Raw genomic sequence first — 57,671 nt, forward strand, 5'->3', positions numbered from 1 at the left:
GGTGCGGGTTTGTGCGGCTGGGCGGATGGCAATGAAGCGCGCCTTGCCATCGGGCGTGTAGAAATTGCCGTTGGCGAAGAAGCGGGTGCTTTTGTCCTCCGGCTGGCGCCAGGCACCCCCCTCTGGCCTGCCGGCCATCTCCCCCGCAAGGGGGGAGATTGGCAGCTTTGCCGGCACCGCCTTTTCAGCAACGGTGACGATTTGCGAAGCCGGTGGCGACATCCAATCTCCCCCCTTGCGGAGGAGATGGCCGGCAGGCCAGAGGGGGGTGCCTTGGCTCGGCGCTGGCCATTGGAATGGCGCCAACTTCTCATAGGTCCCTGCATCAATCCCGGCATACGCGCCTATAGTAAAATCGCGCGCGCCGTCATTCTCGAAACCCGACAACGCGGCATGCTCGGCGAAGATGTCGGCCGGCGACACATGGGAAAATGCCTCGCCAAAGCCCATCCGCTTGGCGACTTCAGCGATGATCCACCAATCTGGCCTTGCCTCGCCGGGTCTGGCCAAGAAAGCCCGCTGGCGCGAGATGCGGCGCTCCGAATTGGTGACGGTGCCGTCCTTCTCGCCCCATGCCGCCGCCGGCAGCCGGACATGGGCGTGGCGGACCGTATCGGTCTCGCCCAGCACGTCCGACACCACGACAAACGGGCAGGCCTTGATCGCCGCTTCGACGGCATCGGCATCCGGCATCGAATCGACCGGGTTGGTGGCCATGATCCACAGCGCCTTGATGCGACCGTCGGCCACCGCCTGGAACATCTCGACCGCTTTCAGGCCGGGTTTTTCGGCGACGGTTGGGGCATTCCAGAAGCGCTGCACACGGTTGCGGTGCGCGGGGTTTTCGATCTCCATGTGGGCGGCCAGCATGTTGGCCATGCCGCCGACCTCGCGGCCGCCCATGGCGTTGGGCTGACCGGTCACCGAAAACGGCCCGGCGCCGGGCTTGCCGATGCGGCCGGTGGCCAGATGGCAGTTGATGATGGCGTTGACCTTGTCGGTGCCCGAAGACGACTGGTTCACGCCCTGGCTGTAGACGGTCACCGTCTTCGCCGTCGCGGCAAACAGGCTGTAGAAGCGGGCCAGTTCGTCCTCACTGAGACCCGTGGCCGCCGCGATGCCGGCAAGGTCGAGCGCCGAGGCGGCGAAAAGCGCTTGCCCGAAGCCGGTCGTGTGCGCCGTGATATAGGTGCGGTCCAGCGCGTTGTGCTGGCCGAGATAGGCGAGCAGCCCGGTGAACAAAGCGACGTCGCCATCGGGCGCGATCGCCAGATGTATGTCCGCGATATCCGACGTCATGGTGCGGCGTGGGTCGATCAGCACCACCTTCATCTCGGGCCGCTTTTCCCGGGCGGCGGCAATGCGCTGGTAGAGTACCGGATGGCACCAGGCGAGATTGGAGCCGACCAGCACGATCAGGTCGGCAAGTTCCAGATCCTCGTAATTTCCCGGAACGGTGTCCGAGCCAAAGGCGCGGCGGTGGCCGGCGACCGACGAGGCCATGCACAGGCGCGAATTGGTGTCGATATTGGCCGAGCCGATGAAGCCCTTCATCAGCTTGTTGGCGACGTAATAGTCCTCGGTCAGCAACTGGCCGGAAACATAAAAGGCGACCGAACCGGGGCCGTGCTCGGCTATGGTTTGCGAGAAGGTCGAAGCGACAAGGTCGAGCGCTTCATCCCAGTCGGTGCGGCGACCGTGGATCTCCGGGTATAGCAACCTGCCGTCGAGGTCGATGGTCTCGGCCAGCGCCGAGCCTTTGGAGCAGAGCCGGCCGAAATTCGCCGGGTGGTCCGGGTCGCCACGAACGGTTATTTCGCCGTTCGCGGCGACCTTCGCCAGCACGCCGCAACCCACCCCACAATAGGGGCAGGTGGTCCTCACCTCGCGCGCTTCATCAATCTGCATGGTTCACGCCGCGCGGCTGGCCAGCGCTTCCAGCGCAATGAACAGCCGCTCGCCGTCGATCCGGACCGCAATGGTGCGCACCACACCCTCGTCCGCACCGAGCGCCTTGCCTGTCTCCAGCGAGATCACCCAATTGTGCAAGGGACAGGTCACCGCCGTGCCATGGACGATGCCCTGGCTGAGCGGCCCACCTTTGTGTGGACAATGGTCGTCGATGGCAAAGACCTGATCGTCGGCCGTGCGGAAGACGGCGATCTTTCCTTCGGGCGTGGCGACGCAGCGCGCGCCGCGACGCGGAATGTCCGAGAGCGTGCCTATCGATACCCAGTTCATGTGGCTATTCCTCTTTTGCGCGTGTTCTTGTCCGAAAACCGCATTCCACTTTTCGGCAACACGCGCCTACTCCGCCGCCTGCGCAAAGCCGACCGAAGCCATGGGCCGGAATTCATGCTTGTCTTTGCCGGAAGCACGTTCCGACCACGGGTCGACCTGGGCGAATTTCTGCGAAAAGACGAAGCGGTCGAAATAGGCTTTGCGCTTCTCGCCATCGTCCATGATCTGGCGCTTGATCTCGGCGATGCCGACGCGCTTGGCCCATTTGTAGATACGCTCGAGATAGCGGCCCTGCTCGCGATACATCTGCGTCAGCGCGACGATATGCTCCAGCGCCTCGTCCTCGGTCTTGACCAGGCCGAGCACTTCGGTGCCCTTGATGTCGAGGCCAGCGGCGCCGGCGAAGTGGATCTCGTAGCCACTGTCGACGCAGATCACGCCGACATCCTTGCAGGTCGCCTCGGCGCAGTTCCTCGGGCAGCCCGAGACCGCCATCTTGACCTTGGCCGGGGTCCACGAGCCCCACATGAATTTTTCGATGCGGATGCCCAAGCCGGTCGAATCCTGCGTGCCGAAGCGGCACCAGTCCGAGCCGACGCAGGTCTTCACCGTGCGCAGTCCCTTGGCATAGGCGTGGCCGGAGACGAAGCCAGCCTGGCCGAGATCGGCCCATACCGCCGGCAGGTCTTCCTTGCGGATGCCGAGCATGTCGATGCGCTGGCCGCCGGTGACCTTGACCATCGGGATCTCGAACTTGTCGACGACGTCGGCGATGGCGCGTAATTCGGCGGCGTTGGTGACGCCCCCCCACATGCGCGGCACCACCGAGTAGGTGCCGTCCTTCTGGATGTTGGCGTGGACGCGCTCGTTGATGAAGCGCGACTGGTAATCGTCGGCGTATTCGTCGGGCCAGTCGCAGACGAGGTAATAGTTGAGCGCCGGCCGGCATTTGGCGCAGCCGCAGGAGGTTTTCCACTCCAGCTCCTGCATAACGGCGGGAATGGTCTTCAGGCCCTTGGCCTTGATCAGCCGGCGGACCTCATCATGGCCAAGCGTGGTGCAGCTGCACATCGGCTGGACCGCCGCGGGGTTGTATTTGTCGCCGATGGTCAGCACCATCAGCTTTTCGACCAATCCGGTGCAGGAACCGCACGAAGCCGACGCCTTGGTGTGTGCGCGCACGTCATCGAGCGAGGTCAGGCCCTTGGCCGTGATCGCGCCGGTGATCTTTCCCTTGCATACGCCGTTGCAACCGCAGATTTCCGCATCATCCGGCAAGGCTGCAACGGCCGCCATAGGGTCCAGGGGGGCGCCTCCCTGGTAGGACTGGCCGAAGATGAGCGTGTCGCGCATCTCGGATATGTCGGTCTGCTTCTTCTTGAGGTCGTTGAACCAGGCGCCGTCCGCCGTCTCGCCATAAAGCACGGTGCCGATGATGCGGTCGTCCTTGAGCACCAGGCGCTTGTAGACGCCGGCTGCGGCATCGCGCAGCACGATCTCCTGGCGGTCATCGCCCTCGGCGAAGTCGCCGAGCGAAAACAGCTCGATGCCGGTGACCTTGAGCTTGGTCGGCGTGTCCATGTGGACGAAAGCCGCTGCCTCATTGCCGGCCAGATGGCTGGCGGCGACGCGCGCCATCTCGTAGAGCGGCGCGACCAGCCCGTAGACCTGGCCGTTGACCTCGGCGCATTCGCCGATTGCATAGATGTCGGGATCGTTGCTGCGCATGCCGGCGTCGACGACAATGCCGCGATTGACGGCAATGCCGGCTTCCTTGGCCAGCGCCGCATTCGGCCTGATGCCCACCGCCATGACGACAAGCGTCGCCGGGATGATGGTGCCGTCGGCAAGCTCCACCCGCTCGACCTTGCCGTTGCCGGTGATCGCCTGGGTGTTGGCCTTCGTGATGACCTTGATGCCGCGCTGCTCGACGGCGCGCTGCAGGAGATAGCCGGCGGCCGGATCGAGCTGACGCTCCATCAGCGTCGGCATGACGTGCAGCACGGTGACGTCCATACCTTGCGCGTTCAGACCCGCAGCCGCTTCCAGGCCGAGCAGGCCGCCGCCGATAACCACCGCCTTGGCCCGCGACTGGGCGGCAAGCATCATCGCCCGGACGTCGTCGAGATCGCGATACGTGAGCACGCCCGGCAGATCATGGCCTGGCACCGGAATGATAAACGGCACCGAACCGGTGGCGATGACGAGCTTGTCGTAGGGCTCGGTCACGCCATGATCGGAGGTGACGGTCTTTGCCTGCCGGTCGATGGCGACGATCTTGTGGCCCTTGTAGAGGGTGATGCCGTGCTTGATGTACCAGCCGTCGCCATGGATGATGATCTCCTCATAGGCCTTTTCGCCCGACAGAACCGGCGACAGCATGATGCGGTCGTAGTTCACGCGCGGCTCGGCGTTGAAGATGGTGACCTGGTAGCGCCCAGGCGCCTTTTCCAGGAGGTGCTCCAGCATGCGCCCGGGGGCCATGCCGTTGCCGATGATAACGAGTTTCTCGGTCATGTCCTGATCCACTCCGGTCTCACTCAGCCGCGTAGGAAAGGCCTGACGCTTCGTCAGACGCCGTGCGCTCCATCCGCCGGATGGAAAAATGCATCCAGGCAAAGCAGGTGGCGACGATGACGAAGAGCAGCATGAAGCAGCTCGACCAGACGCCGGTGAGGTCGTTGAGCGCGCCGAAGACGATTGGCAGGATAAAGCCGCCGAGCCCGCCAATCATGCCGACAACGCCGCCGACCGCGCCGACACTCTGCGGATAGTAAGCCGGGATGTGCTTGTAGACGGCAGCCTTGCCAAGGCTCATGAAGAAGCCGAGCACACATGCAACGGCTATGAAGGCGAGCGGGCCGACCTCGAAATGGAAGGCGATCGGCCCGCTGACACCGCGCACGACGTAGTCTGCCGAGGGGAGAGACAGAACGAGAGTCGCGGCGGCACTGACAGCGAAGGTCCAGTAGAGCACGGTGCGGGCGCCGATCCGGTCGGAAAGCACGCCGCCATAGGCGCGGAAAATACTTGCCGGAATTGAATAGGCCGCTCCGATCATGCCGGCGGTCGCAAGCCCGAAGCCGTAGACGCCGATCAGGTAGCGGGGCAGCCACAGCGAGAGCGCCACGAATGCACCGAAGGCGAAGAAATAATAAAAGGCGAAGCGCCAGACCTGCAGGTTCTTGAGCGGCGCGAATTCCTGCCAGAAGCTTCTCGCGGGCGCTGCCTTGCCGGCGCGGCGCTCGCGGATGACCGGATCGTCGCCGGTCGTGAACCAGAAGACGGCGGCCATGACGACGAGTGCTGCCGCCCAGATCAGCGCGACCGACTGCCAGCCCCAGGAGAGAAGCACGAACGGTGCCAGGAACTTGGTGACCGCGGCGCCGACATTGCCGACACCGAAAATGCCAAGCGCCGTGCCCTGCTTGCCGGCCGGGAAGAAGCGCGAGACATAGGCGACACCGACGGCGAAGGAACCGCCGGCGAGCCCAACGCCTAGCGCAGCGACCAGCATCTGCCCGTAGGTGTGCGCAAAAGCGAGCAAAAAGGTCGCGACCGCCGCCGCAAGCATGGTCGCGGTGTATACCAGCCGTCCGCCAAAACGGTCGGTCCAGACACCGAGCACCATACGCACGAGCGAGCCGGTGAGGATCGGCGTGCCGACGAGCAGGCCGAACTCCGTCTCGTTCAGGCCCAGCTCCTGCTTTATGCGCACGCCGATGATTGAAAAGATCGTCCACACCGCGAAGCAGACGGTGAAGGCGATGGTGGACATGGCAAGCGCCTGCCGGGGAGCACTGTCCTGGCTGGGCGCTGCTGGGAGATTTGCGGTCATTTTCTGGCTCCGTTTTGCGGCGTGGGAGGCACCGCCCTTGTCTGTTCGTTCGCGACTGTCAGCGGCGCGGCATCGCGGTCAGCGCGCTGACGGCCAGAAAATCGCGCGTGTGAAGTCCGCGAGGGACGCGCCAGTTCCGATCCGTTTCATCGTCGTCGTCTCCGGTTGGGCGCCGCTTGGGACCAGCGCCGTCGATTTCGTCAAAACAAAAAAGCCGCCGGCCAGGTCTTCGCGTCCGGGGTTTCCGGGAGCGCGTGTGGACCTGAGCGGCAGCTTTGCCTGTGGCGCCCGCCATTGGACGCCGTGTCACTTGGCCCTTGCGGACCTACATTTCGAAAAGCAGGAAGCGTGCCAATTCGACAGCGCTCTGAATTATCGAATGAAATCAATGTGAACTGGAGCCGGGCTATTTTTGACCAAGCTCGGCAGCGGATCAAAGATTAGTCAGAATGCCTTGCACAGCAGCATAATATTTGTGCAATGCGGTAGATTGCCCATTGCCGATGCAGATTGCCAATGATGATGACGAGTTTCCGGTTATCGCCTTACTCCGCGGCTTCGACGAAGCGGTGGCGTTCGTAAAGGAATTTCAGCACCGCCTCGCGGCAGCGCAGGAAGGTGCGGTCGGAGGAAAGCTCGATGCGCCGGCGCGGCCGGGCTAGCGGCACGGGAAGAACCTCACCAATGGTGGCCGCCGGGCCGTTGGTCATCATCACGATGCGGTCGGACAACAGCACCGCCTCGTCGACATCATGGGTGATCATGATCGTCGTCGAGCCGAGCCTGGAATGGATATCCATCACCGCGTCCTGAAGATGGGCGCGCGTCAGCGCGTCGAGCGCGCCGAAGGGCTCGTCGAGCAGCAGGATCTTCGGCTCCATTGCCAGCGCCCGGGCGATGCCGACGCGCTGCTTCATGCCGCCCGATATCTCGGCCGGACGTTTGTCCTTGGCATGCGCCATCTGCACGAGATCGAGATTGCGCATGATCCAGTCATGCCGCTCGGCCCGGCTCTTGCTCCGGCCAAAGACCTTCGTGACTGCTAAATTGATGTTTTCGTAAACGGTCAGCCATGGCAGCAGGCTGTGGTTCTGGAACACCACGGCGCGTTCCGGGCCGGGGCTGTCGACCTCCTTGTCCTCGAGCAGAACGGCGCCGGCCGAGACCTTGGTCAGGCCGGCGATCAGGTTGAGCAAGGTCGACTTGCCGCAGCCTGAATGGCCGATGATGGAGACGAATTCGCCCTTGTCGATGGTCAGCCGGATGTCCTTCAGGACGTCGCTGACCTGGCTGCCGCGGGCGAAGGATTTGTCGATGTGGTCGAGCTTCAGATAGGCCGTCATGGCGCTCTCCTCACTTTGCCGTTGTGCCGCGGGTGACGAAGACGCCGACCGCCGCGACCAGGCGGTCGAGGCAGAAGCCGGTGACGCCGATATAGGCGAGCGCGACGATGATGTCAGGCAGGCGAGACGAGTTCCACGCGTCCCAGATGAAGAAGCCGATGCCGACGCCGCCGGTCAGCATTTCGGCGGCGACGATCGCCAGCCACGACAGGCCGATGCCGATCCGCAATCCGGTGAAGATGTAAGGCGCGGCCGCCGGTACCATGATCTTCACGAAGAACTCGAACTGGTTGAGCCTGAGGATACGGGCGACGTTGCGGTAGTCCTCGGGGATGTTGCGGACACCGACCGCGGTGTTGATGATGATGGGCCAGATCGAGGTGATGAAGATGACGAAGATCGCCGACGGGCTGGAATCGCGGAACGCCGCCAGCGAGAGCGGCAGCCAGGCGAGCGGCGGCACCGTGCGCAGGATCTGGAAGACCGGATCGAGCCCGCGCATCGCCCAGATCGACTGGCCGACGAGCGCGCCGAGCGCGACGCCGACGATTGCCGCCAGGCCGAAGCCCATGGCGACGCGCTGCAGCGACATCAGCACCCGCCAGGCGAGCCCGATATCCTGCGGGCCATTGTCGAAGAACGGGTGGGCGATCAGGTCATAGGCTTCGTTCCACACCTGGCTTGGCGGCGGCAGGCTGGCTGTGGGCGACGAACAGGCGACCTGCCAGACGACGAGCATGATGGTGATGACAATGACCGGCGGCACCAGCGTGCTTGCCAGCTTGCCGGCGATCGCGGCCGGGTCGAAGCGGCGCCGCGCCCTGGCGGTGAAAGCGATGATTTCGGCGGGCTTGGCCGGCGCGGGGAACGGCTTCACCTTGCTGTCCTCGATGGCTTGGATGGACATTTTTTCGAAAAACTCCTTGGCGGCAGGTGCAAGGCAGCCGGCGCTGCCCACCGCCTGCCGCGCGTCTATGTCAGGCTCAGGCCGACACCTTGATCTTGAGGCTGTCGAGATAGGCGGACGGGTTCTCCGGATCGAAGATCTTGCCGTCGAAGAAGGTTTCGGGGCCGCGCGACGAAGACGCCGGAATATCGGCCGCGGCGACACCAAGATCCTTGGCCGCCTCGCGCCACAAATCCTCACGGTTGACCTGGCCGACCAGCGCCTTGATGTCGGTGGTCGGCGCAAACTTGCCCCAGCGGATGTTTTCGGCGAGGAACCAGCTGTCGTGGCTCTTGAAGGGATAGGACACGCCGCCCTGCCAGAACTTCATATAGAGGTCGGTGCCATTGGCGACGCGGCCATTGCCGTAATTGATGTCGCCCTTGAGGCGGCCGATGATGTCGGCGGTCGGCACGTTCATCCACTGCCGCTTGCCGATGATGGCGGCCATCTCGTCCTTGTTTTCTTTTGCCTCGCACCATTGCTGGGCTTCCATGACGGCCATCAGGATCGCCTTGGTGGCGTTCGGGTACTTGTCGATGAAGGCAGCGCGCAGGCCGAGCGCCTTTTCCGGATGGCCCTTCCATAGCTCGCCCGTGGTGGCGGCGGTGAAGCCGACGCCCTGATGGACGAGCTGCTCGTTCCACGGCTCGCCGACGCAGAACACGTCCATGTTGCCGACCTTCATGTTGGCGACCATCTGCGGTGGCGGCACGACGATGGTCGAAACGTCCTTGTCGGGATCGATGCCGCCGGCGGCCAGCCAGTAGCGCAGCCAGAGATCGTGCGTTCCGCCCGGGAAGGTCATGGCGGCCTTGACCTCCTTGCCTGCTGCCTTCTTGGCGGCGAAGGCTTCCTTCAGCTTGGAGGCATCGAGGCCGACGCCGGTGGCGGCATATTCCTGGGCGACGGAAATGCCCTGGCAGTCGTAGTTGAGCCGCGCCACGATCGCCATCGGCAGCGGCTGCTTGTTCTGCGTCACCTTGCCGGTGTGCATCAGATAAGGCATCGGCGTCAGGATATGGGCGCCGTCAATGCCGTTGGCTTCGCCGCCGAGCACCAGATTGTCGCGCGTCGCCCCCCAGGAGGCCTGCTTGAGCACCTCGACATCGGGCATGCCGAATTTTTCGAACAGGCCTTTCTCCTTGGCAATCATCAGCGGCGCCGCATCGGTCAGCGCAATGAAGCCGAGCTTGGCGCCGGTGACTTCCGGCGCGGCGGGTGCCGCATAGGCGCCGGAGGGCAGCAGCGCACGCGCCGCCGCCAGCGTTGCGGCGGTGGCCGCGCTGATCCTCAGGAAATCGCGGCGGCTGATCGTCGTTTGGGCGGAATGGCTCTTGATGCGTTTCGTCATCGTCATCTCCGGTTGGGCGCGGCTTGGGATCGGCGCCGTCGATTTGCGTGAAAACAAAAAAGCCGCCGGCCAGGCCTCACGCGTCCGTCCATCCGGGATCGCGTGTTGACCTGAGCGGCAGCTTTGCCTGTAGCGCCCGCCATTGGACGCGTATTCCGTGACTCCGAGAAGAGTCTGCCTATTACAAGGCAGGAACCGTGCCAGTTTCGGAATGGACGACAAACATCAATGAGATCAACGACATGCCACAATCTTCGGCGCCCCGGCCCGCCGGGCGAGCAAGCCAAAGATTGTTCATTAGCGCATTTGCACGCACATTTTTTGTGCAGTGCACAAGAATGCCGCGGAAATGATCAGGCGTCAGTGCGCGCCAATTTCTGGCCGGCAATGTAGGCGTCGATCTCGTCGGGATCGAAGATCTGGCCATCGAAGAACCCGTCGGGACCGAGCACCAGGCTGGCACCGGCCGAGCCGACCGGAGTGGCAACCGTAAGCGCCCCCTCGACCTTGGAATTGGCGCCCGGCAGAGCGACGCCGAGCGGCTTCAGCGCCGCGCGATAGAGGTCGGGCCGATAGGTCTCGCGTGCCAGCGCCATATTGGCGGCGCTGTGCTTGACCTGCCCCCAGCGCACCATCTGCGTGTAGAACCACAGCGCATGGCTCTTCCACGGGAAGTTCGCCGCCTTGTCGAAGGGCAGAAAGAAGTCGCCGACGCTGAGTTCGGCGCCGCCGCCGAGCGCAAGATGGCCGCTGAGGATCGGCATCTGCAGCGCCGGCGCAAGGCCGAGGAAGGCCGGCTGCGCCATCAGGGCCGCGAGTTCGCCGCGGTTTGCCGGATCCTGGCACCAGCGCGCCGCATGATGCAGCGCGCGCAGCAGGGCTGAGAGCGCGTCCGGCTGTTTTTCCGCCCATGCCTTGCGCACGCCGACGACTTTCTCCGGGCTGGTCTTCCAGATGGCCGCCTTGACCGTGGCGATGTGGCCGGTGCCGGCGACGACTGCAGCACTGTTCCAGGGTTCGCCGACGCAGTAGCCGTCGATCCTGCCGGCGGCGAGTGCGTCCGCCATGAAGGGGGGCGGCACGATGACGATTTCGATCTCATGCGACGGGTCGATGCCGCAGGCGGCGAGCCAGTAGCGCAGTTCGTAATTGTGCCCGGAGTGCGGATGGACAACGGCGAAGCGCAGCGGATCGCCGCCGGCATTCGCCCGTTCGCGGATCAGCGCACCCAACGCCCTGCCGGCCCGCGCCGGATCGAGGTCGGGTCGGGCGCCGTGCGCGGCCATGCCTGCCCAGACCGCGTTCGAAACGGTGACGCAATTGCCGCCGAGGCCGAGCGAGAACGGCACGACCGTGTCGGAGGCGAGCGGCGTCAGCCCCAGATTGCAGGCGATCGGCATCGGCCCCAGCATATGCGCGAGATCGAAATGGCCGATGGCGATGCGGTCGCGGATGTTGGCCCAGGACGTTTCCCGGTTGAGCGTCAAATCGATGCCTTCGCGCAGGGCGAAACCGATTTCCTTCGCTGCGACAAGGACAGCGCTGTCAAAGAGCGGCATGAAGCCAGCATTGATCCGGTGCTCGGCCGCCATCGTCAACTCTCCTCGGGATCCAGCAGGCCTGCCGCCGTCACCAGGCTTTGGGCGATTTCGCCGATCTTGCGGTTCTGGTTCATGGCGGTCTTGCGCAGCAGCGTATAGGCCGCGTCCTCCGACAGGCCGCGCGACTTCATCAGGATGCCCTTGGCGCGATCGATCACCTTGCGGCTCTCCAATTCGCTGCGGGCCTCTTCCAGTTCGCGCGCCATGCGCGAAAACGCGTTGAAGCGGCTGATCGCCATGTCGAGGATCGGCTTGACCCGCTCCTGACGCAGGCCGTCGACGACATAGGCAGAGACCCCGGCTTCCACCGCTGCCTCGATCGAAGCCTGGTCCGAGCGGTCGACGAACATGGCGATCGGCCGCTTTACCACGCGCGAAAGCTGGAACATGTTTTCGAGCATGTCGCGATTGGGATTTTCGAGGTCGATGACGATCACGTCGGGTTCGATCTCGGCGATCCGCCGCGCTATGCCGGCGACGTCATGGATGACCGTGACCTGCTGATGACCCGCCTCCCGCAGTCCCGCTTCGATTATCGAAGCGCGGATGTGGTTTTCATCGATCACCAGGACAGTGAGGGATTTGCGGATCATGCCGCATTTTGCGCAGGCGAGGCGATTGTGCAATGCGGCATGGCGAGATTCATGGAAACGAAGGCGGCGCGCCGCCTGAGGAATTGGGAGCGGCGGCCGCCTTGACGCCGCTGTCGCTCGCCGAGCCGCTGGTGCCTTCGGTAGCCGCCGGCGTGGTCGGCGGAACCTCGATCTTCGGCGGCCGCGGCGGCTACACCGGCACGATCATCTGCGCGCTCACCCAGACCGTGCTGACGACGCTGCTGACCATTCTGCCAATGCCCGAAGGGGCGCGGCGGATATTGTTTGGGCTGATCGTGCTGTTTGTGACGGCGGCGTATTTGCGGATTATTGAGGATAGGTAGGGAAGGCGGAGGTGAATGGCTGCCTTTAACCCGTTGCAGACACCGAACGTCTCAGGAGAGTAGGTCTGCTTGCGCTAAAGCAGGCACTAAGAAACGCAGGTCGGCCTGCGCGGCCACAACGGGCGCGGCCTCGTCACCTGGCTGCTGTGCGGGACGTTCGGCCCGGCGTCATCGCGCTGCAGGCGGGGAAGCGCTCCTGGCAGAGGCTTCTAGACTTTTCGGGCTCAAAGCCGCGAAAAATAACTATGAAAATATTGCTAGGAAAACGCCAATAGCTGTCGATTACAGCGTCGGTGCCAAGCGGGCCTATTGATTGCCACGTCAGACACGGTCACACTCGCTTGACAGCTGACTGTGGGGGTGGGAGACAGTGCATAGCTTACGCGAGAAGCACCTTGCGTGCTTGGTCCGGCGTTTCGTCAGACCTCATTCGATTGTTAGGTTTTATTCGGTGTGGAACAACCTGTGGTTATACCGCCACCGGTGGTGGCCGCTCCGCTCGGTAAAACCCCATCTTATTCCACACCTCCAAGGGTAAGTGATAGCCGGAGGCGACATAGCCGATTTAGTCGAGCGCTTCGACGCCTCGACTTTGCGTGTACGCGCACCCACCCCAATCATCCTGTTGTGCGGTGGCCAGATCGACGTCAAAACGGCGAAGCCAAACTCCTTGCGGGATGCTTACACCCAAATTTACGGGCGGCCTGGCCTGAAGTCATATTCTACGGTGACGCCTGAAGATTTTAGAATCTTCGCGCCCGATGGGCCCTACAAAGACTGGCTGAGTTTTGAGAGAGAATTCGCGCAGATAGTCGACTTGGTCGTTCTGTTTTCAGAAAGCTATGGAAGTGTTGCTGAACTAGGCGCGTTTTCGGTGGTCGAGGAAATCGCCACCCGCCTGCTCGTTGTCATTGACGACAAGAACTACAGCGATCCGTCTTTCATCAAGCTGGGCCCGCTTCTCTTCCTACAGGAAAATCACGGGAAGTCTACTGTATGCGTGCTAAATCGCCAAGATCTGAATATTAATAATATAAACAGCGTTGCGGATGTGAGCCTTGACCGTTTGGCCGAAGCGCTTATTCCCGCAATTGAAAAGCGGAAAGCTGAGTACAGAGAACATACGACGTTCAATCCTGAGCGAGCCGGTCATGTCATTAAGTTGATTGTCGGCTTGATACAGCATTATGGGGCGCTGACCGAAGACGAGATTGATATCCTCCTGTACGTTATGGATTTAAAGGTTCCATTTTATAAGATTGCTGACTACTTGAGCTGTGCAATCAATGCCTGCTGGATCGTCCGAGATAAGCGCGGAATTAGTGAGTACTACTGCGCGTTGCCTGACATGGAAGAGGCGGTCACTTACCGACTTCGAACAGATTTGCCGCCGGATGAAAAAGACCGGGCCCGCTGGCGCGCAAGGGTAATCGAGTATTGGAAGAATAAGGAACCCGTTAGATTTAGCAGCATCCAAACTGCGTTAAAGAGCGCTCTGTGATGAGCGGCATCGTCGATATACTAGCCATTGAGACTGGTATGGATACCAACTTGGTGGAGCGCATCATGCGAACCGCCCCTGTTAGGTATAAAACCTACATGATACCGAAGCGCTCTGGAGGTTTTCGACGTATCTCCCAGCCCGCCAAGGAAGTGAAGATATTGCAGAGGGCATTGGTCGATGTGCTTCTCAGCAAGCTGCCAATTCATGATGCTGCGACTGCCTATCGTGAAGGTATGTCCATAAAGGAGAATGCGCGGCGTCATGCTGGACATGGGCCAATCCTGAAGATGGATTTCGCAGACTTTTTCCCATCGATTAAGGCTACTGACTGGTCTCGCTATTGCGAGATTACGGGCGCCCTTGCCTCATCCACAGATATCCATCTGACCTCACAACTGATTTTCCACCGGCCCAAGGGAAGCTCGGTCTTACGATTGGCTATCGGGGCTCCTTCGTCACCAACTGTCTCCAATGCCTTGTTGTGGGACTTCGACGAGGCTATTAGCAAAGAGGTTTCCAAAGACCAAGTGACATACACCCGTTACGCGGACGACCTCACCTTCTCTGCTTCACGGACGGGCTATCTCGTCAATGTCGAGAAGGCCGTCCGGAAGGTAATCAAGCTGATCGAGCGCCCTAAGCTTGTCATCAATGAGGGCAAGACAACCCGCGTGACAACGAAATACGGACGGCGTGTGACGGGGCTCACTTTGACAAACGACGGAGCAGTGTCAGTAGGGCACACACGAAAACGCGAGCTTCATACCGCCGTGTATAGAGCTAGCAAGGGTGGGCTGGATGGCGATGAGCTAGCAAACTTGAAGGGCATGCTAGGTTTCGTAAATAGCGTCGAACCTGAGTTTATTACGACGCTGCGGAACCGCTTCGGCGCGAGCATTATCCAGAAAATCCAGGCATTCCCTATTCCCAAGCGCCAACGCTAGGACATTATGTTTCAGGGCGCGAGCTGTGCGTTTGCGCGGCGCACGGACGCTGTAAGGTCATGAACCGCGACGTTCGCGGCCGGCATATCAAACGTCGCCTTTTCGCGCGAAGCAGACTCTCCGCCCACCCCACCGCACTCCCCTGATCCACCTCCTCGGCATTCGGATCGCCCGGCGCTGTCGCCCAGGCCAGTTCCACCAGCGTCACCGTCCGGCGTCCGACCCCGTCGAGCTGGCAGACGATCACCCCCTGCTCCTCGATGTAGCTCAGCAGGCGCCGGGCGCGGCGTAGCGAGTGCGAGCCGTAGGCGCGGGCGATCGCAGCGTCGCTCGGGCAGGGCCAGCCCTCCTTGGCGGCGCGGGCGATCATCATGAAGACGCCCTGCATATCCTCGGGCAGCAGCGAGGCGCGCGCCGAGACGTCCTGCCATGCGTCGTCGCCGGCGATGTCGGAGCCGAGGCCGGCGCGACAGCGCCGGGCCGAGCGCCATGAATTGCCCGCGCTCCAGGTCGCGAAAAGCTTCCGCCTGGCGCCGCTCCATGCCGAGGAGATCGGCGGCGCGCGCCATGTCTATATCGAGAAGGGTCCGCCATGGGGGCTCTGCTTGGCTTGCCGGTCATACAAACACGATAGGGTTTTTCTCGCGCCGTGCCATGCGGATCAATTCCGATAGTCCATCGGCAAATTCCCGAACCCATGCGTCGGTGCTGGATTCGAGCAGGCGCAATTCGCGCTCAAGCTCGCCGAAACTCGGCTCGTCGATCACGTCTCCGGCGTGGCTGCCGGAATAGAGGACAATCCGTTCCAAGGCCGAGCCTTCGCCGAGAAGGCCGGCAATCGCCTCCCTGAGCCTGCCTACGTGGGCGATGTTTCCGACACGCCAGTTGGACACCGTGACAGCGTCCAAGGTGAGATCTACGCCCTCGGGATGAATCACCTCGCATTCGCCCGTTGTCGGTTCCCGCTGAAAGCGATAGCCGGGGAATTCCGGCTCCATGGTCGAAGCGCTTTTGAAAACTGCCAGGTCGAGACCCATTCCGATCCTCCGGCTAGCCCAAGCCAAAACAGGCGCGCAGCAGCGTGAGCGGACTTAGCGATCGGGTAGCTCGGCCCAAAGCTTCTTCGCGAAGCCGCGTTCGTCGAGTTCCCACAAGTCGTCTGCTATTTCAGCTTGGCCGTTGCGGCATCGATAGGAATAAACGGTATCGTGACCCGTGGCGACGGCTGGAACGTCTTGCGCGTTTGGATTCTGCCGGCAGAACTCATCCGCACCAGGATTGTCGCGTGCCGCGTTCATCTTGGTGCAGGGCAGGTTGGCGCCGACGAAGCAAACCATGACCTTGCCGTCCATGCAGCGATATTGGGCCTGTGCCCGCAGTTCGGAATCGTCCGGCGCAATTTGAGCGTCCGGAGCCAGCGCCTTGAAAGCCTGGACCGTCTCGTCACGAAGCGCGGGCGAATAGTCCTGGATCGTGTCGTTGTTGCGCACCTGGCGGCACAATTGGCGCATGTCGGCAGCCTCCGCTTTCGTGACGCCGAGCGCGGCAAGGCTGAGCAGGGCTCCAACCAGCCATGCCGCAGCGCCGGTGTTCAAAAAACGGGACATTTTCATCGCAAACCTCCTTCGAAAATGCGCATGAAACCGCTCGCGACTTGCCGCCACAGAGTAGACACTTGAGCAAGAGTATCAGGATAGCGCGCAATTTGACCGCCACCAGCCAGCAGACGGTCCCACCGAGGCGGCGGCAAGCTGCAGAATAGCCAGCATCAGGATTTTCTCCGCTGGGAGACGGCATGGATGCTCTCAGGGCGCATGTACCCGATCATCACCGTGACCGCGCCGGCAATGTAGAGCCGTAGCGGCTTTCTGCCGATCAGCCCGCCGCCGTACCTCGATCCCAATCAGCGCGTCGAGCAGCGTGGCGCCAATCTCACACCACCAACCTCCGCTGCTCCACCTCCTCCGCATTTGGATCGCCCGGTGCCGTCGCCCAGGCCAGTTCCACCAGCGTCACCGTCCGCCTCCCGACGCCGTCGAGCTGACACACGATCAGCCCCTGTTCCTCGATATAGGTCAGCAGGCGGCGGGCGCGGCGTAGCGAGTGGGAGCCGTAGGCGCGGGCGACCGCGGCGTCGCTCGGGCAGGGCCAGCCTTCCTTCGCGGCGCGGGCGATCATCATGAAGACGCCTTGCATGTCCTCGGGCAGCAGCGAGGCGCGCGCCGAGACGTCCAGCCAGGCATCGTCGCCTGCCATGTCGGCGCCGAGGCCGGCCCGCGCCCGCGTCAGCATGCGGCGGAATTCGGCCAATTCCGGCACGACCGAGGCGAGGCCTTCGATGCGGCAGCGGACCACGAACTCCTGGTAGAGCACGCCGATGACCCGGAAGCCGGCATCGGGTTGCGCCAGCACGGCACGCAGCACCCGGTCGACGCGCTCGCGCCGCTCGGCCAGATCCTCGGCGCTGATCGGCGGCTCCACCGGTTCGGGGCGGATTTCCAGCGCCGCCGATTTTGCCGCCATCAGCTGATCGAGCAGGTCCGGCGACGAGCGGCGCTGCGGCCGGACGGTTTCCGGCGGCGGCGCCGCCAGGATGATGGCGCGGGCATCCTCCAGTGCCGCTTCCGGCAGCGGCATCAGGCGCGGGGTCGCGTTGCGCGGACTTGTGTCGGTTGGGCCGATGCGCAAGCCGAGCGGCCGGCGCGACAGCGCCGGGCCGAGCGCCATGAATTGCCCGCGCTCGAGGTCGCGAAAAGCCTCGGCCTGGCGCCGCTCCATGCCGAGAAGGTCGGCGGCGCGCGCCATGTCGATATCGAGAAAGGTCCGGCCCATGAGAAAATTGGAAGCCTCGGCGGCGACGTTCTTGGCGAGCTTGGCCAACCGCTGGGTGGCGATGATGCCGGCCAGCCCGCGTTTGCGGCCACGGCACATCAGATTGGTCATGGCGCCGAGCGAGAGCTTGCGCGCCTCGTCCGAAACCTCGCCGGCCACAGCCGGCGCGAACAGCTGCGCCTCGTCCACCACCACCAGCATCGGGTACCAGTGGTCGCGGGCGACCTCGAAAAGCCCGCCGAGGAAGGCGGCGGCGCGGCGCATCTGGTTCTCGGCGTCGAGCCCCTCGAGATTGAGCACCGTGGAGACGCGGTGAATGCGCGCCCGCTCGCCGGCGCTCTGCAGGCCGCGCTCGGTATGCTCCTCGGCATCGATCACCAAATGGCCGAAACGGTCGCCCAGCGTCACGAAGTCGCCTTCGGGGTCGATGATCGTCTGCTGCACCCAGGGCGCGCTCTGCTCCAAAAGCCGGCGCAGCAGATGGGATTTGCCGGAGCCCGAATTGCCCTGCACCAAAAGCCGCGTAGCCAGCAACTCCTCAAGATCCAGCGCCGCCGGGACACCTGCGCTCGTCTGGCCCATCTCGATCGCAACGGTCATGTCTTCGACTCTCCTTACGGAGAGGGCTTATCAACCGCATCACAGCCCGTCGAGCGCGCCATGGCCGGCGCTCCGTGTTGCGCACAGGCTGGATGCTGCCAAAGTCAACGATACGAACCGTACCGTTTCGATTCAAGACTGCCACTAAGGAGTGGATTCCTGTCCTTCGCATCGGCTACCGGATAGAGGCGCCCGACGCGGTCATTGACGCGGTGGAGATCGAGCGGCCGAAGCCGATTTTTTGCGGGCATTTGCCCGCTCCTCCAGGTCTCGCCAGAAGCCAAGCACTGTCGCCACGATCGCTTCCGGCGCGTCCTCCTGCATAAGATGCTTCGCGTTCGGCACGACGTGGAAGGAAGCGCTCGAAATGCGGCGCGCGAGCTCGCGACCGTCGGCGATGGGAATCCACTGGTCGTCCTCGCCCCACAGGATGGCAACGGGGCAACGAATCTCACCGTATCGCCACTCGACCTCTTGCGAGTATTTGTCATCCATCTGAGCGACCTGGCGCCAGAAGGCTTTTTGGCCTTCGGCTCCCAGCCACGGCGCGAGGTAAAGCGCCATCTCTTCCTCGCGTAGCGCATTCGCTACGGCGCCGCCGATGTAGGCGCGCAGGATCGCTTCGTGAATGTAGTGCGGGAGGCCGGAAAAGACCGTCTCGTGTTTCCTGGCGGCCTGAACAAGTGGCGAGCCTTGCGGGCTGATTGCGACCGGATCGATCAGAACCAGCGACCGGTAGTCGAGCCCATTGAGCAAATGACCGCGCAACGCTGTTGAGCCGCCGAGATCATGCGCAACGATATCGGGGTTACGCAGGCCCCAATGATCGTAAAGGGCCGCGAAAAGCTCGTTCTGCATGCCACGGGACACGTCGCTGTCGGGTTTGTCGGATCGACCATAGCCGAGCATGTCAAAGCAATAGATTCGCCTCTGTTGGCCGAGCAAAGGCGCAATTCTACGCCATGCCGACGATGAGAAAGGCGTGCCATGCAGCAATACCGCGGGTGAGCCCTCGCCCATCGCGCCCCAGGCGATCGAGTTCCCTTGAAAGGTGAAGCGTTCAGGAAGAGGCCAGTCCGCTGTCGCCATCAGTCTTTCCTCCGATCCTAACGCAGCTAACGACCTATCCAACGACAACCTGTACGTCAGGTTCCAATGGTCCGCTTCTTCACCGGCTGGGCCTGCTTGGCCCTCTGCGAGCCGGTGCGGCCGCTGCAAGAATGCTCTCCATCAGGTCCTTTTCGCGCAGTGGTTTGCCGAGCAGCGGCACGTCGCGGGGCCGGTCGGCGATCGCGTCGGCGTCGGCATATCCGGTTATCATCACCGCCGGCCAATCGGCTCGCAGATTGCGGGCGAACCGAATGACCTCCAGGCCCGAGACGAGCGGCATGGCAAAATCGGTGACGATGACGTCGAAATCGTACGGCGCCCGCTCGATCATCGCCAGCGCTTCCGCACCGCCCCCCGCACAGGTCACCGCAAAGCCATGTTGGCGAAGCGATTGCGCCGTCAGTTCCCGCAATACGCTGCTGTCGTCGATCAGCAGGACCGACGGATAGTCCTCGCCGGCATTCCCGACGGTGTCGTCGGCATCGGATTTCTCGGCGATTTCCACCGGCCGCTCGATTGAACGCGGCAGCCAGAGCTGGACGGATGTTCCACTGCCGACGGTGCTTTCAATGCGGAGCGTGCCGCCCGATTGCTTGACGAAGCCATGCACCGTGCTCAGACCGAGGCCAGTGCCTTTGCCGACCGGTTTTGTCGTGAAGAACGGTTCGACGACCTTGGCCAGAATATCGGCCGGTATGCCCGACCCCGTGTCCTTGACGGTGACCACGACGTAGTCGCCCGCCGAAATATCCTCGGCTGCACGGCCTAGCGTTCGATTTTGCGCCTCCACGATTATCGTGCCGCCGGACGGCATGGCATCGCGCGCGTTGAAGACCAGGTTCATCAGCGCCAGCTCCAGCTGGCTGGCATCGACATGCGCCGGCCACACAGTATCGTCGACAAGCCAATCGAAACGGATCAGGCCCCCCAGGACCGGGGCCACCAATCCGTTCATTGTATCGCCGAGCGCGCCGAGGCGCACGGCCTGTGGCCTCAGTGTCTGGCGGCGCGAGAACGCAAGCATGCGGTTGACGAGCTCGGCGCCCTGTTTTGCCGACCGGCGCGTCAGTTCCAGAACCTGCCTGGTCTGTCCATCGAACTCGGCGTGGCGCTCGAGCAATCCCAATCCGCTGAGTATTGCGGCAAGCAGATTGTTGAAATCATGCGCCAGGCCGCCGGTAAGCTTGCCGATCGCGTCGAGGCGCTGCGATTGCAGCAACTGGTTCTCAAGCTCGCGCCGCTCGGTAACGTCCAGCAACGTACCGAGGATTTCTGGCCTCTGGCCGTCGGAGCCGTTCGACAGGACGCCCTGGTCGAGGAAAATCCGGTAATTGCCGTCGGCGCATTGCCAGCGGAATTCGCAGGTGTAGGAGCCGGTGGCCTTGGCGTTGAGCAGGGCTTGCCTCACGCTCGGCAGATCGTCGGGATGAACCCGGCTCAGGCCGAAGCCCGGATCGGCGGTCAGCCGTTCGGCAGGAAAGCCGGTCAGGCGTTCGACCCCTTCGGTGACAAAGCTGGCGCTGAACGGCGGCTCCGCCGCCCTTGCGTGGAAGCAGACCGGAAGGGAGCTCAAAATGGCATGCTGCCGCTCCTGGGCGCTGCGCAGCGCCCGCTCGGCCTCGAGCTTTTCCTTCTGCGCCTGCAGTGCCTGGGCCAGCAGCCCTTGCTCGGCAGCCGCCTTTCGCTGGATTTCGAGCGTCTTCTCATGAAGTTCGACGAACACGGCGACCTTGGAACGCAGCATGGCCGGGTCGAAAGGCTTGAACACGTAATCCACCGCGCCGGCGTCATAGCCACGCAGCATGTGGGCGTCTTCCTTGTTGATGGCGGTAAGAAAAATTATCGGCGTTCGCCTGGATTGCTCGCGCTGGCGGATCAGTCCCGCCGTCTCGTAGCCGTCCAGCCGGGGCATCAGCACGTCCAGCAGGATGACGGCGAAATCCTCCTTCAGCAGAGCGCGCAGCGCCTCTTCGCCCGACTGCACGCAGACGACATCACCGATAGGGGCCAGAACCTCGCCGATCGCCAGCAGATTGCGCTCGTCGTCATCCACGGCCAGGATGCGCGCCTTTGCCGGCCCCGCTGCCGGCGCCATGACCTCCAGCTTTCTTGCTCCGTGCCTCGACAGTTTCTGCATCGAGCGGCCGTCAGTTCACTGCCATGAGCGTCTTTTCCGGACCATGGACACGGGATCGCGAACGGCCGATCCAGACACGCAGCAATGCCAGCAGCAGATCGAGGTCGACAGGCTTGGCGATGTAGTCGGAAGCGCCGGCGTCGAGGCACTTCTGCCGATCGCCCTTCATTGCCTTGGCGGTGACCGAGATCAACGGGATATGGGCGATCGCCGGCATGCCGCGGATCTGCCGCATCGTCTCGTAGCCATCCATCTCCGGCATCATGATATCGATCAGTGCGGCATCGATGTCCGGGCTCTGCTCCAAAAGCGCGATACCTTCCCGACCGCGCTCCGCATGCAGCACCTGGATGTCATAGGTCTCGAGAACGCTGGTAAGCGAATAGATGTTGCGGATGTCGTCGTCGACGATGAGGACCTTTGCGCCGGCCAGGTCGAACTTGTCCGGCTGTTCGGCTGCCGCATCATCGTTTTCGTGGCCTCGCCCGGGGAGCGTTGCGGATAGCAGGAGAGCCAGCTGCGCGAAATTCTCCGCCCGCGGAACATCCGCCAATGCCGGATGCAAGGCGAGCGACTGTTGCAGCGCTTCCGGATGCGGCGCAAAGAACAGCAGCCGCGACACCGACTGCCCGAACAGGACGGCAATCTCGTCCAGCATCTGGGCGTTGTCCTTGGCCGAGCGGCCAAAGCCGAGCACAATTGCATCATAGTTGGCGATGCCGATATCGTCCGCATTCGCCGCGACGCGGCCGATCGCGGTGACCGAGGTGACGCCGTCGCGGATCGCGTCGATCAGCGAAAGGCGGCGCTCGGGATCGGGATCGGCAATCAGGACGCGGCTCTGGACGCGGAGCTTTCTGGAGTGAATGTCATGGAAGACCTTCATCAGTTCGTCCGACGACACGGGCTTGGTTGAAATGCTGGATGCACCCTTGCGGGCAAGCACCTCGATATCTTCGGCGCCCGAGATGACATGGACGGGAATGTCCTTGGTTTTCGGGTCATGGCGGAGCAGGTCGAACAACACCCAGCCGTCGATATCCGACAGGCCGAGATCGAGCGTGATCGCGTCGGGAACCAGCTTGCGGGCCAAAGCCAGCGTGCCGGAGCCGGCGGTCGACAGGACGCCTTTCAGCCGGGCCGAACGTGCAAGGCCGAGCAGCAAACCGCCGAAGGTCGGGTCGTCCTCGACGATCAGCACGACCCGGTCTTCCGGCGAGATCGTATCGCGGTCATCGAGCAATTCGGAGGATGGCGAGCTTGGCTGCGCCGTCGTCGCGGCAACCTCCATCGCCGGCAGCAACACCGCTTGCGGGGCCGAGGCCATCCGGGGCCCATCGAATGGAATGACCAGCGTGAACGTCGAACCCTTGCCCGGCGTGCTCTCGACCCGCAACTCGCCGCCGAGCAGCCGGGCAATCTCCCGGCTGATCGACAGCCCAAGCCCGGTGCCGCCATATTTGCGGCTGGTGGTGCCGTCGGCCTGCTGGAAGGCTTCGAAGATCAGCTTCTGCTTGTCCTGCGGAATACCGATGCCGGTATCGCTGACCACGATCGCTAGCGCCTCCATCGGTTGCGCCGAACCGTTGTGACGGCCCGTCTTTTCGGCCCGGAAATTCAAGCGGACCTCGCCTTGCGAGGTGAACTTGAACGCATTCGACAGCAGATTGAGGACGATCTGCTGCAAGCGCTTCTCGTCGGTGCGGACGGTCTCCGGAAGCTCGGGATCGACATTGATGGTGAAGCCAAGTCCCTTGTCGGTCGCCAGCTGCCGGAAGGTTCGCTCCATATGCTGGCGAAGATGCACCACCGGCATGTCGTTGATATCGATCGAGACGGTGCCCGATTCGATCTTCGACAGGTCGAGGATGTCGTTGATCAGGCTCAAAAGGTCGGTGCCGGCCGAATTGATGGTGCGCGCGAACTCGACCTGCTTGTCGTTGAGATTGCCTTGCTGGTTGGTGGCGAGGAGGTTTGAAAGGATGAGCAGCGAGTTCAGCGGCGTGCGCAGTTCGTGGCTCATATTGGCGAGGAATTCCGACTTGTATTTCGAGGTAAGCGCCAGCTGCTCGGCCTTCTCCTCCAGCGCCCGTCGCGCCATCTCGATTTCGAGGTTCTTGTTCTCCACCTGCTTCTTTTCGTTCTCGAGGAGCTGCGCTTTTTCCTGCAGCTCCTCATTGGTGGCGTGCAGTTCCTCCTGCTTCTTGGTCAGCTCGGTCTGTCGTGCCTGCAGCTCCGACGTCAGCAGTTGCGACTGCTTGAGCAGGCCTTCGGTGCGCATGGTGGCGGCGATGGTGTTGAGAACGATACCGACGGACTCCATCAGCTGGTTAAGGAACGACTGGTGCGTGTCGCGGAATTCGCTGAACGAGGCGAGTTCGATGACGGCCTTCACCTCGTCTTCGAACAGAGCCGGAAGAATGATCACGTTGGCCGGCGCGGCATTGCCAAGGCCGGAGGTGACGCGCAGGAAATTCGGCGGCACATTGTCCAGCATGATGGCGCGCTTGTCGGCGGCACTCTGCCCGACGAGGCCTTCACGCAGATCGAGGCGTTGCTTGATCTCCGCCTTGCTTTCGGCGCCATAGGAGGCGGCCAGCTCCAGATAGAATTCATCCTCGTCGCGGTTGGTCACGTAGAACACGCCGTATTGCGCATTCACCAGCGGGGCGAGTTCGGACATGATCAGACGCGAGACCGTGGCCAGGTCGCGCTCGCCCTGCAGCATGCGCGAGAAGCGGGCGAGATTGGTCTTCAGCCAGTCCTGCTCGGCATTCTTCAGCGTCTGGTCCTTCAGATTGCGGATCATCTCGTTGATGTTGTCTTTCAGCGCCGCGACCTCACCGGAGGCCTGGACGCTGATCGAGCGGGTCAGATCGCCCTTGGTCACCGCCGTCGACACTTCGGCGATGGCGCGCACCTGGGTGGTCAGGTTGGCGGCGAGCTGATTGACATTGTCGGTCAGGTCGCGCCAAAGGCCGGCAGCGCCGGGCACCCGGGCCTGGCCGCCGAGCTTGCCTTCGATGCCCACTTCGCGGGCGACGTTGGTCACCTGGTCGGCGAAGGTCGCCAGCGTCTCGATCATGCCATTGATGGTGTCGGCGAGCGAGGCGATCTCGCCCTTGGCATCGACCGTCAGCTTGCGCTTGAGATTGCCTTGCGCGACCGCGGTCACGACCTCGGCGATGCCGCGCACCTGGTTGGTCAGGTTCGTCGCCATCAGGTTGACGTTGTCGGTCAGGTCCTTCCAGGTGCCGGCGACACCCTCGACCCGCGCCTGGCCGCCGAGCTTGCCCTCGGTGCCGACCTCGCGGGCGACACGCGTCACTTCGCCGGCAAAGGAGTTCAGCTGATCGACCATGGTGTTGATCGTCGATTTCAGCTCCAGGATCTCGCCCTTGACGTCGACGGTGATCTTCTTCGACAGGTCGCCGCGCGCCACCGCCGTCGTCACCTCGGCGATGTTGCGGACCTGGCCGGTCAGGTTCTCGGCCATCGAATTCACATTGTCGGTCAGATCCTTCCAGGTACCGGCAACGCCGCGCACCTGCGCCTGGCCGCCGAGCTTGCCTTCGGTACCGACCTCGCGCGCCACACGCGTCACTTCGGAAGCAAAGGAATTCAGCTGGTCGACCATCGTATTGATGGTGTCCTTGAGCTCGAGGATTTCGCCGCGCACATCGACCGTGATCTTCTTCGACAGGTCGCCCAGCGCCACCGCAGTGGTCACCTCGGCGATGTTGCGCACCTGACCGGTCAAGTTGGCAGCCATCGCATTGACGTTGTCGGTCAGGTCTTTCCAGGTGCCGGCAACGCCACGCACCTGCGCCTGGCCACCGAGCTTGCCGTCCGAACCGACCTCGCGCGCCACGCGCGTCACCTCGGAGGCGAAGGAATTGAGCTGGTCGACCATCGTGTTGATGACGTCCTTGATCTGCAGGATCTCGCCCAACGCATCGACGGTGATCTTCTGGGTCAGGTCGCCGGTCGCAATTGCCGTCGCCACCTTGGAGACGTCGCGCAACTGCACGGTCAGATTGCCGGCCATGGCGTTGACGTTGTCGGTCAGGTCCTTCCAGGTGCCGCCGACGCCCTCGACATGCGCCTGGCCGCCGAGCTTGCCTTCTGAACCCACTTCGCGCGCCACACGCGTCACTTCCGAGGCGAAGGAATTGAGCTGGTCGACCATCGTGTTGACGGTGTCCTTGAGCTCCAGAATTTCGCCCTTGACGTCGACGGTGATCTTCTTCGACAGGTCGCCGCGGGCCACTGCCGTCGTGACCTCGGCGATGTTGCGGACCTGTCCTGTCAGGTTGGCGGCCATCAGGTTGACGTTATCGGTCAGGTCTTTCCAGGTGCCGCCGACCCCCTTCACCTCGGCCTGGCCGCCGAGCTTGCCTTCGGTGCCGACCTCGCGGGCGACGCGCGTCACTTCGGAGGCGAAGGAATTGAGCTGGTCGACCATCGTGTTGATGGTGTCCTTGAGCTCGAGGATTTCGCCTTGCACCGCGACGGTGATCTTCTTCGACAAGTCGCCCGAAGCGACGGCGGTCGTCACCTCGGCGATGTTGCGGACCTGGCCGGTCAGGTTCTCGGCCATCGAATTGACGTTGTCGGTCAAGTCCTTCCAGGTGCCGGCAACGCCGCGCACCTGAGCCTGGCCGCCGAGCTTGCCCTCGGTGCCGACTTCGCGGGCGACGCGCGTCACTTCGCCGGCAAATGAGTTCAGCTGGTCGACCATGGTGTTGATGGTCGATTTCAGCTCGAGGATCTCGCCCTTGACGTCGACCGTGATCTTCTTCGACAGGTCGCCAAGCGCCACAGCCGTGGTCACCTCGGCGATATTGCGCACCTGGCCGGTCAGGTTTTCGGCCATCAGGTTGACGTTGTCGGTCAGGTCCTTCCAGGTGCCGCCGACACCTTCGACGCGCGCTTGGCCGCCGAGCTTGCCTTCGGTGCCGACCTCGCGCGCCACGCGCGTCACCTCCGAGGCGAAGGAATTGAGCTGGTCGACCATCGTGTTGATGGTATTCTTGAGCTCGAGGATTTCGCCCTTTACGTCGACGGTGATTTTCTTCGACAGGTCGCCGGAAGCGACGGCGGTCGTCACCTCGGCGATGTTGCGCACCTGCCCGGTCAGGTTCGTCGCCATGGCGTTGACGTTGTCGGTCAGGTCCTTCCAGGTCCCGGCCACACCTTTCACGCGGGCCTGGCCGCCGAGCTTGCCTTCGGTGCCGACCTCGCGCGCCACGCGCGTCACCTCCGAGGCGAAGGAGGCCAGTTGCCCGACCATGGTGTTGACGATCTTGCCGATGCGCAGGAATTCGCCACGCAACTGCCGGCCGTCGATTTCGACCATCATCGTCTGCGACAGGTCGCCCTTGGCGACCGCGCCGATGACGCGCGCCACTTCGGCCGTCGGCTGAACCATGTCCTCAATCAGATCGTTGACGGAACGGACGCTCGATTCCCAGCTGCCGGTGGCGTTGCGGACACGGCCGCGCTCGCCGATCCGGCCATCCTTGCCGACGACCTTGCTGAGGCGTTCGAACTCGCGCGTGACCTGATCGTTGAGTTCTACGATTTCGTTGAAGGTATCGGCGATCTCGGAATCGAGGCCGGCGTAGACATTGTCGATGCGAACAGAGAAATCACCGCTCCGAAAAGCCTTCAGCGCGTTCAGTATTTGACGGTGATCCAATTGCCTTGTGGATGCAAGCACGCTCACAGCGCCCCTCCCAGCTCACGGATTTCCTGAATGTCCTGGTGAAACTGTCCCCTGCGGCCGACACAACTCCCCGCAAGCGCAACAACGCGGCATGCTCGATTTGGTTCCAGACGAAATTGCCGCTATGCGGCCGGAATTTCGTGGCCGAATTCATGAAACGACGAGCAACAAAGATCCATTGTGATTGTATCGATCAATATTTCTGCCCAACGGAACATCTCGAAAAAACTCTCGTTGGTATAGATCGCGATAGAGCGATGCAACTCGATGGAGACACTAAGATGATGAAAATTCTCTCTGCATCCATACTTGCTATCGGCCTGGCCACATCTGCCATGGCACAATCGATGGGCTCCGGGACCGGTGGCACCGATGGCAATACCGGCGTCAACACAGGCACTTCCGGCGGCAACACCGGGACCGGCAGCGCAAGTACCCCGAACACGATCGATCCGAACGCAACGAACGCCACCACGCCGCAGACAAACGGTATGGAGGACCGCTGCAAGGATACGGCGGGCAGCGATACCGACAACAACACCCCCAGCGGCGCTATGACGTCGGATATGCAGAACTGCAACAAGTAACGGAGTTTTGCTCAGCCGTCATTTTCAGCCCGCTGCCTGGTCGAGACCCGGTGCTCACGGTTCAAACTGCGGCCGGAAAAATGCACTGACCGGGCGCGGGCTCACTACTTTTGAATGGAGCGGCGAGCCCAAGCCGGGCGGCCAATCATACTTGTTTATGTCTCAGCTAGGTTCCGCGATAGGCGGCGGCCACCCCGGACGGGCGGCCGTTCTGCTGATTTTCGCGGAGAGAACTGGTGGAGCCAATCGGAATCGAACCGACGACCTCTTGAATGCCATTCAAGCGCTCTCCCAACTGAGCTATGGCCCCACTCCGGCAGTTCACCGGCGCCGTTTCCGGCGAAGAGATCCGGCGCGGGTTCTAGACCGCGCCGCTAGTGAAGGCGGCTTCTAACCCCGCCTTCAGTCAATATCAAGTCTTCAATAACCGCTTTTTCTAGGCAGAGCGGCGATTGCCGGCGAATGCGGTTCGCTCAGACTTCGTCGTCGTCCTCGCCGACGCCGATCATGTCGGCAACGTCGTCGTCTTCTTCCTCCTCGTCGGCGAGGAACGTGTCATCCTCGTCATCGCCAAGGTCGACGTCGTCCTCGTCGTCGCCGAGATCGGGAAGCTCATCGGCCTTCGCGTCCTCGTCCGCCTCTTCGAGCGAAACGACCTCGACGCCCTCTTCCTCTTCGGCGTCCACTTCCTTCTCGGCAACTTCCTCTTCCTCCTCGAGGGCGGCGATCTTGCCTTCCTCGAAATAGGAGCGCGGATAGCTCTTGCCCGTATAAGGCGAGACGATCGGGTCCTTGTTCAAGTCATAGAATTTTCGACCGGTCTCCGGGTCGATACGTTTGGTGCCAAGTTCGGGTTTTGCCACAGCAAGCCTCGTCGATGAAAGTTTGGTCCCCTTAACCAGAGTTTACGGCGCTGTCAAAGCGAAAAGCCGGCGTCTCAAAAAGCTTGAATTCGAAGGCCTTCGTACCAAGGGGATGACCATTTCGGTCCGCCATGATAGGAGACCGCGCAAACCAGACGAAAATGGCCGGCCGCCGGCGTTTCCCAGGAAAGAACCATGTCGCACACTGCCGCCCCGAAGCAGGCCACCGCCCGCAAATCATCTGGCCTTTCAGGCGCGGCACGGGTGCCGGGCGACAAGTCGATCTCGCACCGCTCGTTCATGTTCGGTGGCCTGGCCTCCGGCGAAACCCGCATCACCGGACTGCTGGAAGGCGAGGATGTAATGCGTACGGGCGCTGCCATGAAGGCCATGGGCGCTCATATCGAGAAGTATGGCGCTGAGTGGGTGATCCGCGGTACCGGCAACGGCGCGCTGCTGCAGCCGGAAGGCCCGCTCGATTTCGGCAATGCCGGCACGGGCTCACGCCTCACCATGGGCCTGGTCGGTACCTATGACATGGAAACCACCTTCATCGGCGACGCCTCGCTGTCGGGCCGGCCGATGGGCCGCGTGCTCGAACCGCTCCGCCAAATGGGCGTGCAGGTGCTGAGGGCGACGCCCGGCGACCGCATGCCGATCACGCTGCACGGGCCCAAGCACGCCGCGCCGATTACCTACCGCGTGCCGATGGCATCGGCACAAGTCAAGTCGGCGGTGCTGCTGGCTGGGCTGAACACGCCGGGCATCACCACCGTCATCGAGCCGGTCATGACGCGCGACCACACCGAAAAGATGCTCAAGGGGTTCGGCGCCAATCTGTCGATCGAGACCGACGAGCGCGGCGTGCGCCACATTTTCATCGAAGGCCAGGGCAAGCTCACCGGGCAGACCATCGCGGTGCCTGGTGACCCCTCCTCGGCCGGCTTTCCGCTGGTGGCGGCGCTGATCGTGCCGGGCTCGGACATCACCATCGAAAACGTGCTGATGAACCCGACCCGCACGGGTCTCCTTTTGACGCTGCAGGAAATGGGCGCCCGGATCGACATAATCGATCCGCGCAATGAAGGTGGCGAGGATGTTGCCGACCTGCGCGTACGCTATTCCGAACTGAAAGGCGTCACCGTGCCGCCCGAACGGGCACCGACCATGATCGACGAATATCCGGTGCTTGCCGTGGCGGCCAGCTTCGCCGAGGGCGAAACGCTGATGCTCGGGCTGGAAGAACTGCGGGTGAAGGAATCCGACCGGCTGTCGGCAGTTGCCGAAGGGCTGAAGCTCAACGGCGTGGACTGCAGCGAAGGCGAGGCCTCGCTTGTCGTGCGCGGAAAACCCGGCGGCAAGGGCCTCGGCCAGCATCCCAACGGACAGGGCACCATCGTCCAGACCCATCTCGACCACCGCATCGCCATGAGCTTCCTGGTGATGGGGCTGGCGACGGAAAAACCGGTAACCATCGACGACCAGGCGATGATCGCAACGAGCTTTCCGGAGTTCATGGGGCTGATGAAGGGGTTCGGCGCGGAGATCGAGTAGCCTGATGGCAATCACAAACGCTGGAGATTGGCACTTAACATCCCGGCCTTCGTCATCCTGGGGCGGAGCAAGGAGCGAAGCGACGCGGCGCAGACCCCAGGATCCATGCCGTGACATCCAAGCGCCGCTACGCTGCAGAATTCTGGTTCGCAGCATTCTTCGGCTGATGTCACGGCATGGATCCCAGGGTCTTCGCTCCGCTACGCGTTCGCTGCGCCCTGGGATGACGAAGGCGCGAGGGCTTGCTTGTTGCCAAGCGGACAAAGCGTTGACTCGTCAATGACCTCAACCTTCACCATCGCCATCGACGGACCTGCCGGTGCCGGCAAAGGCACCCTTGCCCGGCGGCTGGCCGATCACTACCGGCTGAACCTGCTCGACACCGGCCTTACCTATCGCGCGGTGGCGCATTCGCTGCTCCGGCTCGGCCTGCCGCTCGACAATGTCTCGGCCGCTGAAACCGCGGCTCGCCAGGTCGATCTGGCAAAGCTCGACCGCGCCGTGCTTTCGGCACACGCGGTCGGCGAGGCGGCCTCGAAAGTGGCTGTCATCCCGTCGGTCCGGCGCATACTGGTCGACAAGCAGCGCGCCTTCGCAAAAACCCCACCGGGTGCGGTGCTCGACGGCCGCGACATCGGCACTGTCGTGTGTCCCGATGCCGACGTAAAGCTCTATGTCACGGCTACTGCCGAGGTGCGGGCAAAGCGGCGGCTGGACGAAATCGAGAGCATCGGCGGCACGGCCAATTTCGATGAAATCCTTGCCGATATCGTGCGCCGCGACAAGCGCGACATGGGCCGCATGGACTCGCCCTTGAAGCCGGCCGCCGATGCGCACTTGCTCGACACGTCGGAAATGGCTATAGAGGCCGCGTTTCTGGCAGCTCAGGCGATCATCGACGACGTCCTGGCTAAGAGAAACGAAGCCTGAGCCGGGTTTTCCTGCCGCCGCCGATTGCCGGCGACAAAAGAATTCCCATATTGGGCGTGAACCAGCCTGCCAGCATTCTTCATGCGCCGGAATTGCCGCTCAAGGGCGGCCAAGGGCTTTTTGCCCGGAACGCCGGCAGGCCAACGCAACGCTAACCCACGGCGCCCGCCCCGCGACAGATTGCGGGGCATTCCAGGAGAAACTATGTCAGTTGCAAATCCCACTCGCGATGATTTCGCGAGCCTGCTCGAAGAATCATTTTCCGCCGGTCATTCCGGCGAAGGCCAGGTCGTCAAGGGCATCATCACTGCCATTGAGAAGGACATGGCCATCATCGACGTCGGCCTCAAGGTCGAAGGCCGCGTGCCGCTGAAGGAATTCGGCGTCAAGGGCAAGGACACGACGCTCAAGGTCGGAGACACGGTCGAGGTCTATGTCGAGCGTATCGAGAACGCGCTTGGCGAAGCCATGCTGTCGCGTGAAAAGGCCCGCCGCGAAGAGAGCTGGGTCCGTCTTGAAGAGAAGTTCACCAAGGGCGAGCGCGTCGAAGGCGTCATCTTCAACCAGGTCAAGGGCGGCTTCACCGTCGACCTCGACGGTGCCGTGGCTTTCCTGCCGCGCAGCCAGGTCGATATCCGCCCGATCCGCGACGTCTCGCCGCTGATGCACAACCCGCAGCCCTTCGAGATCCTCAAGATGGATCGCCGCCGCGGCAACATCGTGGTGTCGCGCCGCACCGTGCTCGAGGAAAGCCGCGCCGAACAGCGTTCGGAAATCGTGCAGAACCTCGAAGAAGGCCAGGTGGTCGAAGGCGTCGTCAAGAACATCACCGACTATGGTGCGTTTGTCGACCTCGGCGGCATCGACGGCCTGCTGCACGTCACCGACATGGCATGGCGCCGCGTCAACCATCCGACCGAAATCCTCAATATCGGCCAGACGGTCAAGGTGCAGATCATCCGCATCAACCAGGAAACCCACCGCATCTCGCTCGGCATGAAGCAGCTCGAGAGCGATCCGTGGTCCGAGATCGGCACCAAGTTCCCGATCGGCAAGAAGATCAAGGGTACCGTCACCAACATCACCGACTACGGCGCGTTTGTCGAGCTGGAGCCGGGTATCGAAGGCCTCATCCACGTTTCGGAAATGTCGTGGACCAAGAAGAACGTGCATCCCGGCAAGATCCTGTCGACAACGCAGGAAGTCGACGTTGTGGTGCTCGAAGTCGATCCGGCCAAGCGCCGTATCTCACTCGGCCTCAAGCAGACGCTGGAGAACCCGTGGGAGGCCTTCGCGCGCAGCCATCCGGTCGGCAGCCAGGTTGAGGGCGAGGTCAAGAACAAGACCGAGTTCGGCCTGTTCATCGGCCTCGAAGGCGATGTCGACGGCATGGTCCACCTTTCCGACCTCGACTGGACCCGTCCGGGCGAGCAGGTGATCGAAGAGTACAATCGCGGCGACATGGTCAAGGCGCAGGTGCTCGACGTCGACATCGACAAGGAGCGCATCTCGCTCGGCATCAAGCAGCTGGCCAAGGACACGGTCGGCGAAGCCGCGACGTCAGGCGAACTGCGCAAGAACGCAGTCGTCACCTGCGAGGTTATCGGCGTGAAGGATGGCGGTCTGGAAGTGCGGCTGGTCGACAGCGGCATCGAGACCTTCATCAAGCGCTCCGACCTCAGCCGTGACCGCGACGAGCAGCGCCCCGAGCGCTTCACCGTCGGCCAGAAAGTCGACGCCCGCGTCATCGCCTTCGACAAGAAGACCCGCAAGCTGCAGGTCTCGATCAAGGCGCTGGAAATCGCCGAAGAGAAGGAAGCGGTCGCCCAATACGGCTCAACCGATTCCGGCGCTTCGCTGGGCGATATTTTGGGTGCCGCGCTGAAGAAGCAGGGCAGCTAAGCCAACACCGCGCCTTGCGCGGGTTATAATCGAACCAAAAAGCCCCGCCGGAACGATCCGGCGGGGCTTTTGCTTGTGACCTTTTGCTTGTGACGGACCGCAGGCTCAGGCCCGGCCGTAGAGTGGCACCAGCGTGCCGCTGATGGCCATGTTGGCCGGCGAGGCAAGGTAGGCAATGGCCTCGGCCGCCGCTTCAAGGCTGACCCATCTGCTGAAATCTGCGTTCGGCATGTCAGCCCGGTTGGCCGGCGTGTCGAGCGTCGAGGGCGCCACGGCGTTGACCAGGATGCCGTTGCCCTTCAGCTCTTCGGCCATCGCCACGGTCATCGCGGCGACCGCCGCCTTGGCGGCAGCGTAGGCCACCTTGCCGGAGCCGCGCCGCGGATCGAGCCCGGCTCGCGCGGTGACATTGACGATGCGGCCCGGCACGGAAGATTCCAGCATCGAGCGTATCGCCGCGCGGCAGCACAGGAAGGTGGTGCGGGCGTTGGTGTCCATCATCTCGGCGAAGGAGGCGGGCTCGATCTTCTCGACCGGCGCGGCGGTGAACCCGCCGGCAAGATGCACCGATGCCCATAAATCCGGAACGCTGGCATAGAAGGCGTCGACCTTGGCAGGGTCGGCGAGGTCGACATTATGAGCCAGCCTGACGCGGTCATGCGCCGGGAAGGGGAAATGCGCAGGCGCGGCAGCGTGGGCATTGGGCACATGGCAGATGGCGCCCTGCTCCAGCAGTTTTCCTACGACCGCGCCGCCAAGGGCACCGGTGCCGCCGGTCACCACGATATGTCTGCCGTCCAGTGTTTCCGTCATATTCGACCGCTCCGTCATTGCGCGCCGCCGATGCGGAAGGTCGCGCCTTTCGCGCGATCACTCAACCGAAATCTCGATGACGTAAGGTCGTCCAGTCGCCCGCGCGCGTCCAAGCGCGTCCGCCAAACCGCCGGTGCCGGAAATCCGCTCGGCGGCAATGCCATAGGCTTCGGCCAATTTGCAGAAATCCGGCGGTGCCGGGGAGACGCCGACTGGCTCGACGCCTACGTCGAGCATTGAGGTTTCGATCTCGCGGTAGCCACGATTGTTCCAGACTGTGAAGATCACCGGCGCCGCCGCGTCGAGCGCGGCGCCCAGTTCCGGCAGGGTGAACTGGAAGCCGCCGTCGCCGGTGAGGCAAACGACCGGCGCCTCAGGCCTGGCAAGGGCAGCACCGATCGCCGCCGGCGGGCCATAGCCGAGCGCGCCGAAGCCGGTGGCGGCGTTGAACCAGCCGCCCGGCCGGTCGTGATCATAGTAGAGGTTGGCGGCGTAGACCGGCTGAGTCGAATCGCCGACGATGATCGCGCCAGGCAGCGCATCACGGATCGTCTCGACGGCGCGCAATTGCGCCTGCATAGCCGGGCCGATCTCGGCAAAGGCCGCTTGCCGCGTCGCGGCGGCGCGAGCGGCGCCGTCGCCCGATTGCGCCTGGCCCGTGCCGAGTTCGGCAAGCAGGGCTTCGAGCGCCGCTCCGCAATCGGCCTGGATTGAAATCCGCGCAGGCCGGCGGGCAAGCTGGTCGGCGCCAATGTCGATGCGGATCAGATTGACGGGCAGGACAAAACCGCCGTCGCCATAGCCGTCATAGTCGGTCGGACCGAATTCGGTGCCGGCTGCGATCACCAGGTCGGCATCGGCGATCAGCGCACGCACCGCCTTCAGGCCGGGGCTGGCCGGCACGCCAAGTGGATGACGATAGAGCAGGCCGCGCGCATTGGCGGTCTGGACGACCGGCGCTCCCAGCCTCTCGGCCAGCCGCTGCAACGGCGCTTCGGCGGCTTTGGCGCCGCCACCGGCGAGGATAAGCGGCCGGCTGGCAGACGCGCACAGCCTTGCCGCCTCTGCAATCGCCGCCACATCCGGCCCGGGCGGCGCTGAATTCCGCAGCAGCGGCACGATGCCGTTGGCCGGCATGGTCATGACATCGGTCGGGATCTCGATATGCACCGGACCCGGACGCGAGGATGAGAACAGCGCAAAGGCGCGGGCGAGCACGCCGGGCAGTTCGGCGGCCTCGGTGACACGGTGCGAAAACAGCGCCACCTTCTCCATCATGCCGCGCTGGTCCGGCAGTTCATGCAGATGGCCAAGGCCTTTGCCCAGCGTCGGTGTGGCGTTGACGCCCGAGATTACCAGCATCGGCACCGAATCGGCGCGCGCCTGGCCCATGGCGGTGATGGTGTTGGTCAGCCCCGGCCCGGTGATGACGAAGGCGACGCCCGGCCTGCCGCTGGCGCGCGCATAGCCGTCAGCCATGAAGCCGGCGCCCTGCTCGTGGCGCGGCGTGACATGACGGATCTTCGATCGCGCCAGCCCGCGATAGAGCTCGACCGTATGTACGCCGGGAATGCCGAAGACGATGTCGACGCCGTGCGCTTCGAGCAAGGTGATGAGCGCTTCGCCGATGGTGGTCATTGTCTTAACACCGGGCGTGTGAGGCAGGTCGGGCCGCCCTCGCAGGCAATGCACAGTGCATCGGCCTCGAATGTCGAGACCGTACAGCCAGCGGCCTGCATGGCAGCCGCCGTCTTCGGAAAACCGGCAACGGCGATAACCTGGCGCGGCGCGGTCGGCAGCACGTTCAGGCTGAGCCCATTCGAGGCGAAGAATTCGTCGGCATCGCCCTCGACCAGCCGAATGCCGCGTTCGCGCAGCATCTGGTGGAAGGCGACCGGCAGGAGCGGCGCATAGACCAGCGCCAGATCGTCGGCGAGCGGGCTGATCACCGACATCAGGTGCAGGCAGGCCTCCTCGCCCTGCCAGAGCGGCAGGTCGAAGCCGTAGACCTGGATACCCTTGGGTGAAAGCAGGTTGGAGAGCTGCTGGATGCCGTGCTGATTGGTGCGCACGCCGCGGCCGACGGCCAGCGTGTTTGCATCCACCCACACGCAGTCGCCGCCCTCGACCTGGCCGGGAGCATCGATACGGCCGAGGACGGGGATGCCCATGCGCCCGTAGGCTGCCTCGTGCAGGCCGGGCTCGGGCCGGCGCAGCGCCTTGCCCATGGCGAGGATGACCGCGCCATGATCGGTCATCAGCGAGGGATCGTGGGTAAAAACCGAATCGGCAAGTCCGTCATCGGCGTCGCTCAGCCATTCGATTTCGGCGCCTGAGACAGAAATCAGCCTGGCCAGCGCTTCATGCTGGGCCGCCGCTTTTTGCGGATCGAAGCCGGGGCCATAGTGCCACTCCAGCGCTTCGGCCCGACGCATGGCGCTGGCGGCGGAGCGCATCAGCACGCGCTGCAGCGTCCCGGCCATCGACTGCGACCCGTATGCTTTGCCCACTAAATTCTCCTGAAACGCGTCCCTCCTGCCAATAGCCACTCGGCAGGCGGTGATCAATGGTCCAAAAACTGCGGTTGACGGAGGCAAGCGGAACGGTCCATCTTGAGAATCGGAACGCTGTCCAGTGACGGGTAATGGGTAAAAAATTCCAGCAAGGACTGCCTCGGCTGCTCCGCGGGGCGCCGCGACGATGACAGCGCCGGCCACCGCCCTGAAGCATACGGCGCAGAACGGCGCTGCCGAAGCCATCCACGTCGAGAACCTGCACAAGAATTTCGGCAAGCTGCATGTATTGAAGGGCGTTTCGCTGTCGGCGCGCGATGGCGAGGTGATCGCCATCATCGGCGGCAGCGGCTCGGGCAAATCGACGCTGCTGCGCTGCATCAACTGCCTGGAGAACCCGACCAGCGGCATCATCCGGGTCAATGGCGAAGAGATAAAGCTGAAGGCCGACAGCTACGGCCACACCGTGCCCGCCGACCGCAAGCAGATCGAACGCATCCGCTCCAAGCTCGGCATGGTCTTCCAGAACTTCAATCTGTGGAGCCACATGACGTTGATCGAGAACGTCATCGAGGTTCCCGTGCATGTGCTCGGCGTCAAGCGCGATGTGGCGATCGGCGAGGCGGAAAAATTGCTCGCCCGCGTCGGCCTGGCCGAAAAACGTGACGTCTATCCCGCCTATCTGTCGGGCGGCCAACAGCAGCGCGCCGCGATTGCCAGGGCGCTGGCCATCAATCCGCGCGTCATGCTGTTCGATGAGCCGACCTCGGCGCTCGACCCGGAGCTGGTCGGCGAGGTGCTGAAGGTGATCGGCGACCTGGCGCGCGAAGGCCGCACCATGGTGCTGGTCACCCATGAGATGAAGTTTGCCCGCGAGGTCGCGACGCATGTCGTCTACCTCCATAACGGGCTGGTCGAGGAAGAGGGGCCGCCGGAACAGATCTTCGGCGCGCCAAAATCCGAAAGGCTGAAGCAGTTCATCCGCAACATCAGTTAAACCGTGGGCGGACGAAAACCGGGAACAACAACAAAACTGGGAGTCATGACGATGAAGATTATTCTCAAGACCGTTGCCGCAGCGCTGCTGCTTGGCGTTGCCGCCATGGGCGTGGCCAAGGCCGATCCGGTCAAGATCGGTGTCGCTGCCGAGCCCTATCCGCCGTTCACCTCGCCGGATGCGTCCGGCAAATGGGTCGGTTGGGAAATCGAATTCATCGACGCTGTCTGCGCCGAGGAGAAGCTCGACTGCGTCATCACGCCGGTCGCCTGGGACGGCATCATCCCGGCGTTGACGACCAAGAAGATCGACGTCATCGCCAGCTCGATGTCGATCACCGACGAACGCAAGAAGACGATCGACTTCTCCGACAAATATTACAACACCCCGACCGCGATCATCGGGCCGAAGGACCAGAAGTTCGGCTCTACACCGGAGGACCTCAAGGGCAAGATCATCGGTGTCCAGGTCTCGACCGTACACGCCGACTACGCCAAGAAGCACTTCGCCGACGCGGCGGAAATCAAGGAATACCAGACCCAGGACGAGGCCAACCAGGATCTCGCCGCCGGCCGGGTCGACGCGGTGCAGGCCGATTCCATCGCCCTCGACGCCTTCCTGAAATCGGACCAGGGCAAGCAATGCTGCGATCTAAAAGGCATGGTCGCGCCGGATCTGGCCATTCTCGGGCCCGGCGTCGGCGCCGGCGTCCGCAAGGAAGACACCGAGTTGAAGGAAAAGATCAACGCCGGCATCAAGGCCATCCGCGCCAACGGCAAATATGACGAGATTTCGAAGAAGTACTTCGACTTTGATATTTACGGCTCCGACACGCAGTCGAACTGACGGCCTCATCCATGAGCGATTAACCACGCGGCTGCGATAGAGCCGCGTGGTTGGTCGAAATCCATCGACGCGAGCTTCCGCGGGCGGAAATCGCCGGCGGTTTTAGCGCCAGCAATTCGAGGGCGACGCTGATCGACGCATTTGTTCCGGCTTGGGCCGCCTCTGCCATCGCGCTTCTCTCGCCCGTGCCGCCGGGCTGGGGTGGAACGCTCACCGTCGGGCTGCTCCATACGATCGAGATCGCGGTCGGCGCCACCTGTCTGGGCCTTTTGATCGGCATCGGCGGCGCCTCCGGCAAGCTGTATGGTGGTCCGGTGGTGCGCGATCTCCTGGCAGTCTATACGACAGTCGTGCGCGCCGTGCCGGAGCTGGTGCTGATCCTTCTGCTCTATTACGCCGGCACCGACCTGATCAATCAGATGCTGACGGCAATGGGCTATCAGCGCATGGACATTAGCGGGCTGGCGGCCGGCATTGCCGTGCTCGGCTTCGTCCAGGGCGCCTATTCGACCGAGGTGATCCGCGGGGCGATCCTCGCCATTCCGCAGGGCCAGATCGAAGCCGCGCGCGCCTATGGCATGTCTCCCGGCCTGCTGCTGCGGCGCATCACACTGCCGGCGATGCTGCCGTTCGCCATACCCGGCCTTGCCAATCTCTGGCTGATCGCCACTAAGGACACCGCCCTGCTGGCGGTCGTCGGCTTTTTCGAGCTGACATTGGCGACACGGCAGGCGGCCGGCGTAACCAAAGCCTATCTGACATTCTTTATCGCCGCTGGCGCGATCTACCTTCTGTTGACGCTGGTTTCGAATCTGATCATCGGCCGCATCGAGAGCTGGGCCCGCCGCGGCATGCCCTCGCTCAAGGAGGCCCGGTGATGGCTGACCCGGCGATGACTGGCGAAGCAGCGGCCGTCGAGATAGCCGCACGCGCTTCGCTGTGGCTGAAGCCGCATCGTATCGTGCTGATCCTGATCGCGCTGGGACTGGTTTTGGCGGCGGCTGTCTTCATGCGCTGGGACTGGCTGCCTAAGTATTACGGGCTAGGACTGCTCGGCATCTGGCGCGCGCTGTGGATTCTTGCCGTCACCTGCACGCTGGGCTTCCTGCTCGCCGTGCCGCTCGGGCTGGCGCAGGCTGCCGGCTCGTTCTGGTTCGCGGCACCCGCCAAGGTCTTCTGCACCGTCATCAGAGGGACGCCGCTGCTGCTTCAACTCTGGTTGCTCTATTACGGGCTGGGCTCGCTGTTTCCACAATATCCATGGATTCGCGAGTCTTGGATGTGGCCCTATCTGAGGCAGGCATGGCCCTATGGCGTCCTCGGGCTGACGCTGTCCTTCGCCGGTTATGAGGGCGAGGTGATGCGAGGCGCTTTTGCCGGCGTGCCGAAAGGCCAATTGGAAGCCGCCCGCGCCTTCGGCATGAGCCGCTGGAAGATTTTCCAGCGAATCTGGCTACCGCAGGCCTTCTATCGCGCGCTGCCGACACTGACCGGCGAAACCGTGCTGCAGCTGAAATCGACGCCGCTGGTGGCGACCATCAGCGTGATCGATATATTCGCCGTCTCTTCAAAGGTGCGTCAGGATACCTACCTCACCTATGAACCCTTGCTGCTCCTCGCGTTGATCTATATGGCGATCACCGGCATCCTCGTCTTCACGCTAGGCAAGATCGAGGCGCGGATTCCGAACAAGATTGGTTAGGTGAAATGGTGAATGGTCAGTAGTGAGTAGCCCGTAGTGGTACCGGCTAAGTCCCATTCATCACTATTCACTATTCACCATCACCATTCCCTCGGATATCCATGGCAATCACAATGCAACTCAGTCTCGACCAGGCGACCGGGCTGTGCCGGATGGCCGCACTTGGCGCTGGCGCCAACGAAGAGGCGGCGCAGTCGCTGGCTGCCTCGATCGTCGCGGCCGAGGCGGAAGGACTGTCGACCGTCGGGCTGTCGCACTTCATCGATTATCTCGAAGCGCTGGAAGCCGGCCGCATAGACGGCAAGGCCGATCCGGTGATCACCAGGCCGGCGCTCGCGGTCTATCTCTCCGATGCGCGTAGCGGCTTGGCGCATACCGGTTTCGACCGCACGATCGATGACCTCGCCAAGGCGGCGCGGCTGTTCGGCGTCGCCATCTTTTCGCAGAAGAATGCCTATACGTGCGGCGCGCTCGGCTATTTCACCGGACGGCTGGCCGCGCAGGGATTGGTGTCGTTCGCCGCCACCAACGGCCCGGCCGTGCTTGCCGGCTCGGGCTCGGTCAAGCCGGTCTACTGCACCAACCCGATGTCCTTTGCGGCGCCCGCCGCGGAGGGGGCGCCGCTGGTCATCGACCAGTCGTCGAGCGCCACCGCCTTCGTCAACATCCGCAAGGCGGCCGAGGACGGCGAGAAGATCCCCGAAGGCTGGGCACTGGATGCCAGCGGCAATCCGACCACGGACCCGGCAGCCGCCATGAAAGGCGCCATGCTTGCCTTCGGCGGCCAGCGCGGCGCCAACATCGCGTTGATGGTCGAAGTGCTCGCGGCCGGCCTGTCTGGTGCCAACTGGTCGCTCGATGCGCCATGGTTCAGCGGCGGGCCGGACAGTCCGGGGACCGGCCTGTTCGTGCTTGCCGTCGAGCCCAAGCTGCTCGATCCGGACTTCGAAAAGCGGATGAAGGATCAGCTCGACCGGCTGCGGCGGCGCTATGGCGTGCATGTGCCGGGGCGTGCCCGGGCCGAGGCCGCGGAGAAGGCGGCGGCGCGCGGCATAAGCGCGCCGAAAGCCGTCGTGCAGCGCATTTCCGAATTCGCCGCCCGCTATTCGTCCTGAAGAAATTCGTTTATCCGATGAGCGGCTGACGAGGCCGGCCGATCCGGCAGCGCGAGCCTACTTCCCGCAATAATGATCGTTGATGACGTTCGCCGCATTCGCGTCCGGTCCTACCCTGTTGTAGGAGCAGGGTTCGGCGGCCGTCGTGAACAGGTGGTTGTCATAGTAGCGCGGGCCACCGAACAGAATGTCGATGATGTCGCCGTTGGCCGGAACGTAGCGTTCGGGTTGAGCTTGGTGGTGATGCCGGTTTGCCGCGAATGCCGAGGCACCAATGCTGCAGCCTGTTGCGAAAGCCAGAGCGAAGAGCGCAACGCGTTTTGTCGTCATCGGCAATATCCTCCATTCGGAATCAAACCATACATCTAAAACCGCCGACCGAACAAAGGTTCCTGTTCCGAATGGAGTTACCCTAAAGCCGGGCGTCGGCGGGTTTTCTGCCGTTTCGAACGGATACCGGAAATCATGCTTCAACAATGCCGGGCGACCTATGGTCACCCTTTGCCTTTGGCGCGAAACCGACTATGAAACGGCTTCAATCAAGCCATCTGGATAGCCCGCCGGAGCCAGCCATGACCGAAATCCTGCAGACCCCAAAGCTCGTCGTCGTGTTCGGCGGCTCCGGCTTTGTCGGTCGTCATGTCGTGCGGGCGCTGGCCAAGCGCGGCTACCGCATCCGGGTCGCCTGCCGCCGGCCCGATCTCGCCGGTCATTTGCAACCGCTTGGCAATGTCGGGCAGATCCAGCCGGTGCAGGCCAATGTCCGGGTGCGCTGGTCGGTCGACCGCGCCGTGCAAGGCGCCGACCACGTCGTCAATCTGGTGGCAATCGCGCATGAGGCCGGCCGGCAGAAATTTACTGCTGTCCACGAGTTCGGCGCGCGCGCTGTCGCCGAAGCGGCGCGCGCCGTCGGCGCCGGCCTTACCCATATCTCGGCTCTGGGAGCGGATCTCCACGCGCAATCGGACTATGCGCGTACCAAGGCGCTCGGCGAAAAGGCCGTTCTGGAGACGGTCCCGGATGCCGTGATCTTGCGGCCATCGATCAATTTCGGGCCGGAGGACGGTTTCTTCAACCGCTTTGCCAACATGGCCCGCTTTTCCCCAGTGCTGCCGCTGATCGGCGGCGGGCAGACGAAATTCCAGCCGGTCTATGTCGGCGACGTCGCCGAGGCTGTGGCGCATTCGGTCGACGGCAAGGTCCAGGGCGGCCGGATCTTTGAACTCGGTGGGCCGCAAGTGCTTACCTTCAAGGAATGCATGCAAGAGCTGCTTGTCATCATCGAACGCAAGCGGTTTTTGCTGCCCGTGCCATGGTGGCTGGCGAACCTCCAGGCATCAATTCTCGGGCTGCTGCCCAATCCGTTGTTGACCAAGGACCAGGTCCTGCTGTTGCGCCAGCACAATGTCGTGTCGGAAGCCGCCGTCAAAGACAACAGGACGCTCGCCGGCCTCGGGATCCAGCCGCGGTCGATCGGAACCATCCTGCCCAGCTATCTCTGGCGCTACCGCGCCGCCGGCCAGTTCCAACGCAAGTCCGCCGCATAACACGAACGGACGTCGGGTTGCCTACGCCGCGCGCCTGTTAACCTGCATAGGCAGGCCGCCTTGCGGCTGCGTCGTCAGCTTCTGCACCGGCCAGGGGCGGGTTTGCGCGGTGGTATCGAAACGATAGCGCGACAGCATGATCGCCAACGCGATGATCGCCTCCTGCATGGCGAAGCTGGCGCCGATGCAGACGCGAGGCCCGGCGCCGAACGGCAAATACTGGAAACGGTCGATCTTTTCGCGATTCCCCGGATGAAAGCGCTCCGGCATGAAAGCGTCGGGCCGGTCCCACAATTTCCGATGGCGGTGGACGACCCACGGCATCACCAGCACTGCGGCACGTCGCGGTATGTAGAGGCTGTTCCAGGTTTCGGGCTCGATCGGTTCGCGGTTGATCGACGGCGCCGGCGGATAGAGCCTGAGCGCCTCTTCGAAGGCGGCGCGGGTGAGCGGCATGGCGTCGAGCCACTTCGTCGGATCGGACTCACGCGCCAGCACCGCATTGATCTCGTGCTCGATCTTTTCGCGCTCCCACGGCGCTTCGGCAAGGCAGTAGAGCGTCCAGCCGAGCGCCCTGGCCGTAGTCTCGTGGCCGGCGCCGATAAAGGTGATGATGTTGTCCTCGACCTCGGCCCGGGTCAGCCCGCCCGGTCCCTCCGCTTTCAACAGCAGCGTGAGAAAATCCTGCGGCACCGTGTCCGGATCACGCTTCAACCGCGCCTCGCGCATTTGCACCGTGTCGGTAACGATCTTGCGGAAGTAGGCCATGGTCTTGCGGCCGCGGATGCGGGTCAGACGCGGCAGCCAATCGGGTGCCCGCAAAAGGTCTAGTGGATCGACCCGACCCATGGTCTCGAACAGGCGGTCGATCTCCTTGGCAAAGCTGCCCGGCTCGCCTGAAATCTCACCGGAAAACAGCGTCTCGGCCAGGATGTCAAAGGTAAGCAGCGTCATGTCGTGAGCGATGTCGAACGTGCCGCCGCCCTCGTAGCGCGTGACGAACTCCCGCGTGCGCCTCAGCATCGGCTCGGCAAAACCGAAGATATGGCGCGGCGTGAACACCGGCGCCATCGCCTTGCGTGAACGCCTCCACACCTCGCCCTCGGCGGTCAGCAAGCCGTCGCGCAGGATCGGCCGCAGGATCAGCTGGCGAACCGTCGCCATCTTGTAGTTCTTGGCGTTATCGACCAGCACGTGGCGAATGAGACCGGGGTCGTTGGCGATGACCAGCGGCCCGCCGATGCCGGTCACCGAAATCCAGGGCTCGTTGTAGGTCGGCTCGCCCCACAGTTCGAGCGGATTGCGATAGACGATGCGGATCATCTCCAGCGTCGAGGGCGGCGCGGTGCGCGGCTTCGGCGCCGGCGGGACGAAGGAGACGGGCTGACTGTCCATGACTTGCTCCGCTGACACCTCAATGTAGTGGCGGGCAAGGCAGGCGTCCATGTGAGCGGACGACAAGGTGATGCATCCGCTCTCTGGAATGTGACCCGGGCACCGGAAAGTGCCTGCTTGCTGTGTCCGGCTGCGTGTCTTAGGTGGCAGCACCACAGATGTCAGAACCGGCGGGAGCCTGCCTTGAAGCACCAGTTGAACGTCATCATCGGCAGCACGCGGCCGGGCCGTGCCGGACCCGTTTTCGCAAAGTGGCTGGAGAGCTTTGCGCGCGAGCATGGCAAATTCGAGCCGGTGCTCACCGACATCGCCGCCTTCAACCTGCCGGTGCTGGACGAGCCGCATCATCCGAGACTCGGCAAATACGAAAACAGCCACACGAAAGCCTGGTCGAAAGCAATCGACGCCGCCGACGCATTCGTCTTCGTGGCGCCGGAGTACAATTATTTCACCGCTCCCGCGATCGTCAACGCGGTCGACTACCTGCTCAGGGAATGGCGATACAAGCCGGCCGCCATCCTCAGCTACGGCGGTGTCTCCGGCGGCCTGCGAGCGGCGCAGGCGGTCAAACCGTTGCTGACCGCCGTCGGTGTCATGCCGATTCCGGAAGGCGTGGCGCTGCCGATGTACCAGAAGCTGCTCGACGAGACCGGCGCCTTCCTGCCCAGCGAGCAGGTGCTCGGCGGGGCCAGGACCATGCTGGACGAGCTGTTCCGCTGGAGCGAAGCGCTGAGGCCGATGCGCGCCAGCTAACAACGCGAACGGCCGAGCTCGCCGATGCCATAACTTGCTCATGCCATAAAGAGATGGAATGCTCCGGCAAATGACCGGGCCGGGGCGGTTCGATTTGCGTTTTCTGTTTGCCTTGCTGCTGATCCTCTCGACGGCCTCCGCTGCAATGGCGGAGCGGCGCGCTGCGCTGGTCATCGCCGAGAACGACTACCGGCTGATCCGGCCGCTCGCCAATCCCGTCAATGACGGCGAGATCATGGAAACGGTGCTGAGGAAGCTCGGTTTCGAGGTCTTCCTCGAAACCAACCGCGACCTGCGGCGCATGCGCCGGGCGCTTGACGATTTCCGCGAGGATGCCAAAGGCGCCGACGTGGCACTGGTGTTCTTCTCCGGCCACGGCGTCGAGATCGCCGGCGAGAACCGGCTCCTGCCGGTCGATGCAGACGCGTCGTCGCTCGCTACGCTGGAAAGGACCAGCCTGCCGCTGGAGGAGATCCGCGCGACCGTCGCCGCCACCAGCAAGGTCGGACTGATCGTGCTCGATGCCTGCCGCAGCGATCCATTCGCGGCTACGGGCGGCGAAGGCCGCGGCGCAACGGCGCTGGTAAAAGAGGTCAGCGACAAGGTCCGGCCGGGTCTTGGCCGCATCGGGCGGGCAGAAAACATCCTGTTTGCCTTCTCGGCGGCGCCCGGCGAGACCGCCGCGGATGGGACGGGCCAGAATTCGCCGTTTACCGCGGCGCTGACGAAATACCTCGGCACCGAAGGTCTCGAGATCCGCTCCGTGCTGACGCTCGTGCAGCAGGAGGTCTACGACCTCTCGCGCGGCAGGCAATTGCCCTATGTCGAGAGCGGCCTGCCGCAGCTGTTCTTTGCCGCCTCGGCCAAGGAGAAATTGCCGGAACGCGAACGCTTGTTGCTGGCCATGGCCGAGGTGACGCCTCTGATGCGCGGCGAGGTGGAGAAGATCGCCAGCGACGCCGACATGCCGTTGGCACCGCTCTATGGCGCGTTGATCAGTTCCGATGCCGGCCACCTCTCTGCGGACAGTCTGAACGCCAGGCTGCGTGAGGCAGCCGACGCCTTCGTCAAGGTGCGGAGCGAAATGCAGACGCTTGGATCCGACGATCTCAGAGTGTCGGCGTTGCGCCGGCAAGCCGAAGAGCAGCTTTCGCTGGGAGCGTTCGATGCGGCGCGCAAAAAGCTCGCCGAGGCAGCCGAGATCGACAGTGTCTCTCGCAACGCTTTGAGGGCCAATTTCGTCAGCCGCACGCTCTCCGAGGCCGCAACGCGCTATTTGTCCGGCGGGGCGGCGCGCGCCGACCTCGACTACGCCACAGCCATCAAGGACTATGAGTCCGTGCTCGCGCTTTATGGCGAAGCCGGACAGGTGGTGCTGTCGCTCGACGACGCCGACCGCTTGATCCGCACGCTGGACGAGCTCGGCAAGCTCTATACCACGGTCGGCAATATCGATGCGGCTGGCCGTGCCTTCGAGGCGCTGCAAGCCGATCTCGAGCGGCGGTCGCATCATGAAACCGATCCCAGCGTGAAGCGCGACTTCGCCGTCAGCCACATCAAGCTCGGCAATGTGCGGATGGCCCAAGGCAATCTGCCGACAGCGCTGCAAAACTATGAGACGGCCAAAACCATTCTGCAGGGCCTGACCGAGGCAGAACCGGATAATCTGGACTGGTTCGGCGACCTCGCCATGGCCGACGACAAGATCGGCAACGTATTGGCGACGCAAGGCGATCTGGCCGGCGCCGCAGAGGTCTACCAGGAAAGCCTGTCGATCAAGAAGCAGCTCGCCGCCGGAGAGCCCGACCGTGCCGAACTGCAGCGCGACCTGACCATCACCTACGATGAGATCGGTCACCTTGCCCATATCGCAGGTCAACTGGACAACGCACAGGCGGCCTATGAAGAGAGCCTGAAGGTGCGGCTGGCGCTGGCCGCGGACAAACCGGGGGACGCCGACCGGCAGCGTGACGTCTCGGTCAGCCACGATACGATAGGCGACCTGCTGCGCGAACGCGGCGACGCTGCCGGGGCGCTAGCTGCCTACAAGGAGGGCCTGGCGATCGTCAAGCAACTGGCGAAACGCGATCCGGACGACACCGAGCTGAAACGCGACCTGTCGGTCGGCAATGCCAAGATCGGCAACGCGCTGAGCGACCGGCAGAATTGGCAGGCGGCACTTTCGGCTTATCGTGAGGCACTTTCGCAGGCCAGCGCGCTCGCCGCCGGCGACCCGAACAACACCGAATGGCAGCGCGACCTGTCCGTATGCATCGAGAAAGTCGCCGGCGTCCTGGCTATACAGGGCGACCACAAAGGCTCGCTGAAAGCCTATCTGGACAGCTACGCGATCGCGCAGCGGCTGGCGAAGCTCGATCCCGCCAATTCCGACTGGCAGCGGGACTTGTCGATAACGCTGTCCGAGATCGCCACGCTGCGCCTCAGGCAGCGCGACGTCAGGGGGGCGCGGCAAGCCCTTCAGGACAGCCTGGCCATTCGTGAGAAACTTGCCCGGTCCGATCCGGACAACGCCACCTGGCAGCGCGACCTTGTGGTCGCCTATATCGACTACGCGCAAGTCGCTAAGGACCCGAAGGCCGTGCTTTCCAAGGCGCTCGACATGACGCTCGAACTCGACCGGACCGGTCGGCTAGCGCCGCGATACAAGTTCATGGTCAAGTTTCTGCGTGAGCGGCTGGCCAGGATCGAAGCCAAGCGGCGGTAGCCGGCCGACGCCACGGTCATTCCGTTCGGAAATGCCTGCAAACCTTGGAAAAACCGCCTTTTGCGCCTATATCTACGACATTAGAAATGCGCGATTCGAAGCCGATTTTTCGCGCTCTGCACACGGCATCAATCAGACAGGTTTTCATGAGCGACCAGACCGACATCGCCAACGGCGTTGAAGCCGAATACGGCGCCGATTCCATCAAGGTTTTGAAGGGCTTGGATGCCGTTCGCAAGCGGCCGGGCATGTATATCGGCGACACCGACGACGGCTCGGGCCTGCACCACATGGTCTATGAAGTCGTCGACAACGCCATCGACGAAGCACTGGCCGGCCATGCCGACCTGGTGACGGTGACGCTCAATCCGGACGGATCGGTGACGGTCATCGACAATGGCCGCGGCATTCCGACCGATATCCACACCGGCGAAGGCATTTCGGCGGCCGAAGTGATCATGACGCAGCTGCATGCCGGCGGCAAGTTCGACCAGAATTCCTACAAGGTGTCGGGCGGCCTGCACGGCGTCGGCGTGTCGGTCGTCAACGCCCTGTCGGCCTGGCTGAAGCTGAAGATCCGCCGCAACGGCCATATCTACGAGATGAGCTTCACGCATGGCAATGCCGACGCGCCGCTGCGCATCACCGGCAGTTATGAACAAGACAAGGTCCCCGGCACCTATGAAGGGCGCAGCGGCAGCGAAATCACGTTTTTGCCGTCGTCCGAGACCTTCACCATGGTCGAGTTCGACTACGGTACGCTGGAGCACCGGCTGCGCGAACTCGCCTTCCTGAACTCCGGCGTGCGCATCGTTTTGACCGATGCCCGCCATGCCGACATCGTGCGCCATGAATTGCACTACGATGGCGGCCTCGAAGAATTCGTCCGATATCTCGACCGGACGAAGAAGCCGTTGCTCGATAAGCCGATCTCGATCCGCGCCGAGCGCGACGGCATCACCGTCGAAGTCGCCATGTGGTGGAACGACAGCTACCATGAAAACGTGCTGGCCTTCACCAACAACATCCCGCAGCGCGACGGCGGCACGCACCTTGCAGGCTTTCGCGGCGCGCTGACACGCCAGATAACCGGCTATGGCGACTCCTCGGGCCTGACCAAGAAGGAAAAAGTGGCGCTGATCGGCGACGATTGCCGCGAAGGGCTCACCGCGGTGCTGTCGGTCAAGGTTCCCGACCCGAAATTCTCCTCGCAGACCAAGGACAAGCTGGTGTCGTCCGAGGTCCGCCCGGTGGTCGAAGGGCTTGTCAACGAAGCGCTCGGCACCTGGCTCGAGGAGCACCCGACCGAGGGCAAGTCGGTCATCGAGAAGGTCATCCAGGCAGCTGCCGCGCGCGAGGCCGCGCGCAAGGCACGCGACATCACCCGCAAGAGTTCGCTCGGCGTCACCTCGTTGCCCGGCAAGCTGGCCGATTGCCAGGAGCGCGACCCGGCGAAATCCGAGATCTTCATCGTCGAGGGCGACAGCGCCGGCGGCTCGGCCAAGGGCGGCCGTTCGCGCCAGAACCAGGCAATTCTTCCGCTGCGCGGCAAGATCCTCAATGTCGAGCGCGCCCGCTTTGACCGCATGCTCGGCTCCGACATGATCGGCACGCTGATCACCGCGCTCGGCACCTCGATCGGCAAGGACGAGTTCAACGCCGACAAGCTGCGCTACCACAAGATTATCCTGATGACCGACGCCGATGTCGACGGCGCCCACATCCGCACCTTGCTGCTGACCTTCTTCTTCCGGCAGATGCCGGAACTGATCGAACGCGGTCATCTCTACATCGCGCAGCCGCCGCTCTATAAGGTGACGCGCGGGAAGAGCTCGCAATACATCAAGGACGAAGCCGCCTTCGAGGAATTCCTGATCGGCTCCGGGCTGGAAGAAGCGTCGCTTGCGCTCAGCACAGGCGAGGTGCGGGCCGGACAGGACTTGCGCAGTGCCATTGACGACGCCCTAGCTGTCCGCCAGCTCATCAACGGATTGCATACCCGCTATAACAGGGGCGTGGTCGAGCAGGCGGCGATCGCCGGCGCGCTCAACCCGGAGATCTTCACCGATCTCGGCCGCGCCAACGAGACGGCCGAGCGTGTTGCGCGCCGTCTCGACATTATCGCCGAGGATACCGAGCGCGGCTGGATCGGCCGCATGTCGACCTCGAACGAGGGCATTGGCGGCTATGTCTTCGAGCGCACGGTGCGCAGCGTCAAGGAGTTCGCACATCTCGACCTGGCGCTGATCAATTCCGCCGACGCACGCCAGCTCGACCGCTATGCGCCGCGCCTGGCAGAAGTTTACGGCGAGCCGCCGGTGCTGCGCCGCAAGGATGTCTCAGAAAACATTTCCGGGCCGCTGGCACTGCTCAATGCCGTGTTTGCCACCGGCCGCAAGGGCCTGACCATGCAGCGCTACAAGGGCCTTGGCGAAATGAACGCCGAGCAGCTCTGGGAAACGACGCTCGACCCGAATGTGCGCTCGCTCTTACAGGTCAAGGTCAATGACGCGACCGATGCGGACTCATTGTTTTCACGGTTGATGGGCGACGAAGTCGAGCCAAGGCGCGAATTCATCCAGGAAAACGCGCTGTCGGTCGCCAATCTGGACATCTGAGCCGCCATCCAGATACCCAGCCAGCAGGCATGAAGTGCATTGGTGCGCCTTGGCGCACCAATACCGATTGCTGCAACGCAACAAAGATCACCAGGACCGCCGGAACGGAAAGGCTTTCAAGGCATTGTAGTCGATCACAATCGCCGCAGGAGGCATCCATGGGACGTGGCATTTTGCTCTGGCTTCTCGGAGTCCCGATTCCGATCATTATTCTGATTATGCTGTTTGCAAGGTAGGGGGCTTCCATGCCGTCCACCCTAACGACTGTCGACGTTTCCGCACCGACGGAATCCGCTTCCCCCGCCGTCAGCTGGGGACCAATCGTCGCCGGCGCCTTTGCTGCGTCGACGCTTACCTTCACTTTGATGCTGCTCGGCTCCGGGCTTGGGCTGAGCATGGTATCGCCATGGTCCGGCTCGGGTGCGTCAGTCACCACTTTCGCCGTTTCCACCGCCGTCTGGCTGATCGTCGTGCAGTGGCTGTCGTCGGCCCTGGGCGGCTACCTCGCCGGACGCCTGCGCACCAAATGGGTCGGCATCCACACCGATGAAGTCTTCTTCCGCGATACCGCTCACGGCTTCCTGGCCTGGGCGCTGGCGACGCTGCTCGTCGCCGGCGTGCTCGGCACGGCGCTTTCGGCCGCGATAGGTACCGGTGTCCAGGCCGCTTCGACTGTGGCATCCGGCGCGGCAATGGGCGCTTCGGCAGGTGCTGCTGCAAACGCTGGTAGCGCCTCGACTAACGACGCCACATCGTATTTCGTCGATACGCTGTTCCGCCCGGCCGATCCGGCAAGGCTCGCTGCCGCCAATCCGGAGAGCGACGCTGCGGCAACGGCACAGGCATCGCGCATTCTGCTCGCGAGTGCCGCAGCAGGCGAAATATCGGCCGAGGACAAGACCTATCTGTCAAGGCTAGTGGCCGCCCGCACAGGCCTGTCCGAAGCGGATGCCACCGCTCGCGTCGATGCGGTAATCGCCAGAGCACAGGACGCCAAGGTCAAGGCTCAGCAGGCGGCCGACACCGCCAGAAAGGCAGGCGCCACCTTCTCACTGATTGGCGCGCTGTCGCTGGTCGTCGGGGCCTTCATTGCCAGCGCGGCTGCAGCACTTGGCGGCAGGCAGCGCGACGAAGAGGAAGCGATTTTCCTGACCAATCGTTGATCGGTGACTAAGCGAACTCGGTCCGCTTCGGGAAGATTACCCTCGAAGCGGACCTTGCTTTCAACTGCCGGCGCAGCATTGTCGTGCGCTGCATCGCCCGACCGATAGCTCAGTCCTCCAGCTTGCGGCCAAGATCGACCGCATCGCGCAGCACGGCAAGGTGCGAGCGCGGCTGTGTGCCGGCCGGCGCGTTGACCTCGACGCCGCTCGCCGCCAGCGACCAGTAGAGCCTGTGCGTGAAGACGCGGCCGCGCGAGCCGCGCAGCTCGACCTGAACGTTTTCCACGCCGGGACCGAAGTTCTCCGTCATCTGCCCGGAAATCGGATCGCCCGTCAGCCAGCCATTGCCCCTGTCGAAAATATTGGTCCAGCGCGTCGCGGCAAACACCGCGCCATGATGCACCGCCCGCTGCGGCTTTCCCGAATGGCTGCGCCCTTCCTGGTAGAGCATGGTCCCGCCCGCCGCCCTGTCGGCGATCGGCGGGCATGCCGAGAACAGCCGCTCGGCGATGCCGCGCCTGAATTCGACGAGGTTATAGGTCACCAGAAACTCGCTGTGGGCCAGCGGACTGCCGAGCGTGACGAAATCGCTGATCTTCCACGACAGCGGATGATCGGCGTGGCCGACGCGAAGCTGCCGGTAGAGTTCCCATTGGCTGCGCCGGAATGCGGGGAGGTCGTCGAGGCTGTCGGGCCAAGCGGCGGCATCGGCGGCCAGCGTCGCCTTGTCGACGGCGTGGATCGCCTTCAGCCGCGCTCTGTCACGAATGGCTTCCAGCTTTCGAGGCCTGAAATCGGCCCACAATATCTGCAACAGATCATAGGCGATGATCGACCCAAGGCTGTGCGAGACCAGCACGATGCGGTCATAGGCGTCGTCCGTCATAAGGCGCTTCAGCAGCTTGAGGCCACGCTCGCGCACCAGCGCCCGCTTCTCGACCGTTGCCGCTTCGGCCCGCACATAAGCGGCGACATCGCCGAAATAAGGCAAGCCAAACTGGTCCACCAACCAGATGACGAACGACGCCAGAACCGTGACAAGCACGCCGGTCGTCCAGGAGATGTAGCCTTGCCAGGCCGACGTTGCGAGCGCCAGCGCCGCGCCGAGGACGACGATGGTGGTCAAAAGCGTGACGACGTAGAGTTTGCGTACATCGCGCGGAATATCGGCGGGCTTGCGCCAGAGCAGGGTGGTCACCCAGGCAGCAAGGCGGCTCCGGGTCGTGCCCTGGGTGATGTCGGCCCAGTAAAGCTCGTAGAAATCGGTGCGGCGGCCATCGACATCATAGGGCGTGGTGATCCGGCGGAGTTCGTGCGAATTGGTCCGGCTGTCGGGCGTGATCCAGCTCTGGTTGATCTTCGCACCCATCGGGTCGGCCCGATCGGCGACATGGGCATAGAACGGAGCACGGGCCGGATCGTGGCTCCATACGGCCTGGACAAACCCCCTCAACGTGTCCATGGGCCGTTGTTCGCCCATGCCGTGTACGACCACCACCGCCTGGCTGCGCTTGCGTGGCGCCTTCTCTGCTGCGGTCAGATCGGCGGCCGACGATGCAGCAGAACCAGGGTCGGGCACCAGCACCTCCACGATGACGTCGCTAGCAAGACGACGGTCGGCATCGTAGCTTCAGAACCGGTAACAGCCAAGAAAAAGCCCGGCGCGGAGCCGGGCTGTATTCGACGATCGGCAGCGGGTTGGCAACGACGCCGTTTCAGTGATCCATCGCCTTGACGATCTCCTCGGTCATCTTCTTGGCGTCGCCGAGCAGCATCATGGTGCCGTCCTTGTAGAACAGCGTGTTGTCAATGCCGGCATAGCCGGAGCCGAGCGAGCGCTTGACGAACAGGCAGGTGCGGGCCTTGTCGACGTCGAGGATCGGCATGCCGTAGATCGGTGAGGACTTGTCGTCACGAGCCGAGGGATTGGTGACGTCGTTGGCGCCGATGACATAGGCGACGTCGGCCTGCGCGAACTCAGAGTTGATGTCCTCCAGTTCGAACACTTCGTCATAAGGCACGTTGGCTTCGGCCAGGAGCACATTCATGTGGCCGGGCATGCGGCCGGCCACCGGATGGATGGCGTATTTTACGTCGACGCCGTTGGCCTTGAGCTTGTCGGCCATTTCGCGCAGCGCATGCTGCGCCTGGGCGACGGCCATGCCGTAGCCCGGCACAATGATGACCTTTTGCGCATTCATCATCAGATAGGCGGCATCCTCGGCCGAGCCCTGCTTGACCGTGCGCTCGATGCCGTCGTCGGCAATGGCTGATGTCTCGCCGCCGAAGCCGCCGAGGATGACCGAGATGAACGACCGGTTCATGCCCTTGCACATGATGTAGGACAGGATGGCACCGGACGAGCCGACCAGCGCGCCGGTGATGATCAGCGCCAGATTGCCGAGCGTGAAACCCAGTGCGGCGGCGGCCCAGCCCGAATAGGAATTCAGCATCGACACGACCACCGGCATGTCGGCGCCGCCGATCGGGATGATGAGAAGGACGCCCAGCGCCAGCGAGGCGGCAACGATCAGCCAGAACACCAGCTTGGACTCGGTGGTGACGAGCAGCACGATCAGCACGATCAGCGTAATGCCCAGGGCCGCGTTGATGAAGTGGCGGCCACCGATCATGATCGGCTTGCCCGACATGCGGCCGTCGAGCTTCAAGAAGGCGATGACCGAGCCGGTGAAGGTGATGGCTCCGATGGCGACGCCGAGGCTCATCTCGATCAGCGCCTGGGCATGGATATCGGCGATGGTGCCGATGCCGAAACTCTCCGGCGCATAGATGGCGGCAGCCGCCACCATGACCGCGGCAAGACCAACCAGCGAGTGGAAGGCTGCGACCAGCTGCGGCATCGAGGTCATGGCAATGCGCCGTGCCGTGACCGCACCGGCCGAGCCGCCTATCAGCAGCCCGAGCACTATGAGGCTGAAGCGCCCGGCGGAAGGGGTGGCCAGCGCCAGCGTCGTGGCGATGGCAATGCCCATGCCGATCATGCCGTACATGTTGCCCTGGCGGCTCGTGGTCGGATGCGACAGGCCGCGCAATGCCAGGATGAACAGGATACCGGAGACCAGATAAAGGAAGGAGGCGAAGTTGGCGTTCATAGCGGCCTACTTTTCCTTCTTCTTGTACATGGCCAGCATGCGCTGGGTGACGAGGAAGCCGCCGAAGATGTTGACCGACACCAGCATGAGCGCAACGAAGCCGAAGCCGGTGGCGATGCCCGAGGCCGAGATGCCGACGGCCAGCAACGCGCCGACGACGATGACGGAGGAAATGGCGTTGGTGACCGCCATCAGCGGCGTGTGCAGCGCCGGCGTCACCGACCAGACGACGTAGTAGCCGACGAAGATCGCCAGGACAAAAATGGCGAAGCGGAAGACGAAGGGATCGATCGCGCCGCCGGACAGCGCGTACGCGGCGTCGCCGGCCGCCTCAGTGCCGGGAGCGACGGCAAGGTTCTGCACGGCGAGCCGCACGGCAGCTGTCGCCTGGTCGAGCTGGTCGAGGGCTTTCTGCAGGGTCTGATCCATCACGCGATCCCTCCGGTGGTCTTGGGCTTCCTCGAAGCGGCCGTTTTCTTCGCAGCCGGCTTCGCCGAAGCCTCGGCAACCATCGTCTTGGCCGGAATGGCCGGTGGTTCGACATGTTGGCCCTTTAGCGGCGCCTGCTCGGCCCTGGCGAAGGCCGGATGCACGACCTTGCCGCCATCGGTCAGCATGGTTGCCTTGACCAGTTCGTCGTCGCGGTTGATGGCAAGCGTCTTCGTCGCCTTGTCGACCAGCGTCTCGAGGAAGGCATAGAGGTTCCTGGCATAGAGAAGCGAGGCGGAGGCGGCGACGCGACCGGGAACGTTGAGATGGCCGACGATCTTTACCCCGTTGGCCGTGGTCACCACCTGTCCCGGAACAGCGCCCTCGACGTTGCCGCCACGCTCGACCGCAAGGTCGACGATCACCGAGCCGGGTTTCATCGAGGCGACCATTGCCGCCGAAACCAGCTTCGGCGCCGGCCGGCCGGGGATCAGCGCCGTGGTGATGACGATATCCTGCTTGGCGATGTGCTCGGCGGTCAGCGCAGCCTGCTTAGCCTGGTATTCCCTGGACATTTCCTTGGCGTAGCCACCGGCCGTTTCGGCCGCCTTGAATTCCTCGTCCTCGACTGCCAGGAATTTTGCGCCGAGCGAGGCGACCTGTTCCTTGGCGGCCGGACGTACGTCGGTGGCGGTGACCACGGCACCGAGGCGACGCGCGGTGGCGATGGCCTGCAGACCGGCGACCCCGACGCCCATGACGAACGCCTTCGCAGCCGGTACGGTGCCCGCCGCCGTCATCATCATCGGCAACGCCCGGTCATATTCGGCAGCCGCATCGATCACCGCCTGATAGCCGGCGAGGTTCGCCTGGCTGGATAGAACGTCCATCGATTGCGCCCGGGTGATGCGCGGCATGAACTCCATGGAAAAGGCAGTAACAGCGGCCTTGGCAAGGGCTGCGACGGCAGCGTCGTTGCCGTAGAGATCCATGATCGCGATGACAGCGGCGCCGGACTTGTAGCCCTTCAGCTCGGCGTCCATGGGGCGGCGCACCTTCAGCACCACATCGGCCCTGGAAACATCGCCGGCCTTGCCGATCGCGGCGCCCGCCTTGGCAAACTCCTCGTCGGGAATGCGCGACGCCGTGCCGGCGCCGGTTTCGACAATCACGTCGAAACCCAATGCCGCCAGCCGCTTCACCGTGTCGGGCGAGGCCGCGACACGCGGCTCGTTCGCGTCGAGCTCACGAGGGATGAAAACCGTCTGTCCCACCGCATGATCCTTTCGGCCGGAACCCGCTACCGCAAGACGCCGACCGACCCCGGGCGGTGCCTTCGACAAAGGTTGGAGGAGTTATCGGAGAATAAAGGCGCCGACGGCCAGGATCAGAACGAACAGTATAGTTCCTGAGAAGAAGCCTCCCGCAAAAAAGCCGAAAGCCATTGCCAGAAGCACGGCGAGGCAAAAGAGCGATCCGTATTTCGCGAGCCTGAGGAAGCCTGCATAGGTCCGATCATGCTCGGCATAGTCCATCTTCGCGCCCAGTTCGACAGGACCGGTCGGCGTGTGTTCAGCCATAGGAATACCCCTTCGAAGACATCTTTCAGGCACATAGCGAAAAGCCGCGTTAAGGGCAATGGCGCTAATGCCGCATCGCCGCAGCCAACAATCTCAAGCAAAACTTGAAATCGCTGCGCGGAGCGCGGCGATACCAATCCCAATGGATGGCAGGTCCGCCATTGCCGATGTCGTTAGCCGGCGAGATGCGGGAACAACCCGAGCAGGCCGACAACGATCAGATAAAGGGCGACGATGTAATTGAGCAGCCGCGGCATCACCAGGATCAGCACGCCTGCAATCAGCGAGATAAGCGGGGTAAGGGCGAGCGTGGAAATAGTCATATCGGTTCCTTTGATCGGATCGCTATCGAAGTGATGCTTGGCGGATGCCGGCCATGCCGACCTACCACCTGCACCTTGCCCAGAACGCCGAAGCGACCGGAAGGCTCCATGGGCTCGTTCAGGCGGCTTCGCGAAAATACTTGGCGGTGGGCAGGATGGTCAGCGGGGCGAGTTCGCCGGCACCGGGCGTATCGAACAACATGCGCTGCTCCATCGGCGTCGAACGGAAGAACGGAAAGCGAGCGTAGGTTTCGTTCTTGATCGCCAGGACATCGGCTTGATAAAGCAGCGCGAAACAGTTGATCACGCCGGCATAGGGCCGCGCATCGCCGATCGGTCGCGCCCGATAGATGCGCTTGTAGAAAGCCGCATGGTCCTCGCGGATCATGGATATGCAATAAGGCGCGCCGAAATGGAAGCAAGCCATGCCCGCAAGGCGCAGCGTCACATACGGGATCTGCGGGTAAAGCCGTGACCATTCGGCGTCCACGGCAAAACGGCTCGGGTCGATAAAGACTTCGCCGGCCGCCAGACGCGGCATCAACAAGTCCTTGTAGACGCTGAGCGCTGGTGATGTCGCGTTATCAGCAGACACGTTATGCAGGCGCATTGTGCTGACCAGCCGCCCCTCGATGTAGATTCCGAACGTATGGCAATTGGGCAGTTCGTCAAACTCGTCATGGACCTGACGGGACGCATTTTCGGGCACCAGATCGTTCATCCGATAGGAATTGTAGCGCAGCCTGTAAATGCTTTCGAAGTCCTCGCCGCTTTCACAGCGTCGGTACTCCGTGCGGTCAAGCAGCGCATAAACATGCTGCGCGAAGCTGGACATGGTCTCGGGCGCATCTTTCCCACCAGCGCCCGCCGCATGGCCGAGCGAACTCAACTGGGCACACATGAACTCTTATTCCCCGCGATTACCGCCACCAGCCGACACTACGGACCGGTCATGAGATGTAAAGATGAAAATAAGTAGGAGCTCGTTTACCGCTCGTTAAGGTTAACAATTAATAAAATTATACTAAAATACGCGGTTTTTTCAGCGCGAAGTCAGCGCCGCGGCGCCTTCCTTGCGGTCTGGATGT

General features: G+C 63.1%; 46 protein-coding genes, 1 tRNA gene and 2 pseudogenes (1 of these 49 running past the window's edge). 18 read left to right on the forward strand and 31 right to left on the reverse strand.

The features are described 5' to 3' along the window. From NKI19_RS28050 to NKI19_RS28080, 7 genes are all read right to left on the reverse strand, one after another. On the reverse strand, positions 1-1,908 hold a 1,908-nt coding region (locus NKI19_RS28050), incomplete at its 3' end, for a molybdopterin-dependent oxidoreductase (RefSeq protein WP_352951258.1). A 3-nt stretch (positions 1,909-1,911) separates the two neighbouring features. Next, entirely contained in the window at positions 1,912-2,241 is a 330-nt protein-coding gene (gene nirD / locus NKI19_RS28055) for a nitrite reductase small subunit NirD (protein WP_352487947.1), read from the reverse strand. Between the two features lie 66 nt (positions 2,242-2,307). After that, positions 2,308-4,758 carry a nitrite reductase large subunit NirB gene (gene nirB / locus NKI19_RS28060; protein ID WP_352487945.1) on the reverse strand — a complete coding sequence of 817 codons (2,451 nt, stop codon included), beginning with the start codon at positions 4,756-4,758 and terminating at the stop codon, positions 2,308-2,310. 19 nt (positions 4,759-4,777) lie between these two features. Continuing rightward, a complete protein-coding gene (locus NKI19_RS28065; protein WP_352487943.1) occupies positions 4,778-6,079 on the reverse strand; it encodes an MFS transporter in 1,302 nt (433 codons plus the stop codon). A 545-nt stretch (positions 6,080-6,624) separates the two neighbouring features. Beyond that, positions 6,625-7,422, reverse strand: a complete 798-nt coding sequence (locus tag NKI19_RS28070; RefSeq protein WP_352487941.1) for an ABC transporter ATP-binding protein — start codon at positions 7,420-7,422, stop codon at positions 6,625-6,627. Positions 7,423-7,432: 10 nt separating this feature from the next. After that, positions 7,433-8,329 carry a nitrate ABC transporter permease gene (gene ntrB, locus NKI19_RS28075; protein WP_352565232.1) on the reverse strand — a complete coding sequence of 299 codons (897 nt, stop codon included), beginning with the start codon at positions 8,327-8,329 and terminating at the stop codon, positions 7,433-7,435. Positions 8,330-8,405: 76 nt separating this feature from the next. Continuing rightward, positions 8,406-9,722, reverse strand: a complete 1,317-nt coding sequence (locus NKI19_RS28080; RefSeq protein ID WP_352487937.1) for a CmpA/NrtA family ABC transporter substrate-binding protein — start codon at positions 9,720-9,722, stop codon at positions 8,406-8,408. Between NKI19_RS28080 and NKI19_RS28085 the strand changes: the two genes are divergently transcribed. Further along, positions 9,709-9,831 (forward strand): hypothetical protein, encoded by a 123-nt coding sequence (locus NKI19_RS28085; RefSeq protein WP_352487935.1) that lies wholly within the window; start codon positions 9,709-9,711, stop codon positions 9,829-9,831. The two genes, NKI19_RS28080 and NKI19_RS28085, sit on opposite strands and share 14 nt — an antisense overlap. 244 nt (positions 9,832-10,075) lie before the next feature. On the opposite strand, the gene NKI19_RS28090 is transcribed toward NKI19_RS28085, so the two are convergent. Then, positions 10,076-11,314 carry a CmpA/NrtA family ABC transporter substrate-binding protein gene (locus NKI19_RS28090; protein WP_352487933.1) on the reverse strand — a complete coding sequence of 413 codons (1,239 nt, stop codon included), beginning with the start codon at positions 11,312-11,314 and terminating at the stop codon, positions 10,076-10,078. Positions 11,315-11,316: 2 nt separating this feature from the next. Beyond that, complete coding sequence (locus tag NKI19_RS28095) at positions 11,317-11,916, reverse strand: ANTAR domain-containing response regulator (protein ID WP_352483956.1); 600 nt, start codon at positions 11,914-11,916, stop codon at positions 11,317-11,319. Positions 11,917-12,026: 110 nt separating this feature from the next. Between NKI19_RS28095 and NKI19_RS28100 the strand changes: the two are divergent. The 3 genes and pseudogenes from NKI19_RS28100 to NKI19_RS28110 all read left to right on the forward strand — a co-directional run. Further along, a pseudogene (locus NKI19_RS28100) lies at positions 12,027-12,260 on the forward strand (ABC transporter permease); the annotation flags it as partial. A 538-nt stretch (positions 12,261-12,798) separates the two neighbouring features. After that, positions 12,799-13,761, forward strand: a complete 963-nt coding sequence (locus NKI19_RS28105; RefSeq protein WP_352565234.1) for a retron St85 family effector protein — start codon at positions 12,799-12,801, stop codon at positions 13,759-13,761. After that, positions 13,761-14,708: a retron St85 family RNA-directed DNA polymerase gene (locus NKI19_RS28110; protein ID WP_352565235.1), complete on the forward strand. Its 948-nt coding sequence runs from the start codon at positions 13,761-13,763 to the stop codon at positions 14,706-14,708. The genes NKI19_RS28105 and NKI19_RS28110 overlap by 1 nt, the downstream gene beginning before the upstream one ends. Positions 14,709-14,712: 4 nt before the next feature. Here the strand turns inward: NKI19_RS28110 and NKI19_RS28115 are convergent. The 7 genes and pseudogenes from NKI19_RS28115 to NKI19_RS28145 form a co-directional block, all read right to left on the reverse strand. Continuing rightward, a pseudogene (locus NKI19_RS28115) lies at positions 14,713-15,298 on the reverse strand (hypothetical protein); the annotation flags it as partial. A gap of 27 nt (positions 15,299-15,325) precedes the next feature. Then, complete coding sequence (locus tag NKI19_RS28120; RefSeq protein WP_352951259.1) at positions 15,326-15,706, reverse strand: hypothetical protein; 381 nt, start codon at positions 15,704-15,706, stop codon at positions 15,326-15,328. A gap of 93 nt (positions 15,707-15,799) precedes the next feature. Then, positions 15,800-16,321, reverse strand: a complete 522-nt coding sequence (locus NKI19_RS28125) for a hypothetical protein (RefSeq protein ID WP_352492645.1) — start codon at positions 16,319-16,321, stop codon at positions 15,800-15,802. Positions 16,322-16,640: 319 nt separating this feature from the next. Further along, on the reverse strand, positions 16,641-18,140 hold the full coding sequence (locus NKI19_RS28130) for a helicase HerA domain-containing protein (protein WP_352565237.1): 1,500 nt from the start codon (positions 18,138-18,140) through the stop codon (positions 16,641-16,643). Positions 18,141-18,341: 201 nt separating this feature from the next. After that, on the reverse strand, positions 18,342-19,358 hold the full coding sequence (locus NKI19_RS28135; protein ID WP_352565239.1) for an alpha/beta fold hydrolase: 1,017 nt from the start codon (positions 19,356-19,358) through the stop codon (positions 18,342-18,344). Continuing rightward, positions 19,309-21,345 carry a PAS domain-containing hybrid sensor histidine kinase/response regulator gene (locus NKI19_RS28140; RefSeq protein ID WP_352565241.1) on the reverse strand — a complete coding sequence of 679 codons (2,037 nt, stop codon included), beginning with the start codon at positions 21,343-21,345 and terminating at the stop codon, positions 19,309-19,311. Before NKI19_RS28140 ends, NKI19_RS28135 begins: the two co-directional genes overlap by 50 nt. 52 nt (positions 21,346-21,397) lie before the next feature. Next, complete coding sequence (locus tag NKI19_RS28145; RefSeq protein ID WP_352565258.1) at positions 21,398-27,109, reverse strand: HAMP domain-containing protein; 5,712 nt, start codon at positions 27,107-27,109, stop codon at positions 21,398-21,400. 44 nt (positions 27,110-27,153) lie between these two features. On the opposite strand from NKI19_RS28145, the gene NKI19_RS28150 reads away from it, so the two are divergent. After that, on the forward strand, positions 27,154-27,702 hold the full coding sequence (locus tag NKI19_RS28150; RefSeq protein ID WP_352565243.1) for a hypothetical protein: 549 nt from the start codon (positions 27,154-27,156) through the stop codon (positions 27,700-27,702). Positions 27,703-27,936: 234 nt separating this feature from the next. On the opposite strand, the gene NKI19_RS28155 is transcribed toward NKI19_RS28150, so the two are convergent. Further along, positions 27,937-28,012, reverse strand: a tRNA-Ala gene (locus tag NKI19_RS28155). Positions 28,013-28,175: 163 nt separating this feature from the next. After that, positions 28,176-28,565, reverse strand: coding sequence for a TIGR02300 family protein (locus NKI19_RS28160; protein WP_023676282.1), 390 nt, complete (start codon positions 28,563-28,565; stop codon positions 28,176-28,178). Between the two features lie 195 nt (positions 28,566-28,760). On the opposite strand from NKI19_RS28160, the gene aroA reads away from it, so the two are divergent. From aroA to rpsA, 3 genes are all read left to right on the forward strand, one after another. Continuing rightward, positions 28,761-30,119: a 3-phosphoshikimate 1-carboxyvinyltransferase gene (gene aroA, locus NKI19_RS28165; protein WP_352565245.1), complete on the forward strand. Its 1,359-nt coding sequence runs from the start codon at positions 28,761-28,763 to the stop codon at positions 30,117-30,119. A gap of 279 nt (positions 30,120-30,398) precedes the next feature. Continuing rightward, positions 30,399-31,049: a (d)CMP kinase gene (gene cmk / locus NKI19_RS28170; RefSeq protein ID WP_352492650.1), complete on the forward strand. Its 651-nt coding sequence runs from the start codon at positions 30,399-30,401 to the stop codon at positions 31,047-31,049. Between the two features lie 204 nt (positions 31,050-31,253). Further along, positions 31,254-32,951 (forward strand): 30S ribosomal protein S1, encoded by a 1,698-nt coding sequence (gene rpsA / locus NKI19_RS28175; protein WP_023676278.1) that lies wholly within the window; start codon positions 31,254-31,256, stop codon positions 32,949-32,951. A 105-nt stretch (positions 32,952-33,056) separates the two neighbouring features. On the opposite strand, the gene NKI19_RS28180 is transcribed toward rpsA, so the two are convergent. The 3 genes from NKI19_RS28180 to NKI19_RS28190 are packed head-to-tail and all read right to left on the reverse strand — an operon-like array spanning position 33,057 to position 36,247. Beyond that, on the reverse strand, positions 33,057-33,764 hold the full coding sequence (locus NKI19_RS28180; protein WP_352464463.1) for an SDR family NAD(P)-dependent oxidoreductase: 708 nt from the start codon (positions 33,762-33,764) through the stop codon (positions 33,057-33,059). 57 nt (positions 33,765-33,821) lie between these two features. Next, positions 33,822-35,402, reverse strand: a complete 1,581-nt coding sequence (locus NKI19_RS28185; RefSeq protein ID WP_352492651.1) for a 5-guanidino-2-oxopentanoate decarboxylase — start codon at positions 35,400-35,402, stop codon at positions 33,822-33,824. Continuing rightward, entirely contained in the window at positions 35,399-36,247 is an 849-nt protein-coding gene (locus NKI19_RS28190) for a dimethylarginine dimethylaminohydrolase family protein (RefSeq protein ID WP_352492682.1), read from the reverse strand. The genes NKI19_RS28185 and NKI19_RS28190 overlap by 4 nt, the downstream gene beginning before the upstream one ends. 217 nt (positions 36,248-36,464) lie before the next feature. On the opposite strand from NKI19_RS28190, the gene NKI19_RS28195 reads away from it, so the two are divergent. The 5 genes from NKI19_RS28195 to NKI19_RS28215 all read left to right on the forward strand — a co-directional run bounded on the left by NKI19_RS28195 (position 36,465) and on the right by NKI19_RS28215 (position 40,937). Beyond that, a complete protein-coding gene (locus NKI19_RS28195) occupies positions 36,465-37,274 on the forward strand; it encodes an ABC transporter ATP-binding protein (protein WP_023676274.1) in 810 nt (269 codons plus the stop codon). A gap of 51 nt (positions 37,275-37,325) precedes the next feature. After that, positions 37,326-38,120 (forward strand): transporter substrate-binding domain-containing protein, encoded by a 795-nt coding sequence (locus NKI19_RS28200; protein ID WP_352492652.1) that lies wholly within the window; start codon positions 37,326-37,328, stop codon positions 38,118-38,120. 167 nt (positions 38,121-38,287) lie between these two features. Next, entirely contained in the window at positions 38,288-38,998 is a 711-nt protein-coding gene (locus NKI19_RS28205) for an ABC transporter permease (protein ID WP_352565260.1), read from the forward strand. Then, entirely contained in the window at positions 38,998-39,822 is an 825-nt protein-coding gene (locus tag NKI19_RS28210; RefSeq protein ID WP_473557698.1) for an ABC transporter permease, read from the forward strand. Before NKI19_RS28205 ends, NKI19_RS28210 begins: the two co-directional genes overlap by 1 nt. A gap of 113 nt (positions 39,823-39,935) precedes the next feature. Next, positions 39,936-40,937: an Ldh family oxidoreductase gene (locus NKI19_RS28215; RefSeq protein WP_352492685.1), complete on the forward strand. Its 1,002-nt coding sequence runs from the start codon at positions 39,936-39,938 to the stop codon at positions 40,935-40,937. Between the two features lie 57 nt (positions 40,938-40,994). Here NKI19_RS28215 and NKI19_RS28220 read toward each other — a convergent pair whose 3' ends face one another. Next, complete coding sequence (locus tag NKI19_RS28220) at positions 40,995-41,411, reverse strand: hypothetical protein (protein WP_352565247.1); 417 nt, start codon at positions 41,409-41,411, stop codon at positions 40,995-40,997. 98 nt (positions 41,412-41,509) lie between these two features. On the opposite strand from NKI19_RS28220, the gene NKI19_RS28225 reads away from it, so the two are divergent. After that, complete coding sequence (locus tag NKI19_RS28225; protein ID WP_352492654.1) at positions 41,510-42,484, forward strand: complex I NDUFA9 subunit family protein; 975 nt, start codon at positions 41,510-41,512, stop codon at positions 42,482-42,484. Between the two features lie 21 nt (positions 42,485-42,505). Here the strand turns inward: NKI19_RS28225 and NKI19_RS28230 are convergent, their stop codons facing one another. Next, positions 42,506-43,879, reverse strand: a complete 1,374-nt coding sequence (locus NKI19_RS28230; RefSeq protein ID WP_352492655.1) for a cytochrome P450 — start codon at positions 43,877-43,879, stop codon at positions 42,506-42,508. A gap of 183 nt (positions 43,880-44,062) precedes the next feature. Between NKI19_RS28230 and NKI19_RS28235 the strand changes: the two genes are divergently transcribed. The 4 genes from NKI19_RS28235 (at position 44,063) to NKI19_RS28250 (ending at position 51,138) form a co-directional block, all read left to right on the forward strand. After that, positions 44,063-44,632, forward strand: a complete 570-nt coding sequence (locus NKI19_RS28235; protein ID WP_352565249.1) for an NADPH-dependent FMN reductase — start codon at positions 44,063-44,065, stop codon at positions 44,630-44,632. Positions 44,633-44,690: 58 nt separating this feature from the next. Continuing rightward, complete coding sequence (locus NKI19_RS28240) at positions 44,691-47,357, forward strand: caspase family protein (RefSeq protein ID WP_352565251.1); 2,667 nt, start codon at positions 44,691-44,693, stop codon at positions 47,355-47,357. 146 nt (positions 47,358-47,503) lie between these two features. Further along, positions 47,504-49,975 carry a DNA topoisomerase (ATP-hydrolyzing) subunit B gene (gene gyrB / locus NKI19_RS28245; RefSeq protein WP_352492658.1) on the forward strand — a complete coding sequence of 824 codons (2,472 nt, stop codon included), beginning with the start codon at positions 47,504-47,506 and terminating at the stop codon, positions 49,973-49,975. Positions 49,976-50,220: 245 nt separating this feature from the next. Then, positions 50,221-51,138, forward strand: coding sequence for a hypothetical protein (locus tag NKI19_RS28250; RefSeq protein WP_352492659.1), 918 nt, complete (start codon positions 50,221-50,223; stop codon positions 51,136-51,138). Between the two features lie 109 nt (positions 51,139-51,247). On the opposite strand, the gene NKI19_RS28255 is transcribed toward NKI19_RS28250, so the two are convergent. From NKI19_RS28255 to NKI19_RS28290, 8 genes are all read right to left on the reverse strand, one after another. After that, the gene (locus NKI19_RS28255) at positions 51,248-52,717 is read right to left on the reverse strand and encodes a hypothetical protein (protein ID WP_352492660.1); all 1,470 of its coding nucleotides are present in this window, start codon (positions 52,715-52,717) and stop codon (positions 51,248-51,250) included. Between the two features lie 136 nt (positions 52,718-52,853). Next, positions 52,854-54,251: an NAD(P)(+) transhydrogenase (Re/Si-specific) subunit beta gene (locus NKI19_RS28260; protein ID WP_352565252.1), complete on the reverse strand. Its 1,398-nt coding sequence runs from the start codon at positions 54,249-54,251 to the stop codon at positions 52,854-52,856. Positions 54,252-54,257: 6 nt separating this feature from the next. Beyond that, a complete protein-coding gene (locus tag NKI19_RS28265; RefSeq protein WP_473557849.1) occupies positions 54,258-54,680 on the reverse strand; it encodes an NAD(P) transhydrogenase subunit alpha part 2 in 423 nt (140 codons plus the stop codon). Next, on the reverse strand, positions 54,680-55,954 hold the full coding sequence (locus tag NKI19_RS28270; protein WP_352492663.1) for a Re/Si-specific NAD(P)(+) transhydrogenase subunit alpha: 1,275 nt from the start codon (positions 55,952-55,954) through the stop codon (positions 54,680-54,682). The genes NKI19_RS28265 and NKI19_RS28270 overlap by 1 nt, the downstream gene beginning before the upstream one ends. Before the next feature lie 81 nt (positions 55,955-56,035). Continuing rightward, on the reverse strand, positions 56,036-56,260 hold the full coding sequence (locus NKI19_RS28275; protein ID WP_292658309.1) for an aa3-type cytochrome c oxidase subunit IV: 225 nt from the start codon (positions 56,258-56,260) through the stop codon (positions 56,036-56,038). A 173-nt stretch (positions 56,261-56,433) separates the two neighbouring features. Continuing rightward, positions 56,434-56,583, reverse strand: coding sequence for a DUF3096 domain-containing protein (locus tag NKI19_RS28280; protein ID WP_013528205.1), 150 nt, complete (start codon positions 56,581-56,583; stop codon positions 56,434-56,436). Positions 56,584-56,701: 118 nt separating this feature from the next. Further along, entirely contained in the window at positions 56,702-57,484 is a 783-nt protein-coding gene (locus NKI19_RS28285; RefSeq protein ID WP_352709102.1) for an N-acyl amino acid synthase FeeM domain-containing protein, read from the reverse strand. Between the two features lie 152 nt (positions 57,485-57,636). Then, positions 57,637-57,671, reverse strand: the end of a protein-coding gene (locus tag NKI19_RS28290) for a putative bifunctional diguanylate cyclase/phosphodiesterase (RefSeq protein WP_352492665.1). The gene runs 2,287 nt beyond the window's last position; 35 of the gene's 2,322 nt are visible here — the last part of the coding sequence; its start codon lies beyond the right edge, outside the window — the gene reads right to left on this strand; it ends in the stop codon at positions 57,637-57,639.

Origin of the sequence: Mesorhizobium sp. M0751 (genome assembly GCF_040320265.1) — a bacterium.
Classification (GTDB): Bacteria; Pseudomonadota; Alphaproteobacteria; order Rhizobiales; family Rhizobiaceae; genus Mesorhizobium.

Coding starts and splice junctions, on each gene's coding strand:
- nirD (WP_352487947.1), bottom strand. CDS start 2,241: ATGAACTGGGTATCGATAGGCACGCTCTCGGACATTCCGCGTCGCGGC.
- nirB (WP_352487945.1), bottom strand. CDS start 4,758: ATGACCGAGAAACTCGTTATCATCGGCAACGGCATGGCCCCCGGGCGC.
- NKI19_RS28065 (WP_352487943.1), bottom strand. CDS start 6,079: ATGACCGCAAATCTCCCAGCAGCGCCCAGCCAGGACAGTGCTCCCCGG.
- NKI19_RS28070 (WP_352487941.1), bottom strand. CDS start 7,422: ATGACGGCCTATCTGAAGCTCGACCACATCGACAAATCCTTCGCCCGC.
- ntrB (WP_352565232.1), bottom strand. CDS start 8,329: ATGTCCATCCAAGCCATCGAGGACAGCAAGGTGAAGCCGTTCCCCGCG.
- NKI19_RS28085 (WP_352487935.1), top strand. CDS start 9,709: ATGCGTTTCGTCATCGTCATCTCCGGTTGGGCGCGGCTTGGGATCGGC.
- NKI19_RS28080 (WP_352487937.1), bottom strand. CDS start 9,722: ATGACGAAACGCATCAAGAGCCATTCCGCCCAAACGACGATCAGCCGC.
- NKI19_RS28090 (WP_352487933.1), bottom strand. CDS start 11,314: ATGGCGGCCGAGCACCGGATCAATGCTGGCTTCATGCCGCTCTTTGAC.
- NKI19_RS28095 (WP_352483956.1), bottom strand. CDS start 11,916: ATGATCCGCAAATCCCTCACTGTCCTGGTGATCGATGAAAACCACATC.
- NKI19_RS28110 (WP_352565235.1), top strand. CDS start 13,761: ATGAGCGGCATCGTCGATATACTAGCCATTGAGACTGGTATGGATACC.
- NKI19_RS28120 (WP_352951259.1), bottom strand. CDS start 15,706: ATGGAGCCGGAATTCCCCGGCTATCGCTTTCAGCGGGAACCGACAACG.
- NKI19_RS28125 (WP_352492645.1), bottom strand. CDS start 16,321: ATGAAAATGTCCCGTTTTTTGAACACCGGCGCTGCGGCATGGCTGGTT.
- NKI19_RS28130 (WP_352565237.1), bottom strand. CDS start 18,140: ATGACCGTTGCGATCGAGATGGGCCAGACGAGCGCAGGTGTCCCGGCG.
- NKI19_RS28140 (WP_352565241.1), bottom strand. CDS start 21,345: ATGGCGCCGGCAGCGGGGCCGGCAAAGGCGCGCATCCTGGCCGTGGAT.
- aroA (WP_352565245.1), top strand. CDS start 28,761: ATGTCGCACACTGCCGCCCCGAAGCAGGCCACCGCCCGCAAATCATCT.
- cmk (WP_352492650.1), top strand. CDS start 30,399: ATGACCTCAACCTTCACCATCGCCATCGACGGACCTGCCGGTGCCGGC.
- rpsA (WP_023676278.1), top strand. CDS start 31,254: ATGTCAGTTGCAAATCCCACTCGCGATGATTTCGCGAGCCTGCTCGAA.
- NKI19_RS28180 (WP_352464463.1), bottom strand. CDS start 33,764: ATGACGGAAACACTGGACGGCAGACATATCGTGGTGACCGGCGGCACC.
- NKI19_RS28185 (WP_352492651.1), bottom strand. CDS start 35,402: ATGACCACCATCGGCGAAGCGCTCATCACCTTGCTCGAAGCGCACGGC.
- NKI19_RS28190 (WP_352492682.1), bottom strand. CDS start 36,247: ATGGCCGGGACGCTGCAGCGCGTGCTGATGCGCTCCGCCGCCAGCGCC.
- NKI19_RS28195 (WP_023676274.1), top strand. CDS start 36,465: ATGACAGCGCCGGCCACCGCCCTGAAGCATACGGCGCAGAACGGCGCT.
- NKI19_RS28200 (WP_352492652.1), top strand. CDS start 37,326: ATGAAGATTATTCTCAAGACCGTTGCCGCAGCGCTGCTGCTTGGCGTT.
- NKI19_RS28210 (WP_473557698.1), top strand. CDS start 38,998: ATGGCTGACCCGGCGATGACTGGCGAAGCAGCGGCCGTCGAGATAGCC.
- NKI19_RS28215 (WP_352492685.1), top strand. CDS start 39,936: ATGCAACTCAGTCTCGACCAGGCGACCGGGCTGTGCCGGATGGCCGCA.
- NKI19_RS28225 (WP_352492654.1), top strand. CDS start 41,510: ATGACCGAAATCCTGCAGACCCCAAAGCTCGTCGTCGTGTTCGGCGGC.
- NKI19_RS28230 (WP_352492655.1), bottom strand. CDS start 43,879: ATGGACAGTCAGCCCGTCTCCTTCGTCCCGCCGGCGCCGAAGCCGCGC.
- NKI19_RS28240 (WP_352565251.1), top strand. CDS start 44,691: ATGCTCCGGCAAATGACCGGGCCGGGGCGGTTCGATTTGCGTTTTCTG.
- gyrB (WP_352492658.1), top strand. CDS start 47,504: ATGAGCGACCAGACCGACATCGCCAACGGCGTTGAAGCCGAATACGGC.
- NKI19_RS28250 (WP_352492659.1), top strand. CDS start 50,221: ATGCCGTCCACCCTAACGACTGTCGACGTTTCCGCACCGACGGAATCC.
- NKI19_RS28260 (WP_352565252.1), bottom strand. CDS start 54,251: ATGAACGCCAACTTCGCCTCCTTCCTTTATCTGGTCTCCGGTATCCTG.
- NKI19_RS28265 (WP_473557849.1), bottom strand. CDS start 54,680: ATGGATCAGACCCTGCAGAAAGCCCTCGACCAGCTCGACCAGGCGACA.
- NKI19_RS28275 (WP_292658309.1), bottom strand. CDS start 56,260: ATGGCTGAACACACGCCGACCGGTCCTGTCGAACTGGGCGCGAAGATG.
- NKI19_RS28280 (WP_013528205.1), bottom strand. CDS start 56,583: ATGACTATTTCCACGCTCGCCCTTACCCCGCTTATCTCGCTGATTGCA.
- NKI19_RS28285 (WP_352709102.1), bottom strand. CDS start 57,484: ATGTGTGCCCAGTTGAGTTCGCTCGGCCATGCGGCGGGCGCTGGTGGG.